The 56263-nt window shown below is 70.5% G+C and carries 52 protein-coding genes and 1 pseudogene (1 of these 53 cut by a window edge); 25 read left to right on the forward strand and 28 right to left on the reverse strand.

All coding sequences use genetic code 11. From position 1 onward, the window contains the following. Positions 1-165: 165 nt before the first annotated feature. The 3 genes from nfi to VF584_24310 all read left to right on the forward strand — a co-directional run bounded on the left by nfi (position 166) and on the right by VF584_24310 (position 2706). Positions 166-867, forward strand: a complete 702-nt coding sequence (gene nfi, locus VF584_24300) for a deoxyribonuclease V (GenBank protein ID HEX8213319.1) — start codon at positions 166-168, stop codon at positions 865-867. Between the two features lie 415 nt (positions 868-1282). Then, complete coding sequence (locus VF584_24305) at positions 1283-1780, forward strand: sigma-70 family RNA polymerase sigma factor (protein HEX8213320.1); 498 nt, start codon at positions 1283-1285, stop codon at positions 1778-1780. Then, positions 1777-2706 carry a hypothetical protein gene (locus VF584_24310; GenBank protein HEX8213321.1) on the forward strand — a complete coding sequence of 310 codons (930 nt, stop codon included), beginning with the start codon at positions 1777-1779 and terminating at the stop codon, positions 2704-2706. Before VF584_24305 ends, VF584_24310 begins: the two co-directional genes overlap by 4 nt. Positions 2707-2786: 80 nt before the next feature. Here VF584_24310 and VF584_24315 read toward each other — a convergent pair whose 3' ends face one another. From VF584_24315 to VF584_24365, 11 genes and pseudogenes are all read right to left on the reverse strand, one after another. Beyond that, positions 2787-3929 carry a hypothetical protein gene (locus tag VF584_24315; protein ID HEX8213322.1) on the reverse strand — a complete coding sequence of 381 codons (1143 nt, stop codon included), beginning with the start codon at positions 3927-3929 and terminating at the stop codon, positions 2787-2789. Between the two features lie 59 nt (positions 3930-3988). Beyond that, a complete protein-coding gene (locus VF584_24320; GenBank protein ID HEX8213323.1) occupies positions 3989-5128 on the reverse strand; it encodes a PPC domain-containing protein in 1140 nt (379 codons plus the stop codon). 534 nt (positions 5129-5662) lie between these two features. Then, complete coding sequence (locus tag VF584_24325; protein ID HEX8213324.1) at positions 5663-7000, reverse strand: pyruvate dehydrogenase complex dihydrolipoamide acetyltransferase; 1338 nt, start codon at positions 6998-7000, stop codon at positions 5663-5665. 93 nt (positions 7001-7093) lie between these two features. Beyond that, positions 7094-8077, reverse strand: a pseudogene (locus VF584_24330) (pyruvate dehydrogenase complex E1 component subunit beta). Between the two features lie 41 nt (positions 8078-8118). Beyond that, a complete protein-coding gene (locus VF584_24335; protein HEX8213325.1) occupies positions 8119-8484 on the reverse strand; it encodes a four helix bundle protein in 366 nt (121 codons plus the stop codon). Between the two features lie 44 nt (positions 8485-8528). Next, the gene (gene pdhA, locus VF584_24340; GenBank protein ID HEX8213326.1) at positions 8529-9701 is read right to left on the reverse strand and encodes a pyruvate dehydrogenase (acetyl-transferring) E1 component subunit alpha; all 1173 of its coding nucleotides are present in this window, start codon (positions 9699-9701) and stop codon (positions 8529-8531) included. Positions 9702-9749: 48 nt separating this feature from the next. After that, a complete protein-coding gene (locus VF584_24345; protein HEX8213327.1) occupies positions 9750-10337 on the reverse strand; it encodes a Uma2 family endonuclease in 588 nt (195 codons plus the stop codon). After that, positions 10334-10939 carry a Uma2 family endonuclease gene (locus VF584_24350; protein ID HEX8213328.1) on the reverse strand — a complete coding sequence of 202 codons (606 nt, stop codon included), beginning with the start codon at positions 10937-10939 and terminating at the stop codon, positions 10334-10336. The genes VF584_24345 and VF584_24350 overlap by 4 nt, the downstream gene beginning before the upstream one ends. Positions 10940-10942: 3 nt before the next feature. Further along, on the reverse strand, positions 10943-12070 hold the full coding sequence (lipA, locus tag VF584_24355) for a lipoyl synthase (protein HEX8213329.1): 1128 nt from the start codon (positions 12068-12070) through the stop codon (positions 10943-10945). Between the two features lie 394 nt (positions 12071-12464). Continuing rightward, positions 12465-13484 carry a sigma 54-interacting transcriptional regulator gene (locus VF584_24360; protein ID HEX8213330.1) on the reverse strand — a complete coding sequence of 340 codons (1020 nt, stop codon included), beginning with the start codon at positions 13482-13484 and terminating at the stop codon, positions 12465-12467. 178 nt (positions 13485-13662) lie between these two features. Beyond that, positions 13663-14457 (reverse strand): SDR family oxidoreductase, encoded by a 795-nt coding sequence (locus VF584_24365; protein ID HEX8213331.1) that lies wholly within the window; start codon positions 14455-14457, stop codon positions 13663-13665. A 219-nt stretch (positions 14458-14676) separates the two neighbouring features. Here VF584_24365 and argC point away from each other — a divergent pair, with 219 nt between their 5' ends. The 6 genes from argC to argH all read left to right on the forward strand — a co-directional run bounded on the left by argC (position 14677) and on the right by argH (position 21092). Next, the gene (gene argC / locus VF584_24370) at positions 14677-15666 is read left to right on the forward strand and encodes an N-acetyl-gamma-glutamyl-phosphate reductase (GenBank protein ID HEX8213332.1); all 990 of its coding nucleotides are present in this window, start codon (positions 14677-14679) and stop codon (positions 15664-15666) included. Continuing rightward, the gene (gene argB, locus VF584_24375) at positions 15663-16448 is read left to right on the forward strand and encodes an acetylglutamate kinase (protein ID HEX8213333.1); all 786 of its coding nucleotides are present in this window, start codon (positions 15663-15665) and stop codon (positions 16446-16448) included. Before argC ends, argB begins: the two co-directional genes overlap by 4 nt. Next, positions 16445-17629: an acetylornithine transaminase gene (locus VF584_24380; protein ID HEX8213334.1), complete on the forward strand. Its 1185-nt coding sequence runs from the start codon at positions 16445-16447 to the stop codon at positions 17627-17629. The genes argB and VF584_24380 overlap by 4 nt, the downstream gene beginning before the upstream one ends. Next, entirely contained in the window at positions 17629-18168 is a 540-nt protein-coding gene (locus VF584_24385) for an N-acetyltransferase (protein HEX8213335.1), read from the forward strand. Before VF584_24380 ends, VF584_24385 begins: the two co-directional genes overlap by 1 nt. A gap of 153 nt (positions 18169-18321) precedes the next feature. Continuing rightward, a complete protein-coding gene (locus tag VF584_24390) occupies positions 18322-19572 on the forward strand; it encodes an argininosuccinate synthase (protein HEX8213336.1) in 1251 nt (416 codons plus the stop codon). 107 nt (positions 19573-19679) lie between these two features. Further along, on the forward strand, positions 19680-21092 hold the full coding sequence (gene argH / locus VF584_24395; GenBank protein ID HEX8213337.1) for an argininosuccinate lyase: 1413 nt from the start codon (positions 19680-19682) through the stop codon (positions 21090-21092). A 58-nt stretch (positions 21093-21150) separates the two neighbouring features. Here the strand turns inward: argH and VF584_24400 are convergent, their stop codons facing one another. After that, entirely contained in the window at positions 21151-23073 is a 1923-nt protein-coding gene (locus VF584_24400) for a di-heme-cytochrome C peroxidase (protein ID HEX8213338.1), read from the reverse strand. Between the two features lie 356 nt (positions 23074-23429). Here VF584_24400 and VF584_24405 point away from each other — a divergent pair, with 356 nt between their 5' ends. Then, the gene (locus VF584_24405; GenBank protein ID HEX8213339.1) at positions 23430-24431 is read left to right on the forward strand and encodes a hypothetical protein; all 1002 of its coding nucleotides are present in this window, start codon (positions 23430-23432) and stop codon (positions 24429-24431) included. Between the two features lie 63 nt (positions 24432-24494). Here the strand turns inward: VF584_24405 and VF584_24410 are convergent, their stop codons facing one another. From VF584_24410 to speY, 10 genes are all read right to left on the reverse strand, one after another. Continuing rightward, positions 24495-24878 carry a PIN domain-containing protein gene (locus tag VF584_24410; protein HEX8213340.1) on the reverse strand — a complete coding sequence of 128 codons (384 nt, stop codon included), beginning with the start codon at positions 24876-24878 and terminating at the stop codon, positions 24495-24497. Continuing rightward, positions 24868-25113 carry a hypothetical protein gene (locus VF584_24415; GenBank protein HEX8213341.1) on the reverse strand — a complete coding sequence of 82 codons (246 nt, stop codon included), beginning with the start codon at positions 25111-25113 and terminating at the stop codon, positions 24868-24870. The genes VF584_24410 and VF584_24415 overlap by 11 nt, the downstream gene beginning before the upstream one ends. 82 nt (positions 25114-25195) lie before the next feature. Then, the gene (locus VF584_24420; GenBank protein ID HEX8213342.1) at positions 25196-25567 is read right to left on the reverse strand and encodes a type II toxin-antitoxin system VapC family toxin; all 372 of its coding nucleotides are present in this window, start codon (positions 25565-25567) and stop codon (positions 25196-25198) included. A 7-nt stretch (positions 25568-25574) separates the two neighbouring features. Continuing rightward, positions 25575-25895 (reverse strand): hypothetical protein, encoded by a 321-nt coding sequence (locus VF584_24425; GenBank protein HEX8213343.1) that lies wholly within the window; start codon positions 25893-25895, stop codon positions 25575-25577. A 76-nt stretch (positions 25896-25971) separates the two neighbouring features. Then, the gene (locus VF584_24430; GenBank protein ID HEX8213344.1) at positions 25972-28134 is read right to left on the reverse strand and encodes an EAL domain-containing protein; all 2163 of its coding nucleotides are present in this window, start codon (positions 28132-28134) and stop codon (positions 25972-25974) included. A 340-nt stretch (positions 28135-28474) separates the two neighbouring features. Then, complete coding sequence (locus VF584_24435) at positions 28475-30172, reverse strand: M28 family peptidase (protein ID HEX8213345.1); 1698 nt, start codon at positions 30170-30172, stop codon at positions 28475-28477. Between the two features lie 195 nt (positions 30173-30367). Continuing rightward, positions 30368-30829, reverse strand: a complete 462-nt coding sequence (locus VF584_24440) for a hypothetical protein (GenBank protein HEX8213346.1) — start codon at positions 30827-30829, stop codon at positions 30368-30370. Between the two features lie 268 nt (positions 30830-31097). Then, positions 31098-32255 carry an amidohydrolase gene (locus tag VF584_24445; protein HEX8213347.1) on the reverse strand — a complete coding sequence of 386 codons (1158 nt, stop codon included), beginning with the start codon at positions 32253-32255 and terminating at the stop codon, positions 31098-31100. 54 nt (positions 32256-32309) lie between these two features. Beyond that, the gene (locus tag VF584_24450) at positions 32310-33026 is read right to left on the reverse strand and encodes an SMI1/KNR4 family protein (GenBank protein ID HEX8213348.1); all 717 of its coding nucleotides are present in this window, start codon (positions 33024-33026) and stop codon (positions 32310-32312) included. 6 nt (positions 33027-33032) lie between these two features. Beyond that, a complete protein-coding gene (gene speY, locus VF584_24455; GenBank protein ID HEX8213349.1) occupies positions 33033-34193 on the reverse strand; it encodes a deoxyhypusine synthase in 1161 nt (386 codons plus the stop codon). A 106-nt stretch (positions 34194-34299) separates the two neighbouring features. On the opposite strand from speY, the gene VF584_24460 reads away from it, so the two are divergent. Beyond that, positions 34300-34695 (forward strand): four helix bundle protein, encoded by a 396-nt coding sequence (locus tag VF584_24460; protein ID HEX8213350.1) that lies wholly within the window; start codon positions 34300-34302, stop codon positions 34693-34695. Positions 34696-34745: 50 nt separating this feature from the next. On the opposite strand, the gene VF584_24465 is transcribed toward VF584_24460, so the two are convergent. Beyond that, on the reverse strand, positions 34746-35582 hold the full coding sequence (locus VF584_24465; GenBank protein ID HEX8213351.1) for a TIGR00730 family Rossman fold protein: 837 nt from the start codon (positions 35580-35582) through the stop codon (positions 34746-34748). 131 nt (positions 35583-35713) lie between these two features. Between VF584_24465 and VF584_24470 the strand changes: the two genes are divergently transcribed. From VF584_24470 to VF584_24505, 8 genes are all read left to right on the forward strand, one after another. Then, positions 35714-36742 carry a hypothetical protein gene (locus tag VF584_24470; protein HEX8213352.1) on the forward strand — a complete coding sequence of 343 codons (1029 nt, stop codon included), beginning with the start codon at positions 35714-35716 and terminating at the stop codon, positions 36740-36742. Continuing rightward, positions 36739-37152, forward strand: coding sequence for a hypothetical protein (locus VF584_24475; GenBank protein ID HEX8213353.1), 414 nt, complete (start codon positions 36739-36741; stop codon positions 37150-37152). The genes VF584_24470 and VF584_24475 overlap by 4 nt, the downstream gene beginning before the upstream one ends. Positions 37153-37207: 55 nt before the next feature. Next, positions 37208-37831: a hypothetical protein gene (locus tag VF584_24480; GenBank protein ID HEX8213354.1), complete on the forward strand. Its 624-nt coding sequence runs from the start codon at positions 37208-37210 to the stop codon at positions 37829-37831. Positions 37832-37860: 29 nt separating this feature from the next. After that, positions 37861-38265, forward strand: a complete 405-nt coding sequence (locus VF584_24485; GenBank protein HEX8213355.1) for a secondary thiamine-phosphate synthase enzyme YjbQ — start codon at positions 37861-37863, stop codon at positions 38263-38265. A 338-nt stretch (positions 38266-38603) separates the two neighbouring features. Next, complete coding sequence (locus VF584_24490; GenBank protein ID HEX8213356.1) at positions 38604-39542, forward strand: MaoC/PaaZ C-terminal domain-containing protein; 939 nt, start codon at positions 38604-38606, stop codon at positions 39540-39542. A 1077-nt stretch (positions 39543-40619) separates the two neighbouring features. Continuing rightward, entirely contained in the window at positions 40620-41072 is a 453-nt protein-coding gene (locus VF584_24495; protein HEX8213357.1) for a S41 family peptidase, read from the forward strand. 5 nt (positions 41073-41077) lie between these two features. Next, positions 41078-42184: a histidine kinase gene (locus tag VF584_24500; protein HEX8213358.1), complete on the forward strand. Its 1107-nt coding sequence runs from the start codon at positions 41078-41080 to the stop codon at positions 42182-42184. A 5-nt stretch (positions 42185-42189) separates the two neighbouring features. Next, complete coding sequence (locus VF584_24505) at positions 42190-42906, forward strand: LytTR family DNA-binding domain-containing protein (GenBank protein ID HEX8213359.1); 717 nt, start codon at positions 42190-42192, stop codon at positions 42904-42906. Positions 42907-43020: 114 nt separating this feature from the next. On the opposite strand, the gene VF584_24510 is transcribed toward VF584_24505, so the two are convergent. Continuing rightward, on the reverse strand, positions 43021-44628 hold the full coding sequence (locus VF584_24510; GenBank protein ID HEX8213360.1) for an amidohydrolase: 1608 nt from the start codon (positions 44626-44628) through the stop codon (positions 43021-43023). 493 nt (positions 44629-45121) lie between these two features. Here VF584_24510 and VF584_24515 point away from each other — a divergent pair, with 493 nt between their 5' ends. From VF584_24515 to VF584_24540, 6 genes are all read left to right on the forward strand, one after another. Next, positions 45122-45934 (forward strand): CHAT domain-containing protein, encoded by an 813-nt coding sequence (locus tag VF584_24515; protein ID HEX8213361.1) that lies wholly within the window; start codon positions 45122-45124, stop codon positions 45932-45934. Between the two features lie 37 nt (positions 45935-45971). After that, a complete protein-coding gene (locus VF584_24520) occupies positions 45972-47156 on the forward strand; it encodes a MotA/TolQ/ExbB proton channel family protein (protein ID HEX8213362.1) in 1185 nt (394 codons plus the stop codon). An 11-nt stretch (positions 47157-47167) separates the two neighbouring features. Continuing rightward, positions 47168-47815, forward strand: a complete 648-nt coding sequence (locus VF584_24525) for an OmpA family protein (GenBank protein HEX8213363.1) — start codon at positions 47168-47170, stop codon at positions 47813-47815. Continuing rightward, positions 47812-48801 carry a hypothetical protein gene (locus tag VF584_24530; GenBank protein HEX8213364.1) on the forward strand — a complete coding sequence of 330 codons (990 nt, stop codon included), beginning with the start codon at positions 47812-47814 and terminating at the stop codon, positions 48799-48801. Before VF584_24525 ends, VF584_24530 begins: the two co-directional genes overlap by 4 nt. Further along, positions 48782-49882, forward strand: coding sequence for a hypothetical protein (locus VF584_24535; protein ID HEX8213365.1), 1101 nt, complete (start codon positions 48782-48784; stop codon positions 49880-49882). The genes VF584_24530 and VF584_24535 overlap by 20 nt, the downstream gene beginning before the upstream one ends. An 87-nt stretch (positions 49883-49969) precedes the next feature. Beyond that, positions 49970-52390: a hypothetical protein gene (locus VF584_24540; GenBank protein ID HEX8213366.1), complete on the forward strand. Its 2421-nt coding sequence runs from the start codon at positions 49970-49972 to the stop codon at positions 52388-52390. Positions 52391-52497: 107 nt separating this feature from the next. Here VF584_24540 and pdxH read toward each other — a convergent pair whose 3' ends face one another. The 4 genes from pdxH to moeB form a co-directional block, all read right to left on the reverse strand. Further along, positions 52498-53124: a pyridoxamine 5'-phosphate oxidase gene (gene pdxH, locus VF584_24545; GenBank protein HEX8213367.1), complete on the reverse strand. Its 627-nt coding sequence runs from the start codon at positions 53122-53124 to the stop codon at positions 52498-52500. Further along, on the reverse strand, positions 53121-53699 hold the full coding sequence (locus VF584_24550) for a DUF2911 domain-containing protein (GenBank protein HEX8213368.1): 579 nt from the start codon (positions 53697-53699) through the stop codon (positions 53121-53123). Before VF584_24550 ends, pdxH begins: the two co-directional genes overlap by 4 nt. 396 nt (positions 53700-54095) lie before the next feature. Next, a complete protein-coding gene (locus VF584_24555) occupies positions 54096-55091 on the reverse strand; it encodes a threo-3-hydroxy-L-aspartate ammonia-lyase (protein HEX8213369.1) in 996 nt (331 codons plus the stop codon). A gap of 128 nt (positions 55092-55219) precedes the next feature. Continuing rightward, positions 55220-56263, reverse strand: the 3' portion of a protein-coding gene (moeB, locus tag VF584_24560) for a molybdopterin-synthase adenylyltransferase MoeB (GenBank protein HEX8213370.1). 132 nt of this gene lie beyond the right edge of the window; only the last 1044 of its 1176 coding nucleotides appear in the window; its start codon lies beyond the right edge, outside the window — the gene reads right to left on this strand; the stop codon is at positions 55220-55222.

Genomic DNA, 56263 nt, shown 5'->3' on the forward strand with positions numbered 1-56263 from the left:
CTGCGAAGTCAAGGCGGAGTAGAAATCCATGTACAACATGTTTTCGGTGAATCCAACGATTTTGGATACGAAAGTCCAGCAATGGCGCCAATTCCGTCTCTCGCGTGTAGCTTTCACTGTCGAACGCCTACTGTGTGAGGCGCTTTTTTTGAGGAATCGAAACCCATGACCGATTCCGCGAACCCGCTCGGCCACGGCTGGGGCCTCACCGTAGCGCAGGCGCGCGAGCTGCAGCTTGCCCTGCGCGAGCGCATCGAGCTGCGCGCGCCGCCGGACTTCCGCCCGCGCACCATCGCCGGCGCGGACGTCTCGATGGAGAAGTTCGCGAAGCGCGGCTACGCGGGGATCGTGACGCTGGACGCCGCCACGCTGGCGACGGTGGAGGAAGCGAGCTCCGCCGCCACGCTCCAGATGCCGTACATCCCCGGCTACCTCTCCTTCCGCGAGCTTCCCCCGCTGGACGACGCCTTCCGGAAGCTGCGGATGAAGCCCGACGTGGTGATCTTCGACGGGCAGGGGCTCGCGCACCCCCGCCGCTTCGGCATCGCGTGCCACGGCGGGCTGCTGTGGGACGTCCCCACCATCGGCTGCGCCAAGTCCATCCTGGTGGGCGGGCACGACGAGCCGGGGTGGGCGCGCGGATCCACCGCCCCGCTCGTGCACCAGGGCGAGACCGTCGGGGTGGCCCTGCGCACCCGCGACGGCGTCAAGCCCGTGTACGTCTCTCCCGGCCACCTCATGGACGTCGAGACGGCCGTGCGCATCGTCCTCTCCGTCTCGCCCAGGTACCGCGAGCCGGAGACCACCCGCCGCAGCCACCGCCTGGTGAACGAGATAAGGCGGGCGGACAGCGGGCCCGGCGGTTGAAACCGCTGCAACAACCGCGGGAAACCTGCCTTCGCAGGTTCCGGGGAGCGGGGCACCGGCGCGGCATCGCCGGGGGATGAATCCCCCGGCTGGAACCACGCGAAGACGGCTGAAGCCGTCTCGTTCGTGGCCGGTTGTGGTGCACGCCCGTGATGGATCAGTGCAGCGCTCACGGAGTTCTCCCCCTCTCCGCCCTGCGCCCCCGCAGGCGTGGGAGGGGGCCGGGGGGAGGGGGCCCGCTGCACCACGCACCAACGCACTAACGCACTCCCTTCCGCCCCCCGCCCCCGCGCAATATCCTCCCGGCACCCTTCCTGCCGCACCTCCGGTCAGAATCCGCCGGCCCGGCGCGTTCCACCCCGACAATTCAGAGCCCGTAGCCATCTTGCCTCCGATGTACGACGAGGAAGAGCCGTTGAATCCCACGAAGCTCTTCCTGGAGCACTACGACGGGCTGTACCGCTACCTGGTGCGCCTGACGGGCGACCCGGACCTGGCGGCGGACGCGGCGCAGGAAGCGTTCGTACGCCTGGTGGAGCGGCCACCGCAGGACCGCCACGTGCGGGCCTGGCTGTACGCGGTGGCCACCAACGTGGTACGCGACACCGCCCGCGCCCGTGCGCGCTGGCTCACGCTGCTCCGCGCGACGCCCGAGAGGGCGCCCGTGGGCGACATGGGCCCGGCGCCGGACGCGGCTACCGAGAGTGAGGAACGCCGGCGCCTGGTGAGGGCCGCGCTGGACCGTCTTTCGTGGAAGGAGCGCACCGTGCTGCTGATGCGCGAGGAAGGCTTCGCGCATCACGAGATCGCCGACGCGGTGGGGACCACCACCGGGTCGGTGGGAACCATGCTGGCACGCGCGCTCAAGAAACTTTCCGCGGAGCTCTCTCCCTCAACCGAGAGCCTTCGATGAGCTTTGTGATCGGTCCGCGCACCCATCTGGGTGAGACGGACCTGCTTCGATACCTGGACCGGCAGCTCGACCGCGAAGCGCTGCGGCACGCGCGGCACCACCTGGCGCAGTGCACCGCCTGCGCCGCGCAGCTCGCCGAGCTGGAGCGGCGCTCCGCCACCGTCAGCGCGCTGATCGGCGAGCTGCCGGTGCAGCTGCCCGATTCCGGAAAGCGGGCCGTGGCGCTGGCCGCCATGGACCGCGCCCGCCTGCGCAGCTCGGCCACCGGCCCGCTCAGCGGCAGGGTGCTGCTGCGCGCGGCCGCCCTCTTCATGCTGGGGCTGCTGGGGGCGTTGTCCACGCAGCCCGGCCGCGCCTGGGTCTCCGACCGGGTGGAGGCGGTGGCCGGCGACAACCCCGGACCGGTGCTGGCGGGCGTCCTGCGCATGCTGGACGGCGACGAGCCGCCCCCGCCTACCGCCGCCGCGCCGCCGCCCGTGGAAGGTGTGCGCACGCAGCGCCCGGCCGCCACGCCGCGGGAGCGCGTGCAGGTGCAGTCGCGCCGCACCGTGCCGCCCGGGACCACCGCGCCGGTGAAGTTCACCCCCAGCGGCCCGGAAGTGACGATTCGCTTCGAGACGCTGCAGCGAGGCGGCACGGCCACGCTCTGGCTGCGCGACGTGGAGGATGCCACCGCGCAGGTCACGAGCGGACATCGCGGCGAGCGGATCGTGCCGGTGGAGGGCGGCGTCCGGGTGCAGAACCGGGCGAGCTCCCGCGCGCACTACATGCTCACCGTGCCCGTGTACTTCCGGGTGCTGCGCGTGCAGGTGGGCGACGGGCCGGAGACGCTGATCCCCGTCTCCAAGTCCAAGACCGACTGGATCTGGACGATCCCCCTGCAGGCGAGCGCCGAGCCCTCGTCCGCGGACAAGGACCACAACTAGTCCCCGCGAATGCAAGCCGCCCCCTCCCCCGGGTAGTTTGGGGGAAGGGGGCAGCGAGGTGACGAGCGGGGGAGGGGGCCTTACCGGCTGCGCGTGCTGCTCATCCGCAGCTTGTACGCGCCGACGCCGCCCGCGCCCAGGGAGCTGGCGCGCACCACGTAGTCGCCGTCCTCCGGGAGGGTGACTTCCAGGTGCGAGTTGGTGCCGTCCGGGCCGTCGTCGTTGCTGGAGATCTCCTCGAAGCGGCCGTTCACCATCCGCCCCACAGCCACCACCGTGTCGAAGGCGTCGGACGACATGGTGAAGGTCATCGGCGCGTCCTTGCTGCCGCGGAAGCTCCAGTAGTCGTACAGCGCGCCGTCGTCGGCCTCGGCGTCGCCGTCCTCCAGCGCGCCCTCGGCGTCCGTCTCGGGGCGCAGCGCCTGCGGGGTGGCGGGGCGGCTCGCCGGGCGCTCGGTCACCATCAGGGTGTACGGCCCGGTGTCGCTCCCCACCGAGTTGGCGCGCAACACGTACTCGCCCGCCTCGTCCAGCGTCACCCGCATCCGCGAGTTGGTGCCCTCGCCCGCGCCATCATCGTCCGTGGACTTGGAGACGAACTCGCCGCCCGTCATCCGGCCCAGGTTCAGAAAGGTGTCGAAGGAGTCGGACTTCATCTCGATCGACAGGCGCTGCCCCGGGCGGCCGGTGAGGATGTAGCTGTCGTAGAAGGTGTCGTCGTCCTCCAGTATGGCGTCGGTCTCGGCGAGCGAGCCGGTCACCGTCTCTCCGATGCGGATGGGTCGGGGTGCGCCGGTGGAGGTGCGCGGGGCGTCCGCCAGGCTGAGCGTGAAGGCGCCCGTCTTCTCCGGGTCCAGCGACTGCGCCACCAGCAGGTACGTGCCGGCGTCTTTGGGGGTGAAGCGGATGCGCGCGTCGGTCTCGCCGCCGTGATCGTCGTCTTCCTTGAGGACGTCGGTGATGCCGCCCACGTTGCGCGCCACGCGCAGGTACGCGTCGAAGTCCTTGGAGCGCATGGTGATGACGTAGGGGCGCCCCGCCGCGGCTTCGAAGCGGTACACCTTGAAGCGGCCCCGCTCGGTGGGGGTGGGATCGGCCTCCGCCAGCGTGCCGTTGACCGTCTGCCCCGGGCGGATGGCGGGGTGGTTGGCCTGCGCCACCGCGGGAGCCGCCGCGCCCGCCAGGAGGAGCGCCGCCACGGCGCCACATCGAATCGCGTTCATCGTCTTCTCGTTCCGGGGGAAGTGGGTGGCGGCCATCGGGGCCGCCGGTCGGGGAAGGGTCACAGCCGCTCGACGATCAGGGTGTACGCCCCCGTCTCGCCACCGGTGAGGGTGTTCGCGCGGATCACGTACGTGCCGGCGCGCGGAAGGGTGATCTCGATCCTGGCGTCGGTGCCGCCGCCTTGGTCGTCGTCGGTCTGGATGGACTCGAAGCTCTCCCCCGTCCCCTGCCCGACGGAGAGGAAGGCGTCGAAGTCCGTCGATCGCATGGTGATGCGCAGCCGCTCGCCCGCGCGTCCCTCGTACACGAAGGCGTCGTAGTAGGAGTCGTCGTCCGCCTGAGCATCGCTGTCGGAAAGCTGGCCGTTGACGGTCTGGCCGGCGCGGATCGCCTGCGGCCGCGGTGCCGGCGGCGGCGTGTAGGGGCGCAGGGCGATGGTGTACGCGCCCGTCTCGCCGCCGCTGACGGAGTTGGCGCGGATGACGTAGTCGCCGTTTTCCGGCAGCGTCAGGCGCACGCGCGCGTCGTTCCCGCCCGCCCCGTCGTCGTCCATCTCCAGGACGTTGAGCTCGGTGCCGTCGAGCTGCCCCACCGACAGGTGCGAGTCGAAGGCGGTGGACCGCATCACCACCTCCACCTGCTCGCCCCGCCGGCCGGTGAAGCGGAAGTGGTCAAAGTACGAGCCGTCGGCCATCTTCGGGTCGGATGCGGCCAGCGCTCCGCTCACCGTCTGCCCCGTGCGGATCGGCGCGGCGACGGCGGCGGGGGTGGGCGCGTCCTCGTCGTCCTCCTCCTCGCCCCCCGCTTCGACGGTCAGGGTGTAGGCGCCCGTCTCCCCCCCGCTGAGCGAGTTGGCGCGGACGATGTAGTCGCCGTCCGCCGGAAAGGTGATCGCGAGGCGTGCATCGGTGTCGCCCGCGCCATCGTCGTCGCTCTCGATCTCGTCGAACTCGCCGCCTTCCATGCGCCCGACCGCCAGGTAGGCATCGAACGCGGAGGAGCGCAGGGTGAAGGTCACGCGCTCGCCCTGGCGGGCGCGAAAGGTATACAGGTCGTAGTGCGAGTCGTCGCCCGCCGTGGGGTCGGTGGCGGAGAGCTCGCCGCGCACCGTCTGACCTACGCGGATGGGGGCCTGGGCGTGCAGCGGAAGCGCGAGGACCAGGACGGCCCCTGCTGCCAGCAACGAAGTTCTGAGCATCGTTCGGGGGATCGTGGTGAGGTCGGGCGGGGCGGAGGTGCCCGGACGGCGGTGGGTGTGCCACGGAATCCCGCCGCAGCTTTCGCCAATCTAGCGCCCAGGGGAAGAAAGAAAAGGCTTCTCTCCGGCTGCCGGCACCGCCGCGGGATGAATCTCTCGGCTGGAACGACTGCACCGGGGGCTGAAGCCCCCGGCTGAAACCACGGGAAGCCGGCTGAAGGCGGCTTGAGAAACGCGGCATCCCCATTTCTGTCATCCTGAGCGACGCGCTTCTGCGTCCTCGCCTCCGCTCCGTGATTTGGCGCGGAGCAAAGGATCTACTGCGCGTGACGAGGGGCCGGGCGTGACGTGCCGTTCCCGGCGGCTCCGGCTAGATCCTTCGGTCGCCGCAGGAGTCCAGAGTGCGACCCCCGGCATCCGCGGGGCGGCTCTCTCAGGATGACAAGCGGTATTGCGCGCCGCCTGCGCAAACGAACCACGCCCCGAACGGCCGAAGCTGTCCGGGGCGTGGTGGATGTGCGGATGATGCGCCGGCTACGCGATCATCAGCATGGGGTCTTCGAGGTAGCTCTTGAAGGTGCGGAGGAACTCCGCGCCGGTGGCCCCATCGATCACGCGGTGGTCGCAGGTGAGGGTGACGCGCATCCGCGGACGGATCTGCATCTCGCCGTCGACGGCTACGACCTTGTCCACCGAGGCGCCGATGGCCATGATCGCGGCCTCCGGCGGGTTGAGCACCGCGGTGAACTCCTCGATCCCGAACATCCCCAGGTTGGAGATGGAGAAGGTGGAGCCGGTGTACTCCTCCGGCTTCAGCTTCTTCTCGCGGGCGCGCCCGGCAAGCTCCTTCACCTCGCGGCTGATCTCCGCCACGCCCTTGCGGTCGGCATCGAAGATCACGGGGGTGATGAGCCCCTCCTCCACCGCCACCGCCACGCCGATGTTGACGCGGTCGTTCATGCGGATGGTGTCGCCCTGCCACGACGCGTTGACCCACGGGTGCCTGCGCAGCGCCCCGGCCACCGCGCGGATCACCAGGTCGTTGGGGGACACCTTCACCCCGTCGGCGGCGAAGCGCTCGTTGATGCGGCCCCGCATCTTCATGGCCTCGCCCATGTCGATCTCGACGGTGAGGTAGAAGTGCGGGACCGGGCCGCTGGACATCGAAAGCCGCTTGGCGATGGCCTTCCGCATCTGCGACACCGGCACGTCGCGCCCACCCGCCGCCGGCTGCGAAGCTGCGGCCTGGGGCTGCGGCGCCGGAGCCGCGGCCTGCGGCTGGGCCGGCTGCTGCTGGGCGCCGCCCGCCTGCATCGCCGCCTCCACGTCGCGGCGGATGATGCGGCCGCCGGGGCCGCTGCCGCGCATGGAACCGACGTCTACACCGGCATCGGCCGCCATGCGCCGGGCCAGCGGCGACGCCTTCACCCGCCCGTCGCCACCGCCCGCGGGCGCGCCGCTCTCGGCCTGTGCGGCGGGGGCCGGAGTGGCGGGAGCGGCCGGCTGAGCCGGAACCTCTTCCGCCTGCTGAGCCGCAGGCGCTGGAGCGGCCGGTGCGGGCGCGGCGGCTTCGGGAGCCTTTGCGGGTGCCGCCGGCGCGTCGCCGCCGCCGGTGAGCGCCGAGACGTCCTCGTCCGCCGCGCCGATGACGGCGATCACCACGCCTACGTTGGCCGTGTCGCCGTCGCCGATCATGCGCTTGCGCAGGACGCCGGAGCCGCGCGCCACCAGCTCCATCGTCGCCTTGTCGGTCTCGACCTCGGCAAGGACGTCGCCTTCCTTGACCTCGTCGCCCTCGTTCTTGAGCCAGGTGCTGATCCGCCCTTCCTCCATCGTGGGGGAGAGGGCTTCCATGTAGACTTTCGTGGCCATTTCGAGCTTCCGTTGAAAGAAAGTCCTAAGTCCTAAGTGCCAAGTGCTGAACAGCGATGTGTTCACTCAGCACCTGGCACTTAGCACTTGGCACTATCGGTACAGCACCCGGTTCACCTTCTCCACCACCATCTCCGCGCTCGGCTTGGCGGCGCGCTCCATCGCCTTGGCGTACGGCATCGGCACGTCGGCCTGCGTTACGCGGAGGATGGGGGCGTCCAGCTCGTCGAAGGCCTCTTCCTGGATCAGCGCGGCCACCGTGGTCGTGATGCCGCCGAACGGCCACCCTTCCTCCAGCAGCACCACGCGGTTCGTCTTGGCGACGGTGCGCATGATCGACTCGGTGTCCAGCGGGCGCAGTGAGCGCAGGTCCAGCACGTCGGCCTGGATGCCATCCTTCTCCAGCTGCGCCGCCGCCTGGAGCGCCACGTGGATCATCTTGCCGTGCGTGATGATGGAGACGTCGCTCCCCTCGCGCTTCAGGTCCGCCACGCCCAGCGGGATGATGAAGTCGTCATCCTCGGGCACCTCGCCCTTGATGTTGTACAGCATCTCCCCCTCGAAGACGCACACCGGGTCGTCGTCGCGGATGGCGGCCTTGAGCAGCCCCTTGGCGTCGGCCGGGGTGCCGGGGACCACCACCTTGACCCCCGGATAGTGGGCCACCTGCGACTCCAGCGCCTGCGAGTGCTGCGCGCCCAGCTGCAGCGCCGCGCCGCTGGGCCCGCGAAACGTGATGGGGATGTTGAACTGGCCGCCGCTCATGCTGCGCATCTTGCTGGCGGCGTTGAAGATCTGGTCGAACGCCAGGATCGCGAAGTTCCACGTCATGAACTCGATCACCGGCCGGATCCCCGTCATCGCCGCGCCCACCCCCAGCCCCGCGAACCCGAGCTCGGTGATCGGCGTGTCCACCACGCGCAGCTCGCCGAACTGCTCCAGCAACCCCTTCGACACCTTGTACGCGCCGTTGTACACGCCCACCTCTTCCCCCATGAGGAAGACGTCGGGATCGCGCTGCATCTCTTCAGCGAGCGCTTGGTTGAGCGCCTCGCGATAGGTAATCACTGCCATTCGTTCATCTTCAGTTAGAGTGCCTAGTGCCCAGTGCCTAGTGCCTAGTAACTGCGGTCAAGCGATTTGCGCAGCGCGACGAGGATGCGCGTCACCTCGGTGCACGCTTCTATCAATGCCGCAGCTTCCTCGGGGTGGACATAACCGAGATCTGCCGCGAGGTACAGCTGGCTCCGGACCTCGCCCGCCGATCCTCGAGCGAACGTCAAAAAGCGCGCGAACTCGGGACGACTGTTCCGATCAAACCCCTCCGCGATGTTCGACATCACGGACACCGCGGCCCGCTGTATCTGGTCACGCAGACCGAAGTCTTTAGCGAATTGACCCTTCGGCGTAACTCGGTACACCTGCACACACAGCGCCCTGGCCTTCTGCCACGCAATCAGCTCCTCGAAGCGCGAGACTTTCATCCGCGCTCACTAGGCACTGGGCACTAGGCACTGGGCACTGCAGTTCACCGATTCCTCATGTCGAAGTAGAGCCGGCCGTTGACGTTTTCTTCGGCGTAGATCTCGGTGTAGAGCTCGTCCACCGCGGGCTCGGGCGACTTCTCGGCGAAGTCGGCGGCTTCCTCGGAGATCTGCTTGACCTCCGCGTCCATCTTCTCCAGCTCCTCCTGCGACAGGATGCCGGTGCGCGAGAGGAGGTCGGCGAAGATGCGGATCGGGTCCTTGGCCTTCTCGCGCTCCACATCTTCCTTGGTGCGGTACACGCCGGAGACGGGGTCGGACATGGAGTGGCCCACGAAGCGGTAGGTGCGCGCCTCAATCAGCGTGGGGCCCTCGCCGGCGCGGGCGCGGTCATGGGCTTCCTTGGCCACGCGGTACATGTCCAGCACGTCCATGCCATCGGCCACGGCCGAGTTCATGGCGTAGGCGGTGGCCTTCTGCGAGATGTCGTAAAGCGACGAGGCGCGCTCCCACGCGGTGCCCATGCCGAAGCGGTTGTTCTCCACGATGGTCACCAGCGGCAGCTTCCAGAGCGCGGCCATGTTCAGCGACTCGTGGAAGGCGCCCTGGTTGACGGCCGCCTCGCCCAGGTACACCTGCATGACGCGGTCTTCCTGGCGGTACTTGATCTTCCACGCCACGCCCAGCGCCAGCGGCACCTGCCCGCCCACGATGCCGTGGCCGCCCAGGTAGTTGTGCTCGGCGCTGAACATGTGCATGGAGCCGCCCTTCCCCTTGCTGCACCCGTCGGCACGCCCATACAGCTCGGCCATCACGGCGCCGGGGGTGATGCCGCACTGCAGCGCGTGGACGTGCTCGCGATACGCCGTCATCACGTAGTCGTCCTTGCGCAGCGCGTGGATGGCGCCCACCGCCACCGCCTCCTGCCCGATGTACAGGTGGCAGAAGCCCCCGATCTTGCCCAGGGCATAGCTTTCCGCCGTCTTCTCCTCGAAGCGGCGCCCCAGGAGCATGTCCCACATCATCTTGCGGAGCTGCTCGGGCGAGAGCCCCTGCATGCGCTCCTCGTCGCTCAGCTGGGGCTTCTCCGACTGCTGCCAGGCGCGGTCGGGTCCGGGCTCGCCGCTCGGGGTCGTCTGCGCCTCGGCCGCTTCGGAGGCGGGGGCCGCCTGGTCTTCGCGCGGCGCGGGGGCGGTCATGGTCTTCGTCTCAGGCATCGTTTCTATCTCGCGAACCGTTCGGATGTCCGGGTTCGTAAGGGGGCATCAAGCCCCGCGCCCAGCGGGCGGGAGCACGTCCTGGTAAATCTCGGCCATCGCCAGCGTGCAGCCGAGCGACTCCAAGCGGACCTCGTCCTCCATCCGCTGGTAGACCGTGCAGCTCCAGCTCTCGTCTTCTTCGCGTCGGTACAGCTCCACGCGCGGCTCCTTCTGCACTACGAACAGGTACTCGCGCAGCGAGGGAATCAGCCGGTAGCCGTCCTTCTTCTTCCCCCGGTCGTGCCGCTCGGTGGAGGGCGACAGCACCTCGACCACCAAGGACGGGTTGAGGAGAACATCGTTGCGGTGGTCCTTGAACCGCCGCTCTCCGCAGACCACGCTCACATCCGGGTACGCCGTTTTGCGCGATGCATCGAACTGCACGCGCATGTCGCTCATGTATGGCCGGCAATCCGTCCCACGCAGCCTGTTGTGGAGCGCCGCGAAAATGTTACCCGTGATGACTACGTGCGGCTCCGGTGCGCCGGACATCGCCACGATCTCGCCGTCCCAGTACTCACTCTTGTACTCGGCGGCGCGCTCACGGACGAGGTACTCTTCCGGCGATACACCCGGATAGGTGATGGTGCTCATCGGGCCTCCGCCAGACCGGGTGCAAGCAAGTCCGCGACTCGATCGTAGACGTCCGCCAGACGGATGGTGCACCGTGGCCGGTCGAGCTCGACCACCGCATCCAATCCCCCGGCCTCGCGAAACAGCCACCGACGCTCGTCCAGCCGGGTATACCACTCCACCTGTGCTCTGCGCGTGCTTACCAGCACAAAATGGTTCACCGACGGGATTTTGCGATACAGCTGCCACTTCCGTCCCCGATCATACCCCTCGGTCGCGGGCCAGAGCACTTCCACGACGATCGCCGGGTTGAGGAGCGAGTCGTCGTGGTCATCCTCCGTCTCCGCGTGCCCGTCTACCGCTACCGCGTCCGAGTACAGGTAGTTGGGCTCGCAGGGAACCCGGATGCGGAAGCCTCCCGGGAACACCTCGGCGTCTGAGCCGTGAAGGGCGTCGTGCAACGCGACCATGATAGCGGTGGCGACCAGGCCATGCACACGCGACGAGTAACGCTCCTCACCGATCGCACCGTCCACGTACTCGTGCGCCGCCTCGGAGGCGCGCTCGAACGCCAGGTACTCCTCCGGCGTGACGCGGGTCGTGGGGGCGGCGGCGGGAAGCATGGGCTACAGGCTCCCGAGCTGCACGAGCGCGGGGGCGGGGCGCACCGGCGGGGCGCCGATGGCGCGCAGCGCGGCTTCCGCGGGGTCGATGACGACGGCGGAGTCCACGTCGGCCTCCAGGATCTCGGTGATGGTGCCGGGGCCCTGCGCCACAATGGTGCGCGCCTGCTCCTTGGCGTGGTACGACGACCGCACCAGCGGCCCGCTCTCCACGTGCCCGAAGCCCAGCTCCCGCTCGCCGATCTCCTTCCAGTGGCGGAACTCGTCGGGCGTCACCCAGCGGTCCAGAGGGACGTGGTGCTGCGAGGGGCGCAGGTACTGCCCGAGCGTGAGCACGTCCACCGACGCGTCCCGCAGGTCCCGCATCGACGTGTAGATCTCCTCCTCCGTCTCGCCCATTCCCAGGATGATGGCGCTCTTGGTGAGCTGCCGCGGGTTCATCCGCTTGACGGCGCCCAGCATGGAGATGGAGCGCCAGTAGCGCCCGCCCGGCCGCAGGTGCTTCGACAGCCGCTCCACCGTGTCGATGTTGTGCGCCAGGATCTCGGGCCCGGCCTCGACCACGATGCGCAGCGCCGTCTCGTTCCCCTTGAAGTCAGGGACGAGCACCTCGACGGTGCACCCCGGCTGGCGCGCGTGGATCTGGCGAATGACTTCCGCGTAGATCTCGGCGCCGCCGTTCTTCAGCTCGTCGCGGTTCACCGAGGTGACGACGGCGTGCTCCAGCCCCATCGTCACGACGGAGTCGGCGACGCGGCGGGGCTCGTCCTGGTCCAGTTCGGTGGGGAGGCCGTGGGCGACCGCGCAGTACTTGCAGGCCCGGGTGCACACGTCTCCCAGGATCATGAAGGTGGCGGTGCCGCTCTCCCAGCACTCGCCGATGTTGGGGCAGTGGGCCTCCTCGCACACGGTGTGGAGGCCCTGGTCGCGCATGAGCTGCTTGAGGCGCAGGTAGTTGGGGCTTCCCGGCGCGCGGACCTTGAGCCACTCGGGCTTGCGCGCGCGGTGCTCCAGCGGCTGCTGTCCCTCCAGCAGGGGCACGTTCACCGTCCCCTTGCTCTTTACGACCCCGTTGTCCTTGCCCTGCGGCGCGTACCCGCGGGTTCCCTGCTGGGGTGCTTCGACGCTCATCTATCCCTCTCGCCCTTCGCGTTTTGCGCTCTCTCGTCATGCGAGGCCGGGCGACGCGCGCCCAAGCCCCCAATTGTACCCCGCTGTGCCGATTTGGGCAAACGGGGAACGAAAGTGCGTGAGTGCGTTGGTGCGTGAAGTGCGCTCAAAGCCGCGCGGACCCCCGCCCTTTGTCATCCTGAGGGAGCCGCCGCATCCCACGCCCGCGCCGCACACCGCACCCCTGCGGCGACCGAAGGATCTAGCCGGAGAGGCAAGAGGACGGCGAGTAAATGGCGGCCTCCTCGGCACGGGCAGTAGATCCTTCGCTCCGCGCCACACGACGGCGCACGAGCGAGGACGGAGAAGCGCGTCGCTCAGGCTGACAGATCTTTCGCCGCCGCACCAACGCACTTCACGCCCCGTTCCCCTCCCCCAGCCCATGCTCGCGAAGCTTCCGGGCCAGCGTGGGCCGCGAGATGTCCAGGATGCGGGCGGCGGCGCTGCGGTTGCCGCGCGTGAGGCCCAGCGTGAGCGCCACGGCCTCGCCCTCCACCCGCTCCAGCGTCTTTCCTTCGGCGGGAATGTGGATGACGGCGGCCGGGGGGGACGACGTGTTGGAGAGGCCCGAGCGCGCGGTGCGGTGCAGGACGATCAGGTGCTCGGCGCGGATGACCTCGTCGCCGGCGAGCTGTGCGGCGCGCTCCACCACGTGCCTCAGCTCGCGCACGTTGCCCGGCCAGGGGTGCGCCTCCAGCGCGGCGAGCGCCTCCTCGTCCAGCGTCATCTCCATTCCGCGATCGGCGGCGGGGCCGCGGAGGAAGAGCTCGGCCAGGATGCGGATGTCGCCGGGACGGTCGCGGAGCGGCGGGAGATCCACGCGCGCCGGCGACAGCGCCGCCAGCAGCTCGGCATCCAGCGTCCCGGCCTCGAGCGACACCTCCGGCGGGGCGGATGCGGCCACGATCACGCGGCACTGCACCCGCACCGGCGAGTCGCCGCCCTCGCGCACGATGGTGCGCTCGCGGATGGCGGCGGCCAGGCGCTGCTGGAGCGGGAGGGGGAGGCGCGTGACGTCGGAGACGAACAGCGTACCGGCGCCCGCCAGCTCGATGAGGCCGCGGCGCGGGGGCGGCGCGTCGGCCATGAGCGACGGATGGGTGCCGAAAAGCTCCGCCGCCAGGAGAGGCTCGGGAACGGCGGCGCAGTCGAAGGGGAGAAACGGGTCGTACGGCGCCGCGGAGTAGTGGATGCCGCGCGCCAGCAGCTCCTTTCCCGTACCCGCCTCGCCGGCCAGGATCACCCCCGATGCTCCAGACGCCACCGCGGCGCAGGCTCGCTCCACCGCGTCCCGCATCGGTGGACTTTCTCCCACGATGGCTTGCCCGCCCAGGGCCAGGAGCCCGTCCGTGCTTTCGGTTCCGTCGTCGCTCATCGCCCCTCGTGCCGGTGTTCCGTGCGGGTCGCCGCGCCCCGAGGCGGCAAGAAGCGCGCCCCCTGCGGCTTATTTACCTTGCGCCGCGAGGTGGGAGCAAGGGCGTGGATCTCACGCGGCACCGCGGAGTCGCGTGAGGTCCGCAAGTGCACGGCTCCCAGGGGGAAATCCGCGTTGCCTACCGCATCTTCTTCATGATCGTCTTGGCGGTGCGGATCACCACTCCGCGCGGCGAAACGCGCACCACGTAGGTGCTGAGGCGGTTGACGAGGCCAGGGGTGATGGTGCGCTGGCCGCGTTCGAGCGCGCCCAGCGCGGCGGCGACCACCTGCTGCGGCGTGCGCAGCCCCACGGGATTGTCGCCGAAGACGGTGCCCGCCACGTCCTGGAACTCCGTGGCTACGGGGCCGGGGTTCAGGGTGACGACGCGCACGCCCGCCTCGCGGTTCTCCTCCGCCAGCGCTTCGGAGAGGGCGACCACGAACGCCTTGCTTGCGGCGTAGGCGGCCAGGTAGGGGATCGGCTGGTAGCCGGCGATGGAGGCGACGTTGATGATCCCGCCCTCCCCGCGCGGGCGCATGTCGCGCACGGCGAAGTGGGCCAGCTCCAGCAGCGCCGTGCAGTTGACGCGCACCATCTCCGTCTGCCGCTCGGCGGGGAGCTCGTCGAAGCGTCCCTTGAGCCCGAAGCCGGCGTTGTTGACCAGGAGGTGGAGGGGCCGCCCGTCGCTAGCCTCCAGCCAGAGGACGCCGGCCGCGCCAGGCTTGGCCAGGTCCACGGGCACGACGGCCGTCTCCACGCCGTGCTCGGAGCGGAGGGCGGCGGCCAGCGCCTGCAGCCGGTCTTCGCGGCGCGCGGCGAGCACCAGGTTCATCCCCCGACGCGCCAGCGCCCGCGCGAACTCCTCGCCGATGCCGGAGGACGCGCCCGTGACCAGCCCCCAGCGCCCGCGGTACTCCCACGCTCCACCCATCCCGTCCTCCCCGTCGTCGCGGTTGCACGCGTGCCCGCCGAGCGGCGTTGCAAGAAAACAGCCTCACACAGAGCCACGGAGGGCAAGGAAAGAACGGAAGAAGGGGTTCTCTGTGCCTCGTAGTCCTCTCTGTGCCCTCGCGAAGCCCCGTAGTTTGCGGCGTATGGTTATGCACCTAAGCGGTTGACCATTCAGAGAAGCGGTTTTATATTCTACGTAATGAATGGATTCTCTCGCGTCCGGGTTGGAATACTGGGCGCAACCGGCTACGCGGGTCAGGAGGCGGTGCGGCTCCTGGCGAAGCACCAGGGGGCGGCCCTCGCCCTCGCAAGCTCTCAGAGCGATGCGGGGGCGATGCTGTCCCGGGCGGTGCGGGGCGCTCCCGAACTGGCGATGGTGCGGCTGGAGGATGCGGAGCTGGGCGAATGCGACGTGGTTCTCTCCTGCCTTCCGCACGGCGAGTCCGCGCGCTGGGCGGAGCGGGCGCGCGAGGCCGGGGCGAAGGTGGTGGACCTCTCCGCCGACCTGCGCGTTCCGGGCGACGGTACGCCGGAGTGGGCGCGCGGGGCGGTGTACGGCCTCCCCGAGCTGCACCGCGAGCGGATCCGCGGGGCGGACGTGGTCGCGAACCCAGGGTGCTATCCCACGGCCGCGCTCCTGGCGCTGGCGCCGCTGCTGTGCGCGGGGAACGTGGCCGGGCCGGTGATCGTCAACGCGGCGTCGGGGGTCACGGGGGCCGGGCGCTCGCCCAAGCGCGAGTACCTCTTCGCCGAGGTGGCGGAGGACTTCCGCGCCTACGGGCTGGGCAACACGCACCGCCACCTTTCCGAGATGCGCGACCAGGCGGCGCGGATGAACGGAGGCACGGCGCCGGAGCTCGTCTTCACGCCCCACCTTCTCCCGGTGCGGCGCGGCATCCTGGAGACGATCTACGTCACCCTCCGCGAGCCGCTGGAGGATCCGGCGGAGCTGTGGCGGTCCGCGTACGCCGCGGAGCCCTTCGTGGAAGTGATGGACCGGGCGCCCACGCTGGCGGACGTCGTCGGGAGCAACCGCGTCGCCATCGGGGTGACGCGGGTGGCCGGGGTCTCGGCGCCGATGCTGACGGTGGTGGCGGCGATCGACAACCTGGTCAAGGGCGCCGCCGGGCAGGCCATCCAGAACGTGAACCTGATGTTCGGGCTGGACGAGACGGAGGGGCTGCTGTGAGCGTCGCGGTCATCAAGCTGGGCGGCAACGAGGTGGACGACCGCGAGTGGCTGGCGCGGCTCGCCGATGCCGTCGCGGCGCGCGCGGGGCAGACGGTGCTGGTGCACGGCGGCGGCAAGGAGGTCACCGCCCTGCAGCGCGCCCTCGGCGCCGAGCCCGAGTGGCGCGACGGCCTGCGCGTGACCAGCGACGACGGGATGCGCGCCGTCGCCATGGTCCTCTCCGGGCTCGTCAACAAGCGGATCGCCTCCGCGCTCCTGACGGCGGGCGTGGATGCGCTGGGGATCTCCGGCGAGGACGGCGCGCTGCTGGAGGCGGACGTGGCGCGCGGCGGGGCGATGGGGCGCATCGGCGAGGTGCGGCGGGTGCGGAGCGCGCTCCTCCACGGCCTCCTCGCGCAGGGATTGGTCCCCGTGGTGTCGCCGGTGTCGCGCGGGCCGGACGGGCGAGCCCTCAACGTCAACGCGGACGACGCGGCGGCGGCGGTGGCCGCGGCGATGGGGGCCGGCGAGCTCCTCTTCGTCTCCAACGTCCCCGGCGTGCTGGAGGATGGCGCGGTGGTCGGCGAGATCGGCGCGGACGAGGTGGAGGCGCTGATCGCGGACGGTACGGCGGCGGGGGGGATGGCCCCCAAGCTCCGCGCGGCCGCTCGGGCGGCGGCGGGCGGGGTGGGGCGGGTGAGGATCGGCGGGGTGGAGATGCTGGGCGACGAGGCCGCGGGGACCCGCGTGCACGCCGTCCTGACGCAAGCGGGGGCGACCCCGGAAGGAGCGTGGAGATGACCACAGCGGCGATGTCCACCGGCAGCAGCGCGCTCCTGGGCGTGTACCGTCCGGCGGGGCCCGTCTTCGTGTTCGGCGAGGGGTGCTGGCTCGTCTCCGAAGAGGGCGACCGGTTCCTGGACTTCACCAGCGGCATCGCGGTGAACGCCCTGGGCTACGGCGACCCCACCGTGGCCGACGCGATCCGCGCCGGGCTGGACAGCGGCGTGATCCACACCTCGAACCTCTTTCGCACGCGCCCCGCGGGGGAGCTGGCGGAGTGGCTGGTGGAGCACTCGTTCGCCGACCGCGTCTTCTTCTGCAACTCCGGCGCGGAGGCCAACGAGGGCGCCCTAAAGTTCGCGCGCCGCTGGGCCCGCGCCGAGGGCCACGAGGACCGCACCGACGTCATCGCCTTCCGCGGCTCCTTTCACGGGCGCACGATGGGCGCGCTCGCCGCGACCGACCGCCCCGCGTACCAGGCGCCCTTCCTCCCGTTGATGCCGGGGGTGCACTTCGCCTCGGTGGGCGATGTGGACGGCGTGAGGGCGCTGCTGGCCGGCGGGCGCGTGGCGGCGGTCATCATCGAGCCGGTGCAGGTGGAGGGCGGCGTCCTCCCGGTACCCCCCGACTTCCTCCGGGCGCTGCGCACGATGTGCTACGAGGCCGGCGCGCTTCTGGTCTTCGACGAGGTGCAGGTGGGGCTGGGCCGCACGGGTACGCTCTGGGCACACGAGCAGGCCGGCGTCACCCCCGACCTGATGACGCTCGCGAAGCCGCTGGCGGGCGGGCTGCCGATGGGCGCGGTGCTGTTGACCGAGCGGGTGGCGGCGGCGCTGCAGCCGGGGGACCACGGCACCACCTTTGGAGGCGGGCCGCTGGTGGCGAGCGCAGCCCTGGCCGCCTGCAAGAAGATCGGCGATCCGGAGTTCATGGCTGAAGTGAAGCGCAAGTCGCACGAGCTGGCGAACGGTCTGGGCGCGCTGGCGCTCAGCAACCGCAAGGTCCGCGATGTTCGCGGCGCCGGGATGGTGTGGGGCGTGGAAGTGGAGGGTGGGGCCGCCGACGTGGTGGCGCGCGCCCTGGAGGCCGGTCTGCTGCTCTGCACCGCGGGGACCAACGTGGTGCGCATCCTCCCGCCGCTGGTGGCCTCGGACGACGAGCTGCGGCGCGGGATCGACATCCTGGACGAGGTGCTGTGATGAACAACGCAGTGCGCAGTGCCGAGTACCTGGTGCCCAACGGGTATGGCTCGGCCCCGGCATCCTCCGGTGAGCAGATCGTCGTGCGCCCCGCGCTCCTTCCGGACGTGGCGCAGATCGAGGTGCTGATCAACGGCTTCGCGGACAAGCAGCTGATGCTGCACAAGACGACGGTGCAGCTCGCCCGCACCTTTCGCGAGTTCGTGGTGGCGCTGGACGGGTCCGGCAAGCTGCTGGGGTGCGCCGCCCTCCGCGTCTACACGCCGCAGCTCGCCGAGCTGGCCTCGCTGGCGGTCGACGAGTCCGCGCACGGCATGGGCGTGGGCCGCAAGCTGGTGGCCGCCGTCGAGGAAGAAGCAGCGCGCCACGGCATCGGCACCGTCTTCGCCCTGACGCTGCAGGACGTCTTCTTCCACAAGCAGGGCTACCGCACGGTCCCCAAGGAGATGTTCCCCCTCAAGGTCTGGGCGGACTGCCGCGGCTGCGCCAAGCTTGAGAAGTGCGATGAGATCGCGGTGGTGAAGGAACTTGAGTGCTAAGTGCTAAGTGCTAAGTGCTAAGTGCTAAGTGCTAAGTGCTAAGTGCTAAGTAACAGCTGTTCAGGACTTAGGACTTAGGACTTAGCACTTCCCAAACAAAGCCGGACGAGCGAGCCGAAAACTCGCGAGCTACCCATACAGGAGACCGCCCCAATGCCCAAGCAAACCATCGTCCTCGCCTACTCCGGCGGACTCGACACCTCCATCATCGTGCCCTGGCTGCGCGAGAACTACGACGCCGAAGTGATCTGCGTGGCGGGCGACGTGGGGCAGGGGGACGAGCTGGAAGGCGTGCACGCCAAGGCAATCGCGTCCGGGGCGAAGGAGTGCTACATCGAGGACCTGCGCGAGGAGTTCCTCACCGGCTTCGTGTGGCCGACGCTCCGCGCGGGGGCCATCTACAACCGCAAGTACCTCCTGGGCACCTCGATGGCGCGCCCCATCATCGCGCAGCGGCAGGTGGCGGTGGCGCAGAAGATCGGCGCGTCCGTCCTCTCGCACGGGTGCACGGGGAAGGGGAACGACCAGGTGCGCTTCGAGCTCACCTACGCCGCCCTCGCGCCGGAGATGAAGGTGATCGCCCCCTGGCGCGAGTGGGACATCCGCTCGCGTGAGGACGCGCTGGACTACGCGGCGCTGCACAACGTGGCGGTGACGGCCACGCGCGAGAAGATCTACTCCCGCGACCGCAACATCTGGCACGTGAGCCACGAGGGCGGCCCGCTGGAGGACCCCAACTACGAGCCCACCGAGGACCTCTTCCTCCTCACGCGCTCGCCCGAGGACGCGCCCGCGAAGGCGGAGTACGTCACCATCACCTTCGAGGCCGGCGACCCGGTGGCCGTCGACGGCGAGGCGCTCGCGCCGGTGGCGCTGCTGGAGCGGCTCAACGAGATCGGCGGGCTGCACGGGGTGGGCCGCATCGACCTGGTGGAGGACCGCCTGGTGGGGATGAAGAGCCGCGGCGTCTACGAGACCCCGGGCGGCACCCTGCTGTACGCCGCGCACTCGGAGCTGGAGCAGATGGTGCTGGACCGGCGCACGCTGGCGCTCAAGGACGCGCTCGCCCCGCGCTACGCGGACCTGGTGTACGAGGGCCGCTGGTGGACCACCGAGCGCGCGGCCATGGATGCGCTGGTGGACGTGACGCAGCAGCGCGTGACGGGCGACGTGCGCCTGAAGCTGTACCGGGGCACGCACACCATCGCGGGCCGCACCTCGCCCTACTCGCTGTACGACGAGCGCTTCGTCACCTTTGGCGAGGACGACGTCTACAACCAGGCGGACGCGGCGGGCTTCATCCGCCTCTACGGCCTCCCCATGCGCGTCGCCGCGCTGAAGGAGCAGGAGACGGCGGCGCCGCTCGGAATTACGCCGCTGACCGGAGAGCTGGCGGCGGACTGAATGGGAAGTGCTAAGTCCTAAGTGCTAAGTGCTGGGTAACTCACTCAGCACTTCAGGACTTAGCACTTAGCACTTAGGACTTTACACCCCAACCGGGGACCGAACCGATGCCCGCATCCGCCACCCATCCCGACCCCACGCCGAAGCCCAAGCTCTGGGGCGGCCGCTTCGCCGCGGAGCCGGCGCCCGAGATGGACCGGCTGAACCGCTCCCTTCCCGTGGACCTCCGCCTGTGGCGCGAGGACGTGGCGGGGAGCCAGGCGTGGGCGTCGGCCATCGCCGCGGCGGGGGTCATCACCCACGCGGAGTGGCTGCGGCTGCAGGCGGGGCTTGATGCCGTGGCCGCCCGCCTGGAGGGGTGGTCCGCCGACGACTGGCGCGCCGCGCACGACGAGGACGTGCACTCGCTCGTCGAGCGCCTCCTGTACGAGGAGGCCGGCGACGTCGCCGGAAAGCTCCACACCGGACGCTCGCGCAACGACCAGGTCGCCACCGACTCGCGCCTCTGGGCGATGGGCGCGATTGCGCGGCTGGACGCGGCGGTGCGCGAGCTCCAGCGCGCCCTCCTGGAGCAGGCGGAGGCGCACCGCGCCACCGTGATGCCGTCGTACACGCACATGCAGCGCGCGCAGCCGGTCTCGGCGGCGCACTGGTTCCTATCGCACGCCTGGCCGCTGGCGCGCGACCGCGAGCGCCTGGGGCAGGCGCGCGACCGCGTGGCCGTCCTGCCGCTGGGGTCCGGCGCCATCGCCGGGTGCCCGTTCCCCGTGGATCGCGTGCTTCTCAAGGAAACGCTGGGCTTCCACGCCGTCTCCCCCAACTCCATCGATGCGGTGGCGGACCGCGACTGGGTGGCGGAGCTGCTCTTCGTGGGTGCCACCGTCGGCATGCACCTGTCGCGGCTGGCCGAGGACCTGGTGGTCTTCGGGTCGCAGGAGTGGGGCTTCGTGCGCTTCTCCGACCGCTTCAGCACCGGCTCGTCGCTGATGCCGCAGAAGCGCAACCCGGACGCCATGGAGCTGGCCCGCGGCAAGGCGGGGCGCCTCATAGGCAACCTGACCGGGATCCTCACCGTGCTGAAGGGGCTCCCCTCCGGCTACAACAAGGACCTGCAGGAAGACAAGGAAGCGCTCTTCGACACCTTTGACACGCTTGAAGCCCTTCTCCCGGCCGTCGCGGGTACGGTGCGCACGCTGGAGCTGAACGCCGAGCGCTGCGCCGCCGCCGTCGATGCCGGCATGCTCGCCACCGACCTGGCGGATTTCCTGGTGCGCCGCGGGATGCCCTTTCGCGAGGCCCACGGCGCCGTCGGCCGCCTGGTGCGCACCGCGGAGGAGACGGGGTGCGCCGTGGACGAGCTGGACCGGGCGATCTTCCTGGAGGTGTCGCCGCACTTCGCGGACGCGGACTTCGCCCACCTCTTTTCCCCCGCCGCCTCGCTCGCAGCCCGCGCCGGCATCGGCGGCACCGCGCCGGATGCCGTGCGCGAGCAGATCGCGGCCCTTCGCGCTCAGCTCTGAAGAAACGGCGAGATGAAGAAAGCGGGAGCCCCGGACCATCCGGGGCTCCCGCCTTTTGTTACCCGCCGGCCTGCGTTCCGTGCAAGCTGGGACAGCTCACGGCGCCCTGCTGCGGCGCGGCGGCTCCGGTGAAGGAGCCGAGCGTCTTCAGGTACTCCAGCAGGGCGAGCCGCGCCTCCTCGGGAAGGTCGGTGCCGTACTCGTGGCCGGTGTTCGCGTTGCCCACCACCTTTGTGTCGAACGTGCTGGAGCCGGGCTGCGCCGTGGTGACGTACCCTACCTTGGCCGGGTCGTACTCGGCGTGGCCCACGGGGAAGCTCCGGCTCCGCTGCGCCGCCGGCAGCAGCAGCTCGTACAGGCTGGGCACGGAGCCGTTGTGGAGGAATGGCGCCGTCGCCCATATGCCGCGCAGCGGGCGGGTTCCGTACATCCGGGTGGTGCGCCACACCACCTCGCTGTCCGGAATCCCGTTCATCACTGCCTGCTGCGACGCGGGCACTTTGAACGTCCGGTACGCCTGCGTCTTGAGGGCGTGCAGTACGGGGGCGACGGAGTCCGTGAACCTCCCGTTGCCGAGCGGGGCGGCGAAGTTGACCGCGCGCATGGAATCGGTGCCGACCACCGCGATCGGATAGCACGGGTCGCCGGCCGGCTTCTCCGCGTGGCACCCGGCGCAGCGCTGGCCGAACAGACCCGCGCCCTGGCTCGCTTTCGCCGGGTCGATCGGGGGAAAGGCGGACGGCCAGCGCGGCTCCGGAAGGAGGCGCGCCAGCACTTCCAGGCGGTGGATGTGGACCGGATTCAGCGTGGAGCGCATCGAGCGCTTGTCGTACACGGCCCCCACGCCCAGCGCCTGCCCCAGGTTGCGCTCCATCACGGAGTTGGTGTTGGCGTCCCAGTGCAGCCAGGCCTGCTGCCCGAATCCCCACAGGTGCGGGTAGCTGACGGGTGCGTTCGTCGGCACGGCCTTCTGGGGATAAATCCGGTTGCGCGCCACGCCGAACGCGTCCACCCGCCCCGGGCCGTCCGGCGGTCCCGATCCGCCCTTTTCGCCGCTGAGCCCGGTGATGGTGGCCACACGGTCGCGAAGCAGCCGCGCGATGATGATCACCTCTCCCAGTGATCCCGAAAGCGCCGTGCTGGCCGGCGGCGCCAGCTTCCGCAGCGCCTCGGTCTCGAGGGCATCCAGCGACTCCCTGAAGCGCGACTCCGCCCTGCTCCCTTCCTCCTGCGAATACCGGGCGCGGAGCTGCTGGTGAGCGGGGTGGGTGCTGTCGAACGGGACCTTTTCGAGATCGACCGCCGGAAAGCGGGTCGAATCGGCGCGAAGCTCCTCCCCCAACGCCGCCAGGAGGGCCTCGTCGTGCGGCGCGACGGTGTCGTCCGCGAGCGAACGGAGCCCCTCGGCGGCCGCCGGGTCGCGGCTCTTCGGCAGGCGGAGCGGCTCTGGACCTCCGTTCGGTGGGGGCAGCGCCTTCAGGTCCCGAACGAAGCGTATGAGCGCTTTCGGATGGCGGATGGTATACCGGATGTTCCCGGCGAGCGCCGCCTTGAACCCATCCGCGTCGAATCGGCTCGGGCCTCCGTCGATGCGGATGCGCTTCCCCTGGTACGTGACCTCGTTCACGTGGCACGCGGCGCAGTTGAAGCCGAGCATCTGCACCCCGAGAAAGCGCGTGTCCACCGTTGGTCCCGCGGTGACGCCGACCGGAAGACGGTACGCGTTCTCGGGATCGGCGATCAGGCCGAACCGTTCCGGGTTCTCCAGGAACGGCCGTCCCGTGCTCGAATCGCGGAGGGCCCTGACCCAGTCCAGCGGAATCACCTCGCTTCCTTCCGTCAGGTGATAGAACGCCTCTCGCTCCTGCGCCGTCAGCGGGCGCGGCTCCGTCGAGCTGGGGATGTCCTTTGTGCCCACGTCCGGTTGCTGGCCTTTAGGCTCGCAGCCGGCCAGCAGCGCCACGATGCCCGCTCCAGCCACGGGTAACCAGTAGGATTTCGGCACCATGACGCGACTCCCGGTCCGGGTTTGAGAGGCCATTCGCTCGTGACCTCCTGTTGCATGTGGCGCTCTAAAAGACGCGTATGGTGCGCACATTGAATCGGGTACAGCCCGAACGCAAGCATTCTGTTCCGCCACGCCTCCCCGATATGTGTCCCCAACGGGAACGGATGGCGGGCGATCGCGCACGGTTTCGCTGGTGAAGTGTCTCGTGGGGATGAGGATGCGAAGGTGCGCGCGCCTGCGGGTCCATCTCGCGTCGGCGGTTGGGCGCGCGTGAGATTTGCACCGTCCGCGCGTCTCGAACTTCGCCGCACCGCAACCAAGCCGCATCCATGACGAACCCCCGCGCCATCCTCCCGGACCCGCGCCTCACGGCCCGGATCTTACGGACCGCGCCGCTCCTGTACACGGAGGGGGCGGACCCCGAACTGGACCGGCCGGCCCACGTGCGCGCGGGCTCGGGGATCGCGTGGGTGGGCGAGCGGCTGGCGGTGGTGCAGGACGATGCCGCCTTTCTCGCGCTCGTAGATCCCGCCACCGTAGAGGTGCGGGCGATCGCTCTGGAGGCGGCGGAGGGCGGGGTGCGCCAGTTCGACGACCAGCGCGGCAACAAGCACCTCAAGGCGGACCTGGAGGCGTGCGTCACCGTGCCCCACGACGGCGCCGAGGTGCTCCTCGCCTTCGGCTCCGGCTCCACTTCGAAGCGCGAGCGCGTGCTTGTGGCACGCCGCCTGGACACCGCCGAGCCCGCGGTGGAGATGGTGGATGCTTCGTCGCTCTATGCCCTGCTTCGCGGCGAGCGCCGCTTCAGCGGGAGCGAGATGAACATCGAGGGGGCGGCGCTGGTCGGGAGCGTGGTGCGCCTCTTCAACCGCGGCAACGGCGCCGCGCGCGATGGGCTCCTGCCGGTCGATGCATCGTGCGACCTCCCGCTGGCCGCGCTCCTCGCGTACCTGGGTGACCCGTCCGGCCCGCCGCCCGTCCCGGTCAACGTCGTCCAGCACCACCTCGACGCGATCGACACTCTCCGATTGGGCTTCACCGACGCGACGGCGCGCGGCGGCACCGTGTACTTCAGCGCCGCCGCGGAGGATTCACCCGATGCGACCCGCGACGGCCGCGTGGCCGGCTCGGTGCTCGGTGTTCTGGACGGAGAGGGGGGCCGCTGGACGCTGCTCGTGGACGCCGCGGGCGCGCCCTTTGACGGCAAGGTGGAGGGAATCGCCTTCTGGCGCGACCACTCCCACCGCCTCTGGGCCGTCGTCGACGCCGACGATCCCCAGCGGCCATCGGAGCTCTGTGAGATCGAGCTGATCGGCGATTGGCCGGCGTAAAAAGCAGAGGCCACCCGAAGGCGGCCTCGCGCCCGGTCGCCGAAGCAAGCCGGGGGGGTGGGACTACCAGGACAGCAGGGGCAGCGCGTCGACCTCGCGGAAATGTGCGTCCTTGGTCACGACGGTGAGGTCGTGCTGCTGCGCCAGGGCGGCGATCCAGATGTCGTTGCCGGGAATAGGCCGGCCCCGGATCTTGAGGGTGCCCCTGATCCCGCCGTAGTGACGCGCCGTTTCCAGGTCACAGGGGAGAAGCTTCCTGCGGGCCGCGAACTCCTCCGCCTCCGCCATCTCACGGCGATTCGATATCTCGGCGCCATGGAACAGCTCGCCCATAGCGGTCGCCGGAACGAACACCTCCTCGGCGGCGGCGAGTAAGCCTTGAGCGGCCAGACTCCCCTTGAACAGGTCGATGATGAAGTTGGAATCGAGGAGGATCTTACCGGCCATCTGGATCCATCTTCCAGCTATCCAGATCCACCGTTTCGCATCCCTCCTCGATCGCCCTGCTGACCGCATCCGCCTCTTCGTCAGTCCAGATACCCGCGAACCGCAACAGGTTGTGCCCCGGTTCTCCGCGGAGCGGTTCCCCGCTTATCTGGCGAATGTAGCCCAGCACCCGATCCTGGTCCGCGGGAGTGAGTGCCGCTAGCCGCTCGTGGATCTCCTTCTCCTGCGTCTTCATCCCCACTCCCCGGTTGCACGCTCGCGAACCCGATCCTATAGGGAAGATACGCGCGAAAGCGAAACCGGCTCCCGGCTCGAGCTTACCAGGACAGCAGAGTAAGCGCATCAACCTCACGGAAGTGCGCGTCGCGCGTTGCGAGGGTGAGGTCGTGCTGCTGGGCGAGGGCGGCGATCCAGATGTCGTTGCCAGGAATGGGACGCCCTTTCCGTCTCAGTGCGTGCCTGATTTCACCGTAGAAGCGCGCGGTCACCAGATCGCAGGGGAGCACCTCGTTGATGATGGCGAACCGTTGGACACGCGCGAGCTCGGCAGTACGCCGGTTCGCCCGCTCCGCACCGAAGAACAGCTCCCCCATCGCGATACTCGGCACGTAAGCCCGCGTGGAGCCTGAGACGACGCTCTGGGCTTCGCGGCTACCGGCGAGGACGTCTACGAGGATGCTGGTGTCCAAAAGAAGCTCACCAGCCATCCGGATCCACGCGCCTGCACTCCTCCTCGATCGCCTTCCACATCTCCGCTCCCTCTTCCGGCGTCCAGATTCCGAAGAAGGACTCGAGGGCCTCACCCGGAACGCCCACCGGCTTGCCTTCGGATGGGAGGCGACCAGACGCGATCGCGTCCCTGAACGCGCGAGCGGTTCCATCGGCGACGACAGGCGCCTCTGTATCTGCGCGGGGCGGGTCGCCGTTCAACTCGCGCGCGTAGTCCAGGAGGGCCTGCTGCCGGGCGGGGCTCAGCTTCGCCAGCCGCGCGAGAATCTCCTCCTCCAGTGCCGCCATCCGATCCTCCCCTGGGTGCTTCACGAGCTACGATCCTATAGGGAAGATACGCGCGAAAGCGAATCAGGTTCCCGGCTCACCAGCACTGGTCGGCGGCGAGAAAGGTGCCGGCGGCGGCTTCGTCCAGAGGGGGGGAGAAGAGGTAGCCCTGGGCGTACTGGCAGCCCAGGCGGCGCAGGTCGGCGAGGGTGTCTTCGCGCTCCACGCCCTCGGTGACGACGGCGACGCCCAGGGCGTGCGCCATGGCCACGATGGTGCGCACCAGGTGCGGGCTCTCGGCGCCCGCGTCGGGGCCCAGGAAGGAGCGGTCGATCTTGATGGCATCCAGCGGGATGCGGTGCAGGTACGAGAGCGACGAGTACCCCGTGCCGAAATCGTCCAGGTAGAGCTGCACCCCGAACTCCTTGAGGCGGCGCATCGTCTCGGCGACTTCGGCGGTGAGCTGTAGGACGATGCTCTCGGTGATCTCCAGCTTGAGCGTGCCCGGCGCGATCCCGGAGCGGCGCAGCGCCTCGCCCACGCGCGCCGCCACGTCGGAGTGGGTGAACTGGCGGGCGGACAGGTTGACGGCCATCGTCAGCCGCTCGCAGCCCGGGCGGTCCTGCCAGCGCCTCAAGGTGGCGCACGCCTGCTCCAGCACGTACAGCCCCAGCGGCAGGATCAGCCCCGTCTCCTCGGCCAGGGGGATGAAGACATCGGGTAGGACCGTGCCGCGCTCCGGGTGCTCCCACCGCACCAGCGCCTCGAAGCCGGCGATGCGCCCCGTCTCCAGCGACACCACCGGCTGGTAGTGGACGGTGAGCTCGTCGCGCTCCAGGGCACGGCGCAGGTCGCCTTCGAGCCGCAGGCGGTCCATCGCGTGGCCGTGCATCTCCAGGTCGAACACCTGGTACTGGCCTTGGTCGCGGTCCTTGGCGCGGTACATGGCGATGGCGGCGTCGCGCAGCACGTCCTCGGACCTGGCGTAGCCCGTCATGGACAGCGCGATTCCCACGCTGGCGCCCGTGAACACCTCGCCGCCGGCAAGGTGGAAGGGGGCCGAGAGCGCCGCCTGCACGCCCTGCGCTACTCGGACGGCGTCGGCAACGCCCTCGGCGCCGTCCAGCAGGATGGCGAACTCGTCGCCGGCCATGCGCGCGAGCATGGAGTCGGGGCGGATGCACTCGCGGATCCGCTCGGCCACGGCGCAGAGCAGCTCGTCGCCCGCCTCGCGGCCGAGGCCGTCGTTGACGCGCTTGAAGCGGTCCAGACCCGCCACCATCACCGCGAACGCGCCGTCACCCCGCTGCGCGCGCTCCACGGCCAGGTCCAGGCGGTGGATCAGGAGGCCGCGGTTGGGGAGGCCGGTGAGCTGGTCGTAGAAGGCGTTGTGGAGGAGCTTGCGCTCCAGCGCCTTGCGCTGGGTGAGATCTTCGCAGCAGGTGACGAGGCCGGCCGGGCGCCCGCGCGAGTCCACCACCACGTCCGAGCGCAGGAGCACGGGGAAGGGGGTGCCGTCCTTGCGCAGGTTCACCGTCTCGCGGCTCCAGCTCACCACCCCGTCCGTCTCGCGGGCGCGGAAGGGCTGGTGGCGGTCCTCCGGGGCGAAGATGCGGGCGTGCTTGCCCCGCAGCTCTTCGACCGTGTAGCCGTGGATGCGCGCCTCGGCGGGATTGGTGTAGAGGATGCGCCCTTCCAGGTCGGTGATGGTGATGCCGACCTGCATCGTCTCCACCGCCTTCTCCAGCACGCGCAGCGACATCCGCCCGCGCGCGGTTCCCAGCGCCCCCACGAAGCCGGCCGCCGCGCGCTCCATCCCCGCGCCGGGAAGGGCGAGCGCCACCAGCTCCGCCACGCCCGCGAGCGTCGAGACGTCGTCGTCGGTCCAGGCGCGCGGGCGCGAGTCCACCACGCACAGCGATCCCGCCGTGTCGCCGTCGGCGGTGCGGATGGGGACGCCCAGGTAGCCGCCCTCGCCCAGCCACACGCCCGGGTCCTCGTCCACGTACTCGTGCGTGCGCGCGTCGGTGATGCGCAGCGGGCGCCCCTCGGCCACCACGTGCCCGCACAGGGTGCGCGCGAGCGGGGCCTCGCGGCGGGTGCGCCACGCATCGTCGTCCCCGGTGCCCGCGGACACGGTCGTACCGTCCGCCAGCGAGAGGAAGGCGGCGGGTGCCTCCACCAGGCGGGTAGCGAGGCGCACCAGGCGCGCGAGGTCGGCGCCTGGGATAACCGTTCGGGATGGGGAGGCGAGGCTCACGGGCGCTCGGCGGCCAGAGTGTCGCCGCTGGTGCGGCGTGGATGGCGTGCGGGGCTGAGTTGTGCGGGAGAGGGATAGTAATATCCCCCAAACCGCTCCGGAAGTGTCATGAGTGACACCCTCGCCCCCGATGCATGTTCGTGACGCACTTCCCGCCTCCATCGTCACGATTCCGCTCTGAACGGGCCAGTGCGAGTGCCGGGGAGTACGGGCCATGCACTTTTGACGCCGTTGGGGGCATCCTCGCGCGCAACAACGTCTTGGGCGTGGCGAACGGCACCCCTTGTCTCACGCGGAGGCGCGGAGAAGCTTCGCGTCCCGCGCCCGCGGATGAGGTCCACTACTGGCGGCAGGGCGCGTTGGGGTCCTGCTTCGGGCCGTCCACCACCAGTCTCGCGGGGCGGTCCGCCACGGCGAACGCAATGTCGCGGACGAAGCCGGCAACGCGCACCAGCCCGTCGTAGTCGATGTACTGCGGCTCGTCGCCCACCTGGTGGTAATCCACGTGGTAGCCGCGCGACAAGTAGGTGATGGGGATGCCGTAGCGCGCGTACATGAAGTGGTCGCTGCGGCAATAGCGGTTCAGCGGGTGACGGGGCGCGTCGAAGGAGTAGTCGATCGACATCCGCTCCGTGCGGGCGGCGTTCAGCGAGTCGATGGTGGCGCCGAGCTGGGTGGAGAGGCGCCGCGACCCGATGAGCTGGATGTAGCGCGGCCCGCCGCCGCGGATGTCCTCCGCCCGGCCGCGCCCCACCATGTCCATGTTCAGCGCCGCCACGATGGAGCCGAGCGGCACGGTGGGATGATCGGTGAAGTGCTGCGAGCCATACAGCCCCGACTCCTCCGCCGTGTGCGACACGAAGAGAATCGACCGCCGCGGCCGCCGCGCGGATGCCATCGCCTCCGCGATCTCCAGCAGCGCGACGGTGCCGCTGCCGTCGTCGTCCGCGCCGTTGAAGACGGAGTCGAGGCGCCTGCCACCGTGCGCCCGGCGCATGCTGTCCGCCAGCGCGCGGATGCGGGACGCCTGCGCCGGCGTGGGTGTCCCAGTGGGATCGTTGGCGCCCTGGGGACGCAGCACCCGGTTGTAGGCGCGCACCGAGTCGTGGTCCAGCGGCACCGTCGTCCGCCCGACGTGGTCGTTGTGCGCGCTGATGACCACGTACTCGTTGCGCAGCCGCGGGTCGCTCCCGCGCAGCACGGCGATGACGTTGCGGGAGGGTGCGTCCAGCGGCCGGGGCGCGAATGAGAAGGTGCCGCTGACCGCGCGCCCCGCCGCCCCCGGACGCAGCCCGGCCGGCGCCGCACCCAGCATGCGCTCCGCCACCGCCACCGTCACCAGCATCCCCGGCGCGCCTGTCGCGGGAGCCGCGGCGGGGTCCGCGAGCTCCGCCTGCTCCGCCTGCACGTACTCCAGGATCGAGGGCGGCGAGATGTCCAGCGAGGCGATGGCGACCGCGGCGGCGGCGGGGTACGGGTTGGTGCTCTGCGTGCGCCAGAAGCGGTACTCGCCCTGTCCGCCCGCTCCGCGCGGCGGCAGGAGGACGACGACCTTGCCGCGCGACTGCTGCTCGGAGATCATCTCGCTCCCGATCCGCCCGCCGAACACCACCTGCGTGCCAAGTGCGGCGAGGGTGGGGGCGAAGGGGAAGACATCTTCGGTGGTGGGAAGAGGCGCCCAATCGGTCCACAGGCGCAGCGCGGAGCCGTCCACCGAGAGCGCGGCGCCGGGGTTCAGCCCCTTGCGCACCAGCGGGATCGTCTGGAAGAAGGTGCCGTTGTCGCCCATCGGCTCCAGCCCCGCGCGGCGCAGCTCGGCGGCGATGAACTCGGTGGCCATCACGTTGCCGCGCTCGCCGGACTGGCGCCCCTTCATGGAGTCGTCGGCCAGCACGTACAGGCGCGAGCGGGCGTCCTCCACGCGGATGGGTCCGGCGGTGGGGCGGGCGGCGTGGGTGCGCGGCCCATCCTGCGCGGCGAGCGGCGCGGCGATGATCGTGGCCACGGCCAGGAGCTGTGCGATGCGAAGCTGGGTCACGGACGGGTATTGGTGTGGGTTGCGGATTCCGCTGATCTGCATCTCACGCGGAGGCGCGAAGTCGCGGAGATAAAAGCATCACACGGAGGGCGCAGAGGGAACCACGAGCAAGGGAGAACTTCCTTTTGCTCTTCTCTCTGTGGCTCCGTGTCTCTGTGTGAGCCCTGCCGTTTTCTTTTGGCGATCGACGTCGCGTCACTCGGCTGTATTCTTCTTTGCTCGGGTGCTCTTTCGGCCGGGTGCCTTCTTCGCGGCCTTGCGTGGGCGCACCTCGGCGGACACCTCGACCGACGCGCTCAGCGCCGGCACGCCCGGCTGCGAGCGGCGCGCGGCCCGCTCCACCACCTCGCGCGCTTCCACCAGGAGCGCCTCCATCCGCAGCAGGATTCCCTGCAGCTCCGCCGCCTCGCCGGGGGGTAGGTGCTCCGTGTCCTCCTGCTGGTGGAAGACGAGGACGTCGACCAGCCCCATTGTGGCGAGGCGGGTGAGCACGCTGCCGTCGGGCTGCTCCTCACCGGTCTCCCACCGGCGCACGGTTTCCTCGCCGCCCTCCAGGCCGAGCTGCTCGGCCAGCGACGCCTGGCTCAGCCTCAGCCGCCCGCGAATCCCGCGGATGATCTGCCCGATCAGGTGCTTGGGAAGGAGTCTGAGGTTCATGGCCGCCTGCCGGTAGAAGGGATGCGCGGTGCTCGCGTGCGTCCGACGCAAGCGGGGGGCCGGGCAGCGGCGCGGCGCGGGGGGGCACGGGCAGCCACGCGGGGCGGCCCCTACGGAGATTGGTGGATTGGACGGCGGTCGAGGCGCGCGGAGGGTGGGCGCGATGAATCGCGCCCCTACGCGGGCATTGGCACCCCGCGCGTAGTTCTCCCCCTCGCTCGCCCTGCGCCCCCGCTGGCGGGGGAGGGGGCCGGGGGGAGGGGGCACTCTACCCCAGCACCCGCCGGGCGGCGCGCTCCAGCACGTCCACCGCCACGGGAAGCGAGTCTTCGCAGAGGTCGAAGCGGGGGGAGTGGTGCGGGTGGACGGCGCCGCGTCCCTCGTTGCGGGCGCCCACGAAGAAGTAGCAGCCCGGGACGCGCAGCAGGAACTCGCCGAAGTCCTCGGAGGCCATCGTGCGCACGTCGGGGTCGGTGCGCACGCGCTCGGCGCCAACGACTTCGAGAGCAGCCAGGCGTACGGCTTCGGCGAGGGCGGGGTCGTTGATGGTGGGCGGGGTGTCCTGCACGTAGTCGAAGCCGTATTCGGCGCCCAGGGCGGAGCACACGCCGGCCACCACGCGCTCGATGCGGCGCGGGAGCTCGGCGCAGGCGTCCACGTCAAAGGCGCGAACGGTGCCGGTGAGGCGCGCCGTGTCCGCGATCACGTTCTGCGCGGTGCCGGCCTGGAAGGTCCCCACCGACACCACCGCCGAATCCAGCGGCGACACGTTGCGCGAGACGATGCTCTGCAGCGCCACCACCACCTGGCTCCCCACCATCACGGCATCGATCGTCTCGTGAGGGAGGGCGCCGTGCCCGCCGCGCCCGCGCAACGTGATCTCGAACGACCCCGCCGACGCCATGAACGGCCCCGGCACCACGCCGACCACGCCGCTCTCCATTCCCAGCCACACGTGCAGCCCCAGCGCGGCGTCCACCCCCTCCAGCACCCCCTCCTCCACCATGCGCAGCGCACCGCCGCCCCCCTCCTCGGCGGGCTGGAAGACGTAGCGCACGGTGCCGCCCCACTCGCCGCGCGTGCGCGCCAGCCTCTCCGCCACCGCCAGCCCGATGGCGACGTGCGCATCGTGCCCGCAGGCGTGCATCACCCCCGCGTGCGTGGAAATGAAGTCGTGCGCGCACTCCTCCTCTATGGGGAGCGCGTCCATGTCCGCGCGCAGCAGGAGCGTGGGCCCCTCACCCGCGCCGCCGTGTAGCGTGCCGACCACGCCCGTCTCGGCCACTCCGGTCTGCACCTCGTAACCCGCGGCGCGCAGCCGCTCCGCCACGATGCCAGCCGTGCGGTGCTCCTGGAAGCCGAGCTCCGGGTGCCGGTGAAGGTCGCGACGGGTGCGGATGAGGAGGTCGTGCTCAGCGGTTGCCATGCGATAAGTGCGTAAGTGGGCGCCGGGCTACAAAGTCTCCAGGCGCTCGTGAGCTCAGACGTAGAGCCGGGCGAACAGGTGCTCCGACGGGTGGCGGATGAACTCCTCGGGGTCGTGGGTCACGAACCCCTGGCCCATTCGCGCGTTTCGCATGTCGGCGATCCAGCCGACCTCGGGGGGAAGCGATTCCGCGAACGCGCGCAGGACCTCGTCGTCAGAGGCGAGCGCCTCCTCCAGCTCCATCCCAACCTCGCCCCGTGTACGGTTTCCGTAGTCCTGGTCGTCCTCGGTGAGGGGCAGCCCCTTCTGGACGAGATACAGCGGTCCCTGGTGGGGCGGCTCCACCAGCTCGATCATGCCCTCGATGAACGCGGCGACGTCCGCGCACTGGTAGATGACAACGCCCCCATCGTGGCAGACGTAGTAGACGGGCCCGAACACGCCCGAACCCGGCACGACGTCCACGCTCCAGAAGTTGCCGTACCCGTCCGTGGCGATGGGCAGCGTATACGGGAAAAGCGCCTCCAGCACGTCGCGATGCCAGTTGCCGGCGAAGTTCACCGAGTCCAGCAGCGGCACACCCTCGACTACCTGCGTTACGCGCAGCACGTCGCGGGCGGCTGCCGGAACCGGCATGCCCCACTCCGCCTCCAGCTCGTCGATCTCCGCTTCCGACAGCGGCGGCGCGAACCGCACGCGCACGACCTCGCCGCGCTCGTCTGTCCACTCCCGCCCTTCCAGCGACCGGAGCAGCTCGGCAACAGGCATCATCGGCGCCTACCGGTCCCGGTCCAGCATGCTTCCTTCGTGCACGGCGTGCTCGCGCGCCGTCTCCTGCGCGGCTTCGTTGCGCGAGGACTTCTGGTACTCGTCGCGGATGCGCTGCATCATCTGCTCGCGGCGGTCGAAGAGGCGCCTGGGGGTGCGCGGCGCGTGCTGGTCGAGTGCGTATGCGGCCAGGATGGGGAGCGCCACCGTGGAGTCGACGTAGCACACCACGGCGTCGGGAAGGCGCTCGGGGTCGATCTTCCCCCACGATACGGCCTCGGCGGGGGTGGCGCCGGAGAGGCCGCCGGTGTCGGGGCGCGCGTCGGTGATCTGGAGGAAATAGTCGTGGCCGCGCTCGTCGATCCCCATCACCTCCTGGATCTGCGGCTCCGTCTGCAGGGCGAAGTTCTTGGGGCTCCCGCCGCCCAGAATCCAGATCGCCGACTTGCCGCCGCCGCGCTTGGCGTCCAGGACGATGGAGGCGGTCTCGTTGACGTCCGCGTTGACGTCGAACATCAGTTTGTTTCCCTGCAGCGCCTTGGCCGCCACGTTCATCCCGATCGACGAGTCGCCGGGGGACGAGGTGTAGATGGGCACCGCGTGCTCGTACGCCGCCGCCAGCAGCGACTTGCGCCCGATCCCCAGCTCCTCCTCGCGCGCGGCCACGTACTTGCCGCACAGGTAGTGGAACTCGGCGGACGACATTGCACGCTGGAACTCGGGGCCGGTGATGATCTGGCGGAAGAACGCGTCCGTGTCCAGCAGCACCGAGTAGTCGAAGAAGATGTCGTAGATGCGTACGACCTCCTCCTCGCGCAGCACGGTGTCGGAGATCTGCGCGCTCCCCTGGCGCAGCTCCAGACCGATGCCGAAGTGCGTGTCGTGGTACAGGTTGGCGCCGGTGGAGATGATCCAGTCGACGAACCCGGCCTCGATCAGCGGGATCACGGAGCTCATCCCGAGCCCCGCCGGCGTCAGCGCCCCCGTCATCGTAAGCCCGACGGTGACGTCCTCCTCCAGCATCTTCTTCGTGAGAAGGTGGCACCCCTCCCGAAGCCGCGCCGCGTTGTACGCCTGGAACGTCCCGTCCACCAGCTCGGACACGCTCAGCCCCGGCCCGATCCGCGTGGGCTCGATGCGCTTGCCGCTCAGGAATTTGCTTTTGGACATGTCCTCTAGTCCTAAGTGCTAAGTGCTAAGTCCTGGGGCCTGGTGCACGCAGGACAGATCGTACATCTTGAGGAGAGCGCGTTTGGAGCCCTCCCGTAAGGAAACGATGAAGATCACCCGTTTTGAGGATCTTCTGGTGTGGCAGAAATCACGAAGCCTGGCCGTTGCCGTATACCAGATCACCGGGACCGGCAGCTTTGCGCGCGACTTTGGGCTGCGCGACCAGGTCAGGCGCGCGGCCGTGTCCGTGATGTCGAACATCGCCGAGGGATTCGGGCGCTACAGCCGACCCGAAGTCCGCCGTTTCGTCACGATTGCCCGGGGCTCTCTCGCCGAGGTGCAGAGCCAGCTCTATCTCGCCCGGGATCTCGATTACCTCACCGAAGCTGATCATCGGTCGTTGAACACCCGCTGCACTGAGGTAGCCCGGATGCTCGCCGCTCTCCGGACGTCCCTCGAACGCACTCAAATCCCTCCCCACCGCTCAGCACCCAGCACTTAGCACTTAGCACTTAGCACTTAGCACTTAGCACTTAGCACTTAGCACTTCTTTTACTCCCCGTCGTGCTTCTCCGGGCTGGCCGGCGCCGCGCCCTCCGCTTTTGGCCGCACTTCCTTCCGCACGCTCTTCTCTTCCGCGGCCGCGCAGTTGCGTTTGTGGCAGTCGACGATGATCCGCGCGACCTCCGCGGGCGAGTCGGTAACGACCATGAGGCGGAGGTCCTCCGGCGAAATCTTTCCCTCGGCCAGCAGGGTTCCCTCGATCCAGTCGAGAAGGCCCTGCCAGTACGAGCGGCCGAAGAGGATCACCGGGAAGTCGCGGACCTTGTCGGTCTGGATCAGCGTCAGCGCCTCGAACAGCTCGTCCAGCGTGCCGAAGCCGCCGGGGAAGATGACGAACGCCTCCGCGTACTTGACGAACATCGTCTTGCGGACGAAGAAGTACCGGAAGTTGATGGCGACGTCCACGTACGGATTGACGTGCTGCTCGAAGGGGAGCTCGATGTTGCACCCCACCGACATCACACCCGCGTCGCGCGCGCCGGCGTTGGCCGCTTCCATGATCCCCGGGCCGCCGCCGGTGAGGATGGTGAAGCTCGCCTCGCCCAGAAGCCGCGCCGTCTCGCGGGCGAGGGCGTACTGCTCGTGGTCCGGCTTCACGCGCGCGGAGCCGAAGATGGTGACGGCGGGGCCCAGGTTGGCCAGCGCGTCGAACCCCTCCACGAACTCGCCCATGATGCGGAAGACCCGCCAGGGGTCCGTGTGCACGAAGTCGCCCGCCCGCGCCGGCGCCTGAGCGGGCGACTCGAGGAGCCGCTCGTCCTCGGTGGGGGTGCCGGTGCGCGCCGCGCGGTTGAGCGTGGGGTTGTCCTGGTTGACCTGGGCCATCGTACCCGTGTCGCAGTGGTGAACGCGCCGCCCTCGCGCCGGAGCGGCGCGCACGACAAAATAGAGCCGGGCCGCCGCCACGCAAAACCGCGTCCGCGGCCGGCGCATCTTTCCCACACGCGTGAGACCGGATGAGGGGACGTACGGGCAGGATATCGGGGTGGGTGATGGGGGCGGCGCTGGCCCTGGCGGCGTGCCGCGGCGACCGCACGGACGCCCCCGAGGTGCAGACGGTGGTGGACACGACGAGCGCGCCCGGGGCCGTGGTCACGCTCGCCGTCCCCGAGCCGATGGCGTGGAACCAGGAGGACACGATCGTGGTCGCCCTCACCAACCGCACCGCCACGCCCATCGAGGGCGCGCGCATCCAGCTCGTAATGCAGGGTGCGGTAGGCGCCGTCGCGGCGCCGGCCGGCACGCCGGGCGCTCCCGCCATCGACTCGGCCGGCGGCGAGACGCGCGTTACGTGGGAGCTGGGGACGGTGGCGCAGGGGGCCGCGGTGGAGGTGCGCCAGGCCGTCCGCACCCCGCCCGCACCGGCGGCTGCCGCCGCGACGACGCCCGTCTATCCGGTGCGCGTGTCGCTCCTTTCGCGCGCGGGGGCGCCGCTCGCGGCTCCGCGGCAGGACACCATCCGGATTCGTCCCGGTTCCGAGCGGGCGGCAGGCGGGTGCGCCACGGCGGGATCGTCGCCGGCGCAGCGCTACGGCATCGGCCCGGTGCGGCTGGGGATGAAGTCCGCCGCCCTCCGCGCGGCCTGCCCCGAGGCGCGCGACACCGCCTGGGAGGCCGAGGGGGTGGCGGAGAAGGGGCTCCTCGTCTCGCTGGCCGGGCGCGCGGTGGTGGCGCAGCTCGCGGGGGACAGCGTGGTGCGCATCGTGGCGGTCTCGCCCGAGGTGCGCACGGCGGTGGGCGTGGGGATCGGCTCCACGCTGGGCGACCTGCGCAGCCGCTACGGCCGGCTCTGTGCACTGGAGGCCGAAGGGCGCCTCGCGCTCTGGTCGCCCAACGCGCCGGGGGTCAGCTTCGGACTGGCGCCGGCCGACACCGCGGGCGCCGCCGCGCAGCCCGACTCGATCCGCGACGAGGTGAAGGTGGCGTCGCTCTGGATCCACGGAAAAGACACTCCATGCCCGGCGCGGCCGGAAGGGACCCGATGAACATCTCTCTCGCCTTCCTGGCGGATGAAGCCAACGTGTCGCAGGAAGGGAAGCTGAACGTGCTGGGCATCTTCGACCGTATCAACGCCGCGAACTTCCCCGTCATCCACCCGCGGATGGTCTTCGCCTTCCGCGTGCAGATGGAGTTCGGCGACGCGGGGCGCACCTTCCCCGTCGAGGTGCGCCTGCTGGACCAGGATGGTACCGCGATGTTCGAGGCGGTCGGCGAGATCATGGCCCCCGCCGTCCCGCCGGGCGAGTTCGCCACCGCCAACCAGGTCTTTTCGATGGTCGGCGTGCAGTTTCCCGCTGAGGGGATGTACCGCTTCTCCGTGAGCATCGGCGGTGCGGAGCCGTACGACACCCCATTCCTGGTGCAGGCCACGGCCAGCGATCCCATGATGAACTGACCGGCGGCGCACTGGTTGGCCGCTTTCGGCGTCCTCGTGCCTCAGGAGCCTGCAAATGGATCCCGCCGACCGGTTGGAACTCATCGACGCAGACTGGAGCGCCATCGCCAGGGAGGCGCGGGCGCGGACCCGGGCCGCGCTCCCCAGCTACCGCCGCACCGGCGTGGTGGTCGGTGGCGCCGCGCTGGCGACGCTTCCATTCGCGCCCCCCATCGGCGTGGCCCTGGGGCTCCTCGCGGGCCTTTACTACGCCGTCGTCGTCCGCCCGACCACGACGGGGGACCCCCTGGTCTTCGTGGGGCGAATCGTGGGGCGGCGCATGTGGAGGAAAGTCTGGGACGCCAACGAAGGGCCCTCCAACGCGGAGAACCGCGTGGAGATCGCCCACTTCGCCAAGTGGATGGTAGACGCCCGCATCGACACTCGCGTGGCGCTTCGGCCGGATGCCCAGCCCGTGCTGGCGGAGCCGGTGCGGGAGATGGACTTCGCGGTACCCCGGGAGCTGTTCCTGGACCTCGCGGACGGCGAAGCGGTCGGGTTCATCGTGACGCCGGCCAACGACCTGCTTGGATACGTCACCTCCGCCGGGCAGGCCGTCTGGTTCGCCGAGCCCATCGACCTGGCCTGGAAGCGCGGCGGGTACAAGGTGCTCGACGACCCCGAGGCGTGGCCGGAATAGCCGGGCACCCTTCGCATCCACATCAAGCAATGGAAGAGATCCGCGTCCGCACCGGCGAGCGCAACGCGTTGGTCGAGATCACCGCGCAGGTGGAAGCAGCCGTCCGCCGCACCGGCGTGCGCGAGGGGATCGTCGTCGCGCAGAGTCTCCACACGACCGCCGCGCTAACCGTCAACGAGAACGCCGATCCGGACGTGGTGCACGACGTCCTGCGCAAGATGGACGAGATCGTCCCCGCCACCGAGCCGTACTACCGGCACGCAGAGGGGAACAGCGATAGCCACGTGAAGACCTCCCTCCTCGGCCCTTCGCTCACCCTCATCGTCCACGACGGTCGCCCCCTCCTCGGCCGCTGGCAGGGCATCTACCTGTGCGAGTGGGACGGCCCGCGCGAGAGGACGGTCGCAGTGCAGGTGATTGGTTCCGCCGGTTGATTGAGGGGAAGCGTGCCACTTCTACGGAAAACGATATGGGTAGTCCGATGACTGATCGAGCCGCCGAACCCCGGCCTCTGCCCCGGGGATGTACCCTGGAGGGATTGCGAGATCTTTTCGCGTCCCTTCCACATCTTTCGGTAGACGAGATCGACAGCTTCGAAAAGGATATCAAGAGGCTCGATCCCAGTTGGCCGATCCTGCCTTGATGCGGGATCCCTGGGAACGTTGATCTACGAACAGACTGCTATAGAGGCGAAGATGGATAGACTTGTTCTTCTAAGCGCTTGCCATTCTTCGCTCGCGGCGGTCTCGTTTCAGAACGCACTCGATCCACGATGCCAATCCTAAGTTCTGCTTCCCAGATCGGCGCGGCGCTGCGGCTGGCTGCGCGCGGCTTGATGGCGCGCAACGAGCCGGAGCCGCCGCTGGAGGCGCCGCGCCGCAAACCGGCCGTCGAGCGCACCGGAGTGTTTGCGGATGCAGCGTCGGTGGAGCGCTACCTCCGCGCCACCGAGGGAGCGGACATTGCCGCGCTTCAGGGCGAAGGCGCGCCGCTTCCCCCGCTCTTCCCCACGACGTGGGAGACGGAGCGGTGCCTGGAGCTCTTCGCCGGGCTGGACCGCCCGCTCCCGGTGGGCGGCGTGGTGCACCTGGAGAGCGAGATCCTCTGCCTGCGGCCCATCCGCCGTGACGACACGGTGCGCTGCCGCGTGGAACTGGAGCGCGCCGAGCGGGTGAGCCGCGGGTTGCGGCTGACGGTAACCGCGCGCAACTGGACGGCCACCGGCCAGCTATGCTCCCAGAGCACCGCCGTCTTCCTGGCCCGCACCCGCGCGCCGCAGGAGCCCCGCACCGACGACCCGACCCGGCGCGACCCCGCCGCGGAGGGGCCCCAAACATGGGAGCCGCTCGCGAGCTGGGTGCTGGGCGGCGGCGCCGGTCGGCGGTTCGCGCGCGCCTCGGGCGACTACAACCCGATCCACCTGTGGGGCTGGACTGCGCGTCCCTTCGGCTTCAAGCGCCCCATCCTGCACGGCTTCTGCACCGCGGCGATGGCGGCGCACGCCCTTGTCGAAGGTCCGTTGGGGGGCGACCCAACCGCGCTCCGCCGCATGCGCATCGCGTTCCGCGCCCCGCTCCCGCTCCCGGCCCACGCCCGCCTCTGGGTGGGCGACGCCGACGGCCAGCGCTGGTTCCGCGTCACCGACGATCCCGGCGACACGCTTTTCGCGCAGGGCACCTGGGCGGGCACCGTCCGCGCAGATCCGACCTGACTCTGGCAACACGGAGGTGAGGCCCGCCATCCGCCGACGATACGGCCCGGTCGGACGCGCGGCCGGCCGGTTGGGCGAACGACGTTTGGACACGGCGCGGGGACACGCCACTGTTGGCGGACGTGGCTGTTCCGTTCCCCGCAACCGTTTGGTCGATGATGCACACTCGCAGTCGTCTGCTAATTCCCCTGCTCCTGCTCACGGCCGCGCTGGCGTCCGCCGCCCCCGCGCAGGGGCCGCCTGAGGTCGCGGGCAACTGGCTGGTGCGCGTAGCCGCGCCGCAGCCGCTCACGGTGGTGCTGTCGATGGACGAGCGCGGCGGCGTGCTCACGCCCGGCTCCTTCTCGTGGTCGCAGACCGTCGTGCCCGCCTCGGCCGCGCGTACGGATTCGGGGTTCGTGGCCCGCGGGAAGGCGCGCGGCCGCGAGTTCGCGCTGGACGTGGCGGTTCGCGGCGATTCCCTGCGGGGCACCTGGAGCGGGGCCGGCCAGGCGCCCGTGGCGGCAACGGGCATGCGCCTGCCGCGCGAGGCGCTGGCGCCGTTGACCGGGACGGCGGTGTTCGACAGTGTCGTGGCGGTGCTCGTACGCAACTTCTATGATCCCGGGTACAACGGCGCGAACTGGAACCGGCTCGTGGCCGAGGCACGCCCGCGCGTCGCCGCTGCCCGCACCGACGCCGAGGCGTACGCGGTCATCGCCGGGCTGCTTCGCGCACTGCGCACGTCGCACCTGAATTTCGTCCCCGTCGTCCGCCTGCCGCGGCCATCGGCGGCAAGCACGGCGGCTGCACCTGCGCCGGCGGCCAGGCCGTCCGTGAGCTGGCGGGTGCTTTCGCCGTCGCTGGGCTACCTGCGCATCGAGAGCTTCAACCCGTCGGGGGCGGCGCTGGTGCCAGAGGTGGCGCGGTTGGACAGCGCGTTCGCCGCGATGGCGGCGCTGCCGGCCATCGTCATCGACCTGCGCGGAAACGAGGGCGGCTCGGTGGACCTGGCCTACCGCCTGGGGCAGCACCTGAGCGCCAGCCCCATGCCCGCCGGCTACTTCGTCGTTCGCGGCGGGTATGACAGCCGGGGGGATGCGCACCGCGGGCGCGCTGGACGCCGGCAGGGTGCCCGCGCTGCCCACCGACGGCTCGGTGCCCGGCGAGAGGCTGGCGGAAGCGGTGGGAGCCGCTGGCGGCGCCGCGATGCTGTACATCGGCGGCGGGCTCGAGCGGACGTACGCGGGGCGCGTCGCGGTGCTGACCGACAAGGGTACCGGGAGCGCCGCGGAGGCGGTGGCCGCCGTGCTCCAGGAGGCGCGCGGCGCCGTCGTCGTGGGCGAGCGCACGGCGGGCGCCATGCTCTCCTCCGCCGACGTGATGGTGGCGCCCGGGTGGCGGCTTCGATTTCCCGCGATGGACTACCGCACCGCCGCCGGCCGCCGCCTGGAAGGCAACGGCGTGGCGCCCAACGTCGCGGCTCCGCCGGCGGACGAGGCGGCGCTGTTCCGAGCCGCCGCCCAGGCCCTGCGCGTACCCGCCCCCTGATCCACATGACCGATGCACTGACCGCCGGCTCCGGCCGGCGACGCTGGACGCTGTACGCGGCGGCGTGGCTCCCCATGCTCGCCGCGTACTTCGGCGCCATCATGGCCGGCGGCGGCAACGCGCTGGAAAGCTTCACGCTGGCGCTGCAGAACACGGTTCCGGCCGCGCTGGCCGGCATCGGCGCGGTGTACGCGTGCGCGAGGATCCCCTGGGGCAGCCGCGGCTCGGGCGCGTTCCTGGGGATCCATGCCGTGCTCGCCATCGCCTATTCGCTGGCGTGGTGCGGCTTGATGCTGGCCATGCGCACGATCGTGGATTCGCTGTGGTCGTGGCGCGCGCGGGTGGCCGTGCTCACCTTCGAGGAGCTTCGCTGGCAGCTGGGCGCGGGCGTGCTTCTGTACGTGACCATCGCGGCCGTGCGCTACGTGAGCGAGGTGGGTGGCCGCCTCCGCGAGCAGGAAGCGCGCACCGCGCGGGCCGAGGCGCTGCATGCACGCGCGGAGATGCAGGCGCTCCGCGCGCAGATCAACCCGCACTTCATGTTCAACACCCTGCACTCCCTGCTGGAGCTGGTGAGCGCGGGCGACGGGCGGGCCGAGGAGGCCATCGAGCGGTTCGGCGCGCTGCTGCACCGCACCTGCGACGTTCGCCGCAGCGCGGCCGACGACGTGCCGCTGGACGAGGAGATCCAGCTCGTGCGCGACTACCTGTGGATCGAGCAGCTTCGCCTGGGCACGCGCCTGCACGCCGAGCTCGACGTGGATGACGACGCCCTGCGTTGCACCGTGCCCTCGTTCGTGCTGCAGCCGCTGGTGGAGAACGCGGTGAAGCACGCGGCGTCGATGCGCGTGGCGCCCACCTCCATTCGCATCCGCGCCGCGCGGGAGGGCAGCGAACTTCAGCTGTCGGTGGAGGATGACGGACCCGGCGCGATCCCCGAACAGGTGGAGCGGGCACCGGGCGCCGGGCTGCGGCTGGTGCGCGGGCGATTGGAGGCGCGCTACGGGGATGCGGGGCAGATGCGGATCACCACGGCGCCGGGGGCGGGGTTCCGCATCGCGCTCGCGCTCCCGGCCGGCGCGCCGGCGCTGGCGGCGGCGGGGCAGGGGTGAGCGCGATGGCGCTGCGGACCGTCGTGGCGGAGGATGAGCCGCTGGCCCGGCAGCGGTTGCGGCGCTTCGTGGAGCGCGACCCGCGCCTGGTGCTGGTGGGCGAGGCGGAGAGCGGGACTGCCGCGGTGGAGCTGATCGACCGGCTGGCGCCCGACGTGGTGTTCCTGGACGTGCAGATGCCGGAGTGCACCGGGCTGGAGGTGCTGGAGCGCGCCGCGCACCGCCCCGCGCCGGTGTTCACGACCGCGTACCCGGAGTATGCCCTGCGCGCGTTCGAGGTGGAGGCGTACGACTACCTGGTGAAGCCGTTCGGATGGACGCGCTTCCAGGCGGCGGTGGACCGGGTGGCGCGCCGCCTGGCCGCCCCGCCCGCTCCCGCCGCCGCGGCGGAGCCGTACCTGGAGCGGCTGTTCGTGCGCCGCAAGGGCGAGATGGTGCCCGTGAGCATGCGCGACGTGCACCGCATCGAGGGCGCGGGCGACTACGTGACGCTGTGCACCGGCGCCGGCCAGGTGCTGGCCGACATCAGCCTGAACGAGCTGGAGCGGCGGCTGGACCCGGCGAGCTTCCGCCGCGTGCACCGGGCGCACATCGTGAACCTGGACCACGTTTCCGCCATCCGCCCGTACGACGAGCGGCGCCTGTCCATCCGCTTCGCCGACGGCTCGGAGGTGGTGGCCAGCCGCTCCGGCTCACAATCTCTACGCGAGATGGTGCGCTGATCGGCCGCTCCGCTGTGCCGGGATAGCTCAGGCATTTCCAGCGGTAAGGAGTGGGTATGCGAAACCCGACCGCACGGCGGATTCCGGCATGCCAGCCCGGTTGATCCGCGCGGCTTACGGCGCCGCCGGGAAGTCGGCTGCCCGATACGCCACGCGGCCCCCGACGATGGTCAGCACGCTCACGGTCTGGGGGAGCGCCTCGGCGGGAACCGCAAAGATGTCCTGGGACAGGACGGCCAGGTCCGCAAGCATTCCCGGCACGAGCCTGCCCTTGTCGCGTTCGGCGAATTCCGCGTACGCCGAGCCCAGCGTGTACATGGTCAGCGCCTGCTCCCGCGAGAGCGCCTCCCGGGCGTCGGACGGAGACGTGGCCACCATCAGGTTGTGGAAGGGGCTCGCTATCCCATCCGATCCGTAGGCCAGCGGAATGCCGGCCGCGCGCCACGTTGCGAGCGGCGCGCCCGCCCGTGGCTGGGCGATGATGATTCCCAGCCGCCGGGCGCGGTCCACCTGCGTGCCCGAGATGCCGCGCCCGTGCTCGATGCGCACCCGGCGCGTCCGCCACGCCGAAGCCGGCGCGAGCGCCTCCATTTCCGCCAGCACCAGCTTCGTCGCGCTGTCGCCCACCACGTGCAGGTGAAGTTGCGGCGCGCCGGGACGCAGTGCCTCGGCAAGGATGGAGCGCAAAGTGTCCGGCGGAAAGTTCAGGCGGCCGTACCATCCGGGGCGGCCCGGATACGGAGTGCGGCTCAGCGCCAGCTCCTCGATCGGCGTGCCGTCGATCACCCACTTGCGCCCGGAAACCGTTACCCTCGGCGCCGGGTGCGGATCGGCCGCGTCCCACTCCCGCTCCAGGCGATCGGCGGCCGAGGGAACAGGCCAGCGGATGAGCCGCACGCGGATGGGGAGTGCCGCCGCGCGGAACACCCGCAGCGTCTGGGCGGGCTCGGCGTTGCTCGCCATGTTCTGCACGCTGGTCACGCCCATCCGCAGCGACTCGTCCGCGAAGCGGCGCAAGCTGGACACGAGCGCGGTGTCGGGGAGGAACGAGTACAGCCGGCGGAGCGCGCCATACTCGGCGTACTCGTCCATGCGTCCCGTAAGCCGCCCCGCGGCGTCGCGCTCGTACCACCCGCCCGGCGGATCGGGCGCGCCGTCCGCGATCCCCAGCATGCGCAGCGCGGTGCCGCTGGCCACGGCGCCGTGCCCCCACCACGTCCACAGCAGCACCGGGTGATGCGGCGCCGCGGAATCCAGCGCGGTCCGGCGTGCGGCCGGGTCGTTCAGCAACCGCAGGCCTATGGTGGTCTGGATCCACGTTCCCGGCGGCGTGCGGGCGGCGAGCGCGCGGATCGAGTCGAGCACCGGCCCAAGCTCGGGATTCGGCGTGGGCGAGGGGCCGGTGCGGAACGCGCCGGCCAGCGCGACGTCCGGCACGTGCTCGTGCGCGTCGTTGATGCCGGGGATGACCACGCGTCCGCCCAGCGCGATGCGGCGCGTGGCCGGGCCGGCGAGCCGCTCCACCTGCTCGCTGGTGCCCACCGCCACGATGCGCTCGCCGCGGATGGCGAGCGCCTGGGCCCACGGGCGCGTGGAATCCGCGGTGAAGACCTTTCCTCCGGTCAGAATGAGGTCCGGCGGGGCCGTGCCGGACTGCGCCGCCGCGGACGTCGAAAGCGCGGCGGAGAAGGCCAGGCACGCTGTGATCCGAGAAAGGGTCAAGGGAGTCTCCGATAAGGCGGACGGGTCTCGCGGGTGCGCAGGGGCACATCGTGAACCTGGACCACTCTTCCGCCATCCGCCAGTACGACCAGCAGCGCCTGTCCGTCCGCTTCGCCGACGGATGCGAGGTGGTAGCCAGCCGCGCGGGCTCGCAGTCGCTGCGCGATATGGTGTGCCGATCGTCGCGGTCGGTCATCATCATCGGCCCAGAGGATGCCGACCCTGTTGGGATCGATCACCACCCGCCGCAGGCGTCTCACTTCGTAGCCACAGGACCCGCCTTCGTCCGTTCGTCGCGCACCAGGGCAGCGTCGTGCACGGCGAGAATGCAACTGGGCACGATCCGCAGTGCTGCCTATCAACTACCGCTCTACACTCAGACCGCCGCCCCGACTCTGGGAACGGCGTCGCTGCCTCGCGGGGGAAACCGGAGCCGCCCGTCCGACAGATGTTCGGCACAAGCCGGAGCGCGAAACCAACCCCGGAGACCCCGATGCCTGACAAGATCAAAGTGCTGTTCCTGGCCGCCGACCCGTTCCGGGACCGCGCAAAGCTGGAGCTGGAAGCGGAGATGCGCGCGATCCGGCGCGCTCTGATGCGGGGGAAGGCACACGACACACTGGAGCTGGAGTCGCACTTCTCCACGCGCCCGCGCGACCTGCAGCTCGCCCTGCTGGACTACCAACCCGACATCGTCCACTTCTCCGGGCACGGCGGCAAGGGCGGCGTCCTCTACCTGAGCGACGCGGCGGGGAATCCCACGGCGGTGCACAGGGCGGCACTGGGCAAGCTGTTCGACCTGCTGGACAGCGGGGTGCGCGTCGTGGTCCTGAACGCCTGCCACACGCACCCCATCGTCGAGGAGCTGCGCGACATGGTGGACTACGTGATCGGCACCAACCACGCCGTCACCGACGAGGCCGCCATCACCTTCTCGCAGGCCTTCTACACCGCCCTGGCGTCCGGCGCGGGCGTGCAGCAGGCGTTCGACCTCGCGGTGAACCAGCTGGAGCTGGACGGCAGCGACGAGGCGGCGGTGCCGGTGCTGCGCAAGCAGTTCGGCGCGGACCGGCGGCCGCTGCGGGTGCCGTCCGCGAGCACGTCGGGGGCGGAAGGCGCGGGCGCGGGCGAGGTCCGCCAGCGTGCCCACACCGAGCACGTGTCGGACTCGCGGATGGAGATGATCGGGCACGACCACAACGGCAAGGGCGGCGTCCGCGGCGGACCGGTGCACCAGGACCTCACCGCGAAGGGCGTCGACCGCAGCACGATCTCGATCGTCGGCACGCGCACGCACGGTGGCTGAGGCGGCGGATTACCGACAATCCAGCGGATGACTTTCCATGACTGAACACGGATTTCTCTACCTGGTCTGGCAGGGTAACAGCGGCCTGGGCCGGCTGTTCACGCTGCTGCTGCTGGGGCTGGGCGCGGTGGCGGGGTGGATCGCCATGCGGCACCGGCAGCGGTATGCGCACCGCGAGATGGGCGCGCTCAAGGCGGTGCGCACGGAGCTTCGCGAAGCACTGCAGCGCGACCAGGCGCAGGCGGAAGCGGAAGCGCAGGAGGGGAAGGAGCCCCGTACGCCCGCGCCGGTGGACGTGCACTCGCTGTGCGAGCGCGTGGACAGGAGGTCCATCATCGGCGACCGGCTGGCGGAGCTTGCCCGCATGAAGCAGGCGCGGGTGCGGGTGCAGGTGGAGGCGCTGCAGCAGATGACGGTCATGCGCGAAAACGCCAGGTCCGGTCTGGCGTTCCCTGGCTACGCCGTGGACCTGTGCACCATGGGCGGCATGCTGGGCACCTTCATCGGCCTGTGCATGATGCTGCTGCAGATGCAGGGCGTCATGCCGGGGGACGGCGCGCCCGCCGCGGACGGGTTCGCCCAGGCCAGCGCCAGCCTGGGCAGCATCATCGCCAGCAAGAAGACGGCGTTCGTGACCACGCTGGTCGGCCTGTTCTGCGCCATCGTGGTTTCCGCGCTCAACTTTCTGCTGGTGCGGGCCCAGTCCGCCTTCTACGACGAGCTGGAGCGGTTCACCGTGGCCGAGCTGCTCCCCGCCACCGTCCCCGCGGTGGAGGACGAGACGGCGCTGGAAAAGCTCTCGCTGCAGCTTGCCGAGTCGTTCGCCACCCTCACCGACCTTTCCCGTCTGCAGGAAAGGAACGCGGAGCGGCAGACGGGAATGCACGAGGCCCTCGGCACCACGGTGGAGAGCATCCGCAGGCTGGCGCTGCAGGCCGCCGCGCGCGGGCCGGAGGCCGAGGAGTCCGGCGCGGCCCTGGCGCCGCTCGTCCAGGAGATATCCGCCGCCAGTGCGGCGATGGTGCGCACGGCCGACAGCGTGGAGCGGAGCCTTCGCCGCGCCGAGACCGACCGTGCCGTGCGTGTGCCCGAGCGCCCGGCCGGGTGGCAGGCGCTGGGCACGCAGCTGCTGGGGTTCATGGCCGATCTGGTGGGCGAGATGCGCCGCAACCCGCTGCTGGTGGTGGGCGTGGCGGTGGTCCTGGTCATCGTCATCTGGTAGAGGAGGAGCCGATGAGCGTTCCCCGCGTCGAGTCCGCGCTCCACACCCGGATCAACTACTGGCCGGCGATGATCGACATGCTCACGTCGCTGCTGATGTTCTTTCTCCTCATCTACTTCGTGGAGCACAACTTCAGCGCCGGCAGCGCCGAGCTGTCCGTCGCGCGGCAAAAGCAGGCGCAGTTCGCGGAAATCCTGAAGCGCGAGTTCAGCCGCGAGATCGCCGCGGGCCAGGTGGCGTACTCGGCGGACCTCAAGCTGCTGCAGATCCGCTTTGGCGAAGGCGTGCTCTTTCTTCCCGGCGAGCACGAGCTGCTGCCGCAGGGGAGACGGCTGCTGGGCCGCCTTACGCGTGTGTTCCACTCGCTGGACTCGAACGGGGCTCAGTTGTACGAGCAGATCCAGATCGAAGGGCACACCGACGACGTCCCCGCTCGCCGGAACTACTACCCGCACGACAACTGGGAGCTTTCCACCGCCCGCGCCACCTCGGTGCTGCGGTACCTGACCCGCGGTGCGCGCGATCCGCTCGACAAACGCCTGATGTCCGTCAACGGCTACGCCGAGAACCGGCCGGTGAGCCGCACCCGCAGCCTGAACCGCCGCATCGAGATCCGCATCTACTTTTCGGGCCGGCTCGCGGCGGGAGCGGTGCCGTGAGCGCGCCGGCCCCGGCGGGTGAGCTGCGCCGGGTGGTGTGGAGGCACGAGCACGGCCGCCTTCCCTCGGGCCGCACCGCGCTCGAGGGGCTGAGCGAAGAGTATCTGCGGGCGCTGGACGAGCTGCACGCGCTGGAGGGCGACAGGGCCACGATCCGGGCACACGCCCCCACCCTGCTGGCCGATCACGACGATGCCCTGCGCCGCGCGCGGCGGGCGCTGGAGGAGGAGGCGCTGGGGACGGCGCTGAACCACCTGCTGTACGCGCGCGAGCGGATGGAGGAGACGCGCGAGCTGCTGGCCGCGCACGCGGCGCTGGCGCGGGCGGCGAAGGCGGTGGCGCGCGTGCGGGCGGCCGCGCGCGTGGAGCGCCTTCGGGAGCTCCCTTGCGTGCACGCGCCCGGCCGGCTGCTGGAGGCCGCCCGCGAGCGAATGGCGGGGGGATGCAGGGCGCGGGCCGCGTACCTGGCGGAGGCCTGCGTTCACCAGGTGCGCGCGCTCCGCCCCGGCGCCCCCGCAGACCCCTCGCGCGCCGCCGCGCTGGAAGATTCTCTACGCGAGACGCGGGAGATGTGCGACGCCACGCGCCTGCTGCTGCCGGATACCGCCGCGGACCCGTGGAGCGGCGCCACGCTCGATGCCGCCGCGGCGGTGGCGGAGGAAGGATGGTTCGTCCTCGCTGAGCGGATTGCCGAAGAGATGCGCGCGCTGCTGGCGCCACGCGCCCGCTTTCGCCGCGCGCTGGAGCAGGCGCCGGAAGGCGCGGATGCGGCCATCGCCGGGCTGCGGCACCGGCTGGCGGACGCGCCGGACGGTGATCCGTGGACCGCCGCCACCCGCCTGCTCTGGCGCGCCCGCGTGGACGACACCCTGCGCCGCATGCGCCAGGCGCAGGAACAACGGGAGCCGCCGCGTGGCCGCGCTGAGGAAGCCGGCGACGACGTCACCATCAACCCAGGGATGTACGATGAGCAACCTGACCTTTGACCACCGGCTGCTGAAGGAGCACACCGCCGAGCCGCTGGAGGGTCACGCGGTGGTGGTGTTCGAGCGCGTCGGCGATGCCGGCGACGAGTTCCATTCCATCCTCATGCCCGGCGCGGCGCCGGTAAAGCCCGGGCTGACGCTGCCGTTCTTCAAGCGGACGGAGTACTTCGCCTACGCGGCCGACACCTCGCTCGAGCGGCACCTGGACTTCAACGAGAGCATGCGCCTGGCGGACCACGTCAGCGACTTCCGCGTAGTCTTCAACCTGGCGTACGCCGTAGCGGACGCGCGCGCGCTGGCCCGGGCGCGCAACGCGGACCCGCTGCGAAGGGTGCGAGACCAGGTGCGCGTGGTGGTGAAGCGCGAGGTGGAGCAGCTTCCCTGGCAGGCCGTGTGGGAGGCGTTTCCACAGCACGCGCGGATGGTGGTGGATGGCTGCATGGAGGAGCTTCGCGAGTTCGCGTCCACCTACGGCATCAACATCCGCTCACTGCGGCTCAGCGTGCGCCTTCCCGAGGGAATGGAGGCCGATCTCACCACGATCAACAGCGCGCCGCTGAAGCGGGCGGTGCGCCAGACCCAGGGGGTCGCTGAGATCGAAAAGGCGATGTACGGATCGGCGGTGGAATCGGTGCAGAAAGGCGACCTGAACAGCGCCCGCGAGATGATCGGCCACATCCCCGGCTTTCACCCTGGGGCGATCACGGCGGCCGGGGGATGGAACGGGGGGGCGGGTGCCCACGGCGTGCAGCAGTCCGCACTCGCGGCCGGTGTCTTCAACGGCGACCGGGCGCTGCCGGCCGCCGCCGGCGCCGGGGGGCTGGCCGCCGTGCTGGGGGACGTGGTAGCCGCCACGGACGTGGTGCGCGGACGCGGGCAGCTGCGCGGGGTGCGCGCCGCGCTGCTGCACCTGGTGGCCGAGATGCTGGTGGACGACCTGGGCGACGGCACCGGCACCACCGCGGCGGCCAGGCGTGCGCGGGACGCGGTAGAGCGGCTGGATCCCTCGCCCGGCTCTGCCGAGATCGAGGCGCTTCTGGAGCTCGCCGACGCGGACCGTCTGCGCCGCAGGCTGGAGTAACGGGCGCGCGGACCCGCCGCCCGGCCCGACGTTCCGACGAACCTGGCATCGCGACGCCGATCCCGTTCCACCCACTGGAGACGTTCCATGTCCGACACCATCGCAGAAGCGCCCGCGCCCCCCGCATCCCCCCCGGCTCCCCCGCCCCCGGGGACGTCCGCGGGAACGTCGTCCGGCGGGGCGCCCGCCGGCGGGGTGAACCAGACGGTACAGCTGGAATCCATCAGCCAGAGCACCGTCACCGTAGCGGGCGAGCAGAACATCTGGGTGCAGGAGCAGGTCATCCACGTCTCGCGCCAGAGCCGTGCGGCGGCGCGGCCGTTTTCGTGCCGCGACGGGGTGGATCTGCCGGACGACGAGGAGCAGGCCGTCCCTGGACGCTTTGCGGGCGGAGAGATGGACGCGCTGGTGACGCACCTTTCGGAGCGCCGGGTACTGCTGCTGAGCGCCCAGCGGGGCGCGGGAAAAGTGTCGGCGGCCATCTCGCTGGGAGCGCACCTGCGGCAGGAACAGAAGTGCACGCGCACGGTGGTGGCCGACTCGCTGGACCGCCAGGTGCGCATCGACGTGCGCCACCTTGCCGAGCGCGACAAGGGACTCGCGGGGCGGCTGGTGATCTTTCGCAAGCCGTTCGGACGCGCCGACCCCGAGCTGGCGCGGCTGTTCGAAAAGACGGACCGCTCCGGGTGGGAACAGCTCATCGCGCGCCTGCGGCAGCAGAACGCCTACCTGATCTTCACGGCGGACCCGGAGGACGCGGCCGGGTTCCGCGACAGGCTGGCGGCCCAGGGACTGCTGCGCGAGCTGCAGCCGCAGCCGCGCGGCGACCTGGAGGAGCGGCTGCAGGAAAAGCTGGAACGGCTGGCGGGGGACGGCGCCTCGGAGGAGGCGCTGCGCGCGCTGGACAGCGGGCGCGACGAGCTGCTGGACGTGTTCCACTTCGGCTCGTCGCTGGCCGAGTTCGCCGACTTCTACGTAGACCACTACCGCCCCGACCTGGGGCTGGCCGAGGCCATCGCGCGCTTTCACGACACCAGCGAGTGGCTGCTGCAGGAGCTGGAGCAGGACTTCGAGTTCTGGAGCTTCGGCTTTACCCTGGCGCTGGCGCAGTGCGTACGCGACGCACAGGGTGTGGCCTGGCTGGACTTCGATCGGCTGCACCGGCGCGTACGGCAGTGGCTGCGCCGCGACCTAAACCGCCCCGCCGCCCCCGCCGAGGGAGACGGGGACGACGATGCGGAAATCCACCCCGCCCTTTCCGAGGCGCCGCTGCTGCGCAGGTGCCGGGCGGTGATCGTGAAGGACTCCAGCACGCTGGCCGACATCATCCAGTTTCGTGACGGCGTGCCCCCGCGGCGGCTGTGGGCCGTAATCATGGAGCGTCACCGCCGCGCGCTCACCACCATCCTTCCCGGCCTGCGCGACCTGGCGGAGGGTGGCCAGGACGACCTGCGCTCGTTGCGCGAACTGGCCGCGCAGATCCTGGGGCGCATCGGCGAGGTCGACCCGCAGCGCATCATCTATCCCCTGCTGGAGCGGTGGATGCGCTCGGACAGGGGGCGCCACCACGCCGTCGTGGGCCCGCTGTTCGAGGGGGTGATGGGGAGCGCGAACGAGCGATACCGCACGCTCTGCTTCGACCACCTGCGGACGGTGTGGAGGAGCGCGCCCTCCGGCGGGCGCGCGGGGATGCAGGGCCTGCACGCGGCCATCGGCGCGTACTCGTGGATCGGCGACCACGACCTGGGCCTGGCCATGCGCGAGCTGGGCGAGATCGCCCGCGAGCACCTGGTGCCCATGGTGGCCGACATGCAGGAGCTGGCGCGGATGCTGTCGGTTCTGGAAAACGAACACAGGCAGCGGGCAAAGGCGGGGGAAGGGGTGGACACCCTCCTTCTGAGCTGCCAAACCCTGCTGGCCCACCTAATGAGCCGCGTCTACAGGGAGAAGGGACCCACGCTCCTGGGGATGCAGGCATCGCTCGTATCCCTGTGCCTGACGGCCGGCCCCATCCCCGTGTTCCGCGAGCTGCGCCAGTGGATCGCGGACGGGGGGTGGAAGACGGGCGTGCTGGTGGCGCTCATGTTCCTGCACGAAAGCGGCATCGCCAATGCGCTCGCCGCGTCCCGGGTAGAGGTGGGGGCGGGGGAGGGACCCGTCACCGCGCTGAACCCGCTGGTCGAGTCGGTGGGGCGCAGCGGCGACGAGATGCTGCAGACGGCGCTCTTCCTGGGCGACCTGTACGAAAGCCTCTCCACTCCGCACCGGGTGGATGCCAGCCTGCTGCGGCACTGCCGGGACAGCCTGCAGGACCACCTGCTCAGCTGGGTGCGCGACGCCGCCCCCCTTCCGGAATACGCGGCCTCCATGCGCTCCCTGCTCAAGACGACCGCGCACACGCACGAAGGCATCCTGCGCGTCCCGCTGCAACAGCTCCTGGCCCGCCCCGACTTCTGCGATCCGACCGAACCCAAGCTGCGGGCCTTCGCCGCCTCGGTCGTCTTGTGATCCACCGCGTGGGCTCGGCGTTGGTGCGCCGACCCGGCCGGTCGACAAACGAAAGCTCCCGGCTCGCAGGTGCAAGCCGGAAGCTTCGTTTTACCCGCGGGCTCCGGTCAGGGGAAGAGCAGTCCCACGCTCCACCGCGGCGGTTCGCCGGGCTGCAGGGTGTATACGTCGCGCTCGTGGAGGCGGCTGGGCCTTCCCTGCCAGAACTCGATGGCGGAGGGGACCACGCGGAAGCCGCTCCAGAAGGGGGGGCGCGGGATGTCGCCGGTGGGGCCGAAGCGGGTGTCGAGCTCCTCCACGCGCCGCACGAGGATGTCGTACGAGGGGAGCGGAGTGCTCTGGACGGAGGCCCACGCGCCCACCCGGCTCCCGCGCGGGCGCGAGGCGTAGTAGGCGTCTGCTTCGGCGTCGCTCACCGGCTCGGCGCGGCCCTCGATGCGTACCTGGACCTCGAAGGGCTGCCAGTGGAAGCAGAGCGCGGCGCTGGGGTTGCCCTTGAGCTCGCGCCCCTTGCGGCTTCCCAGGTTCGTGTAGAAAACGAAGCCGCGCTCGTCGAAGTCCTTGAGCAGGACCATGCGGAGCGAAGGCCGCCCGTCCTCGCCGACGGTGGCGACGGACATCGCGGTGGGCTCGCGGATCTCCGTCTCCGCCCGGGCACGGGCAAGCAGCTCGCCGAAGCGGGCGAACGGCTCCGCAAAGGGCGCCGCGCGGACCTCTGGCGCGCTGGTGCTCACCGCCGGCGCGGTGCGGCCGCCGCCTGTACGCGGACCGGGACGGTGAGCCGCGTGTTCTCCCACGCCATCGCCAGGGTGCCCGTGCCGCGGGCACTCCCGCGCTCCAGGGCGATGGTGAACTTCTCCACCGGCTGGGCCAGTCTCGTGGTCCGCATGGGGATGCGGACCAGATCGCGGGAGGCTTCGTACTGCGTCCCCCACTGGCCCGTCTGGCGGTTGATGATCAGGGTCCACCCCTGCGCCGTCGGTAGGGTGTAGAGCGTGTACGTGCCGCGCGGGACGAGCGCGTCGCCGATGCGCAGGTCCGTCTCGGTGACGAGGGTGGTGGCGGCGTTGGCGCCGGTGCGCCAGACGCGGCCGTACGGCACCAGCTCGCCCACGATCCGCCGCCCGCGCATCGACGGGCGGCCGTAGTCCACGTACACGCGCTTCCCGGCCGCGATCTCCAGCCGCGCCGTATCGCGCGGGGAGAGCGGCTGCCCTCCCTGCTGCGCCGCGGCGGGCGCGGTGAGTGCCGTCAGGGCCAGCAGCGCGGCGAGCGCGCGGGTGCGCATCTGCTTCGGGTGCAACGACATCAGGTCACCTCGGGTTGGATGGGGTACCGGATTTTATGCGGGTGGGGCGGGCGGGGCAAGCGGGGGAGGGGGAAGTGCGTGAGTGCGCTTGAGGTGCTACCCCCTTGTGTCATCCTGAGCAACGCGCTTCTCCAGACTTTCCCCTTCTCCAATCTTTGGCGCGGAACGAAGGATCTACTACGCGTGCCGGGGGGTCCGTGGTGTAGCGCCGTGCTCTCGGCTCGCCCTCTAGATCCTTTGGTCGCCGCAGGAGTCCGGCTCGCGTGGCCGGCGTTCGGCGAGGCGGCTCTCTCAGGATGACAAAAGGTGGGGACGCGCCCCGGCGTATGCGTGAGTCCGCGCAGGCGGCCTTCGCGTGGTTCCAGCGGCGAATTCATTCGCTCCTGAACCGGCCCACTAACGCACTAACGCACTTCCCTCCGCACTCCCCAACAGCGCACACGCGGCGCCTAGATCCACGTTCCCGCCGCTGAGGATGACCCCGACACGCTGGCCGGCGAGCTCGCCGGGAGTGGCGAGGAGCGCGGCGAGGGGGACGGCGCCGGAGGGCTCCACCACCAGCTTCGCGCGGGTCCAGAGGAAGCGCATCGCCTCGACGATCGCTTCCTCGCTCACGGTGCGCATCTCGGTGACGTGGGCGCGCACGAGGGGGAAGGTGATGCGGCCCAGCGAGGGGGTGCGCAGGCCGTCCGCGATGGTGGGCGGATTGCGGATGGTGGCGAGCTCGCCCGTGCGAAAGGAGCGGGTGGCGTCGTCCGCCAGCTCCGGCTCCACGCCGACGACGCGGCAGCCGGGGGCGAAGTCGCGCGCCGCCAGGGCCGAGCCGCTCAGCAGCCCGCCGCCGCCGCAGGGGGCGAAGAGGGCGTCGAGCGGGCCCGTCTCCTCCATCAGCTCCAGCGCGGCCGTGCCCTGGCCGGCGACGACGTCGGCGTGGTCGTAGGGGGGGATCAGCGCCATTCCGCGCTCCTGCTGCAGCTCGGCGGCGATCTCCTGGCGGTCGCGCACGTCGGGATCGTAGAGGACCACCTCGGCGCCGTAGCCGCGGGTGCCGGCGATCTTGGCGGCGGGGGCGTTGTCCGGCATCACCACCACGACGCGCACCCCAAGGAGGCGCCCCGTGAGCGCCACCGCCTGCGCATGGTTGCCGGAGGAGAAGGTGAGGACGCCGCGCGCCCGCTCCTCATCCGACAACAGCGAGACGGCGTTGTAGGCGCCGCGGAACTTGAAGGCGCCGCCGCGCTGGAAGTTCTCGCACTTGAGGAAGACGCGCGCGCCCGTCATCTCGTCCAGCGTGCGCGACGTGTGCACGGGGGTGCGGTGCACGACACCGCGCAGCCGCTCCGCCGCGGCCCGCACGTCCGCGTCGGTGGGGAGGGTCTCAGTCGTCGACATCGGGCCAGTTCAGGGAAGTGGCCTCACACAGAGACACAGAGGAAAAAGCAAGAACAATAAAGAACTCATCGCTGTTCCTCCGCGTCCTCTCTGTTCCTCCGTGGCTCTGTGTGAGGCGCGGTTTCTTTTCAGTACTTGGGCATGGACGGATCCACTTCGTCGGACCAGCGCAGGATGCCGCCGGCGAGGTTGTGCACGCGCCCGAAGCCCTGCTCGCGCAGGAACCCGGCGGCGTGCGCGCTGCGCCCGCCGGAGCGGCACTGCATCACCAGCTCGTCCTCCGGGTTCAGCTCGTCCATCCGGCTGGGGAGATCGTTCAGGGGGATGAGGCGCGCGCCCTGCGGGCCCAGGTTGCCGATCTCCCACTCCCACGGCTCGCGCACGTCCACGATGGTCACGCGGTCGCCGCGGTCCAGGCGCGCCTTGAGCTCCGTGGGGGTCATCTCGGGCACATCGTCGTGCATGCCATCCTCCCGTTGTGCGTCGGCGGTGCCGACGCCGCAGAAGCGCTCGTAGTCGATCGGCTCGTGGATCGTGGGGTGCTCGCCGCACGCGGGACACGCCGGGTCCCGGCGGAGGCGCATCTCGCGGAACCTCATCCGCAGCGCATCGAAAAGCAAGAGCCGCCCCACCAGCGTTTCCCCCGCGTCCAGCACGATCTTGAGCGCCTCGGTGGCCTGGATGGAGCCGATGATTCCCGGCAGCACTCCCATCACGCCTCCCTCCGCGCAGTTGGGCACCAGGTGCGGCGGCGGCGGCTCGGCGAAGAGGCAGCGGTAGCACGGCCCGCGCTCCGCCCAGAAGACGGAGGCCTGCCCGTCCCAGCGCAGGATGGAGCCGTAGACGTTGGGCTTCCCCTCCAGCACGCAGGCGTCGTTCAGCAGGTAGCGCGTGGGGAAGTTGTCGGTGCCGTCGATCACCACGTCGAAGCCGCGCACGATCTCCCGCGCGTCGGCCGAGGTGAGGCGCAGCGCGAAGCCCTCCACGCGGACGTGCGGGTTGATCTCGGCGATGCGGTCGCGCGCGGAGTCCAGCTTGGGGCGGCCGATGTCGCGCGTGCCGTGGATGACCTGGCGCTGCAGGTTGGTGGCGTCCACCAAGTCGAAGTCCACGATGCCCAGCGTCCCCACGCCGGCGGCGGCCAGGTACATCGCCACTGGCGAGCCCAGCCC

Source organism: Longimicrobium sp. (genome assembly GCA_036389135.1).
Taxonomy (GTDB): Bacteria; Gemmatimonadota; Gemmatimonadetes; order Longimicrobiales; family Longimicrobiaceae; genus Longimicrobium.

Coding starts and splice junctions, on each gene's coding strand:
- VF584_24475 (HEX8213353.1), top strand. CDS start 36,739: ATGAACATCTCTCTCGCCTTCCTGGCGGATGAAGCCAACGTGTCGCAG.
- VF584_24480 (HEX8213354.1), top strand. CDS start 37,208: ATGGATCCCGCCGACCGGTTGGAACTCATCGACGCAGACTGGAGCGCC.
- VF584_24535 (HEX8213365.1), top strand. CDS start 48,782: ATGAGCAACCTGACCTTTGACCACCGGCTGCTGAAGGAGCACACCGCC.
- VF584_24485 (HEX8213355.1), top strand. CDS start 37,861: ATGGAAGAGATCCGCGTCCGCACCGGCGAGCGCAACGCGTTGGTCGAG.
- nfi (HEX8213319.1), top strand. CDS start 166: ATGACCGATTCCGCGAACCCGCTCGGCCACGGCTGGGGCCTCACCGTA.
- VF584_24490 (HEX8213356.1), top strand. CDS start 38,604: ATGCCAATCCTAAGTTCTGCTTCCCAGATCGGCGCGGCGCTGCGGCTG.
- VF584_24325 (HEX8213324.1), bottom strand. CDS start 7,000: ATGGCCACGAAAGTCTACATGGAAGCCCTCTCCCCCACGATGGAGGAA.
- VF584_24425 (HEX8213343.1), bottom strand. CDS start 25,895: ATGGCGGCACTGGAGGAGGAGATTCTCGCGCGGCTGGCGAAGCTGAGC.
- VF584_24335 (HEX8213325.1), bottom strand. CDS start 8,484: ATGAAAGTCTCGCGCTTCGAGGAGCTGATTGCGTGGCAGAAGGCCAGG.
- VF584_24350 (HEX8213328.1), bottom strand. CDS start 10,939: ATGCTTCCCGCCGCCGCCCCCACGACCCGCGTCACGCCGGAGGAGTAC.
- VF584_24410 (HEX8213340.1), bottom strand. CDS start 24,878: ATGGCCGGTAAGATCCTCCTCGATTCCAACTTCATCATCGACCTGTTC.
- VF584_24445 (HEX8213347.1), bottom strand. CDS start 32,255: ATGGCAACCGCTGAGCACGACCTCCTCATCCGCACCCGTCGCGACCTT.
- VF584_24450 (HEX8213348.1), bottom strand. CDS start 33,026: ATGATGCCTGTTGCCGAGCTGCTCCGGTCGCTGGAAGGGCGGGAGTGG.
- VF584_24385 (HEX8213335.1), top strand. CDS start 17,629: ATGAACAACGCAGTGCGCAGTGCCGAGTACCTGGTGCCCAACGGGTAT.
- speY (HEX8213349.1), bottom strand. CDS start 34,193: ATGTCCAAAAGCAAATTCCTGAGCGGCAAGCGCATCGAGCCCACGCGG.
- VF584_24440 (HEX8213346.1), bottom strand. CDS start 30,829: ATGAACCTCAGACTCCTTCCCAAGCACCTGATCGGGCAGATCATCCGC.
- VF584_24465 (HEX8213351.1), bottom strand. CDS start 35,582: ATGGCCCAGGTCAACCAGGACAACCCCACGCTCAACCGCGCGGCGCGC.
- argC (HEX8213332.1), top strand. CDS start 14,677: ATGAATGGATTCTCTCGCGTCCGGGTTGGAATACTGGGCGCAACCGGC.
- argH (HEX8213337.1), top strand. CDS start 19,680: ATGCCCGCATCCGCCACCCATCCCGACCCCACGCCGAAGCCCAAGCTC.
- VF584_24515 (HEX8213361.1), top strand. CDS start 45,122: ATGCCTGACAAGATCAAAGTGCTGTTCCTGGCCGCCGACCCGTTCCGG.
- VF584_24415 (HEX8213341.1), bottom strand. CDS start 25,113: ATGAAGACGCAGGAGAAGGAGATCCACGAGCGGCTAGCGGCACTCACT.
- VF584_24320 (HEX8213323.1), bottom strand. CDS start 5,128: ATGCTCAGAACTTCGTTGCTGGCAGCAGGGGCCGTCCTGGTCCTCGCG.
- VF584_24315 (HEX8213322.1), bottom strand. CDS start 3,929: ATGAACGCGATTCGATGTGGCGCCGTGGCGGCGCTCCTCCTGGCGGGC.
- lipA (HEX8213329.1), bottom strand. CDS start 12,070: ATGAGCGTCGAAGCACCCCAGCAGGGAACCCGCGGGTACGCGCCGCAG.
- VF584_24505 (HEX8213359.1), top strand. CDS start 42,190: ATGGCGCTGCGGACCGTCGTGGCGGAGGATGAGCCGCTGGCCCGGCAG.
- pdhA (HEX8213326.1), bottom strand. CDS start 9,701: ATGCCTGAGACGAAGACCATGACCGCCCCCGCGCCGCGCGAAGACCAG.
- VF584_24310 (HEX8213321.1), top strand. CDS start 1,777: ATGAGCTTTGTGATCGGTCCGCGCACCCATCTGGGTGAGACGGACCTG.
- VF584_24495 (HEX8213357.1), top strand. CDS start 40,620: ATGCGCACCGCGGGCGCGCTGGACGCCGGCAGGGTGCCCGCGCTGCCC.
- VF584_24520 (HEX8213362.1), top strand. CDS start 45,972: ATGACTGAACACGGATTTCTCTACCTGGTCTGGCAGGGTAACAGCGGC.
- VF584_24555 (HEX8213369.1), bottom strand. CDS start 55,091: ATGTCGACGACTGAGACCCTCCCCACCGACGCGGACGTGCGGGCCGCG.
- VF584_24500 (HEX8213358.1), top strand. CDS start 41,078: ATGACCGATGCACTGACCGCCGGCTCCGGCCGGCGACGCTGGACGCTG.
- VF584_24470 (HEX8213352.1), top strand. CDS start 35,714: ATGAGGGGACGTACGGGCAGGATATCGGGGTGGGTGATGGGGGCGGCG.
- VF584_24405 (HEX8213339.1), top strand. CDS start 23,430: ATGACGAACCCCCGCGCCATCCTCCCGGACCCGCGCCTCACGGCCCGG.
- VF584_24345 (HEX8213327.1), bottom strand. CDS start 10,337: ATGAGCACCATCACCTATCCGGGTGTATCGCCGGAAGAGTACCTCGTC.
- VF584_24380 (HEX8213334.1), top strand. CDS start 16,445: ATGACCACAGCGGCGATGTCCACCGGCAGCAGCGCGCTCCTGGGCGTG.
- VF584_24550 (HEX8213368.1), bottom strand. CDS start 53,699: ATGTCGTTGCACCCGAAGCAGATGCGCACCCGCGCGCTCGCCGCGCTG.
- VF584_24365 (HEX8213331.1), bottom strand. CDS start 14,457: ATGGGTGGAGCGTGGGAGTACCGCGGGCGCTGGGGGCTGGTCACGGGC.
- VF584_24525 (HEX8213363.1), top strand. CDS start 47,168: ATGAGCGTTCCCCGCGTCGAGTCCGCGCTCCACACCCGGATCAACTAC.
- VF584_24460 (HEX8213350.1), top strand. CDS start 34,300: ATGAAGATCACCCGTTTTGAGGATCTTCTGGTGTGGCAGAAATCACGA.
- VF584_24390 (HEX8213336.1), top strand. CDS start 18,322: ATGCCCAAGCAAACCATCGTCCTCGCCTACTCCGGCGGACTCGACACC.
- VF584_24360 (HEX8213330.1), bottom strand. CDS start 13,484: ATGAGCGACGACGGAACCGAAAGCACGGACGGGCTCCTGGCCCTGGGC.
- VF584_24540 (HEX8213366.1), top strand. CDS start 49,970: ATGTCCGACACCATCGCAGAAGCGCCCGCGCCCCCCGCATCCCCCCCG.